Source organism: Spirosoma areae, from assembly GCF_054781775.1.
The window spans coordinates 57672-114039 of record NZ_BAAGTT010000001.1 but is presented as its reverse complement, the minus strand read 5'-3'; the positions used below and the strand labels follow the sequence as shown (position 1 = coordinate 114039).

The window sequence follows — 56368 nt, the reverse complement described above, 5'->3', positions numbered from 1 at the left end:
GAACGGTGCTTCGACGGCCGCTGCGGTGCGGGTCGGCAAGAAACTCAAGGTCGGTTATGTGCTGACAGGGACGGTCGAAGAATACAACACAAAAGGCTCCGCCACGCTTAAAACCCGGCTCGTGGAGGTAGCCACCGGCAAAGTCAAACACACTGACGAGCTGTCACACCAAAGCCCGAAGGAAATGCGCACTGGCGGAGATGTTGAAATGAAAACGTACGTACTGCTGCCGATAACGCTAAGGCTGGCAGAGACGCTCGCGGCCCAGACACTTTAAAACACCACAACCATGACGTTTCACCAAATTCAACTCGTTAAAGAGTCCTATCAACTGGTAGCCGGTCTACCCGTTGAGACCGTGGGGCAACTCTTCTATGACCGACTGTTCGCCACGGCGCCGGAGGTTCGCCCTTTGTTCAGTCGTACGTCGGTGCCCGAGCAGTCGAAGAAGCTCCTGGCTACGCTCACCTACGTTATTACCCGACTCGACCGGCTCGACAGTGTGGTGACTGACGTACAAGCCCTCGCCCGCCGACACGTACACTACGGCGTTCAGGAACATCATTACGTTCTGGTGGGGCAGGCCCTGCTCTGGACGCTGGAACAAGGGTTGGGCGAAGCCTGGACACCTGAGGTGCAAGCAGCCTGGCAGGCTTGCTACACGCTGCTGTCGGAGATCATGATTAATGCCACCGTAATGGTCTGATCGCCGGCCCATTCCATATCCTACTTAGTAGTTTACCTTTCGATTGTTCTTCCTCAACGAAGCCTGAATAACAGCCCAGGCTTTCACCCGTAACTGCTGGTGAAGTTCCTTATCGCGGGGCACAAACGTTGTGCTGCGGACATTGCCCGTCATCAACTTTAACTGCCAATAGTTGGAATCGGACGTATCGGGTATTGAGGTATAAGTAAGTTGGCTCATGGTCAAAGGTACCCTTTATTCATGGGACACTCACTATATATGAAAGCCCCTAAAGGCCTTTCAGCCTACTACATCGCTAAGTGGGTAAATCTGAAAGGTGGTGTAACGGGTTGTTACTGCCTCACCAGGCCTTTGAATGGCAGATGTACTTTTTAGGTGTTGGGTCGGATTTGAACCGACACTCTTCTATCCAACAAACCGATGCTTTAGGCCGCTAAGCTTCCAACACAGTGCCGGACCTGGAATCGAACCGCAACGGCGGACCGTCAAGCTTTGCTGAGTCAGAGTCAGCCGTACTAACCGCTGTACGGTCCGGCAATATAAATGTCCTGCCAGGGTCCGAACGGCAGCGGCCGGCCGTCTCAACCAACAGTTCCGAAGACTGTGAGGCAATCCATTACACCATAAGGCCATGGCAGAGAGACAGGGAGTCGAACCGCCTTATTCTCCCTGTAGAAGTGGAACCGGTCGGAATCGAACCGACATAACTGCATTTTCAGTGCAGCACCTTGACCAACTTGGTAACAGTTCCAGTGGTGACACCGCTGGGGTTCGAACCCAGGACCCTCTCATTAAAAGTGAGATGCTCTAAGCCTGCTGAGCTACGATGTCATCGAGCCTGGTCTCTGAATCGAACAGAGTCCTACCGTTTTGCAGACGGTTCCCACGCCATATGGGTTACCAGGCCTTGTTGGAACAGAGAGACTCGAACTCCCAGAGCCGAAGCAACTGCCTATAAAGCAGTTCCCCTACCCATTACAGTTTATGTTCCAATTCGGTCGAGATGGCAGGTACTGATCCTGCGGCCCCTTGGTTCCTAACCAAGAATTCTACCATTGAACTACATCTCGAAACAAGAAAAACCCCTGCCAGTGGATACTAACAGGGGTTGAGCTACTTGAAGAAGTCTTTGTATCACTTAGTCAATAGGCACCCACCCCTGCTGTTGGCAGAAGAAATGCTTGGGCTGATATTGACTGCGAAGATTCATGGGGCAAAGATACCTGAAATGAATTGAAACATGCAAGGGCTTTGAGACAAGAAAAATAAAAAGATGTTTTTGAGCCTGCATATCCTACATCGACTGGCCCGATCCAGGTAACAAAACAGCCCCAACGATGGCCGGGGCTGTGGGTATTCTACGGCCGTATCCTAAACTAATTCAGCCGCCGAACATCATTACAGGATTGCGCCGAAAACGCGACCTGGTACTGAGTGATACGGGCTTTGAGCAAGGCAATCTGTTCGCCCTGTGCCACGTTCACCTGATAGAGCATATCCTGCACTTTAAGACCCGAATCACCCATGCCCTTTAGGTTGATGGTCATTTCCCGCAGCAGGACGACCCATTCGCGCAAGGTGTCAATGTCGTTACACTCATACGGATTTACATTGAATAAGGTCATGGCTCAGGAGGCTTTGTAGATTTGAAGGAACGGCTGAGAACGCTCTGGCGTACCACCACTATTACCACCTGTGGCAGGACTGTTGGTAGGGCTGAGAATTTCCTCCAATAGTCTACGGTCGTGATTGACATAGCGGGATAGTTGCTTGGTCGAAGTCCAGCCAGCCGCCAGGCGTATTTGAGCATCGCGGCAACCAGCCGCCACATAACTAAAAATTCCTGAATCGCGGGCGTGGGAAAACGTCAGCCGCTGTTCCAGTTCCGCTTCCTGGCCAATCTCGGCAATCAAGCGGCCTAAATGAACGTTGGAAGCGCGAATGGGTAATTTCTGACCATACTGGTTCCAGATCCGCAAGGCCCGTTCGGAAACTAACGAAAGCAGTTTAATGCCACGCGCTGATTCCTGTTTTTGCCGCGCTTTCTCAAAAATCAGGTGTCCATGCTTTCCCCAGGAGAAATGCTCCTTTTTTACCTGCAGATAATCCGAATAGTGCAGACACAACTCGCGGGCCAGCAGCCAGCCGTCCCGGACGCGCCCTAACTGAGTTGGCAACTCTAAGGCTTCAATCCGAAGTACCTCTTCTTCGGTGACATTGTGCGGTGGCTTTTCGGCCAGCGTCGTAGCCCGGTAGTGACCAACAGCCAGAGGGTCAATAAGTCCCGATAGGGTTGCCCAGTTGCAGACCTCCGTGAGTAGCTTCACGCATTTGGCGGCATAGGCAGCTCCCAACGTGGGTTGCTGACTGAGAAAGTTAGTAAAGGCCTGAATAAACTGACTATCTACTTTGCGAATAACCAGGTTAGGGGTTTGTCTGGCCTTGAGGAACCGACTTAACCACAGCCTACGACGATGATAGGAGTGGTAGGTGCCGTAGCAGATTTGGCCGGGCTTTCGCAGCTCCGCTTTGTCGGGGCCAACGGTGGTTTTTTTGTAGGCCAGAAACTTATCAACCACATCGGACAAGGCCAGCAGAGGCCGGGTCGCATAGGTCATTTCCTCGACAATGCCACCCGGCGTAACCACGTCGCCCCGGTCGTTTATCGTGCGGGCGGCTGAGTGAGCTGAACGCTCCCACAGCACTAATTTTTCATTCAGGTCTTTGGCCGAAAGCGACTGTCCGCGAGCCGTTCGGTTATCCCAATCCTCACGGGTTGCCCGAATCCCGGTGCTACGCGGTTCGGGGTCTTGACCGACCACGTAAATCAGGGCATAGACAATGCCGGGCACAGGCTTTTTTGTCCGCTGTTTGCGGAACTCGAAGCGAATGCGCTGGACTGAGTAGTAAGCGGGTTGGTTAGGCATGACGTTAGGCGGTTTTGTGGAGTTGCTGAAAAGGAGACTGTTCGCGTTGATTGTTCATTCGGAGCATCCCCCGATCGGCCGTAATGGCCGACGTTTTAACGTAGTGTGATTCGGTCATGGCAATACTACTGTGACCCAAAAACCGGCTGATTTCGTGGATGCTGTACCCCTCAAGAAGCCATAAGGCCCCCGCCGTTTTACGGCCTACTTTGGTGGTGAGAGAATAGGGAAAGCCGATTGATTCCCCGATGGCCTTTAGTACATTGTTGGTGTGGTCAAGGCCATAGACGCGGGGGGCGGACTGGCAAAGCAACTCGGTTAGTTTGTCGGTCAGAGGGATATGGCATTCCGATTCATTCTTGCCCCGGTTAATGACAATCTTTCGTCCGCCAATACCCATACATTCGTAGCTGGCCCGATTCTGAACGTAACGAACCGCATCGGGGTAATCCATTCCCGTAAGCACAATCACTTTAAACCAGAATAAGGCTGATTTTGCGGCTTCGGCGGATATTTCCTGACCTTTTTTAATCTGGCTGACCTCAAGCTGCCAGAGTCGTTCTACCTGCTCTGGACTTAGCCAGACCACTGACTTCTTCTTGCCTTTGGGTAAGGATAAGCCAACCAAAGGATTAGATTTTAAGTAGTCCTGTTCGACTAAATAAGCCAGTACCATTCGGATTATGCCGACATCCACGCGGGCCGATACGGGTAGCATTCGCCCGTCCTGCATGAGCCACGAAAAGAAGCGTTTCGCCCATGATTGATTAATTTGCCCCGCTTCTAAATCAGGGGTTCCCTCGTAGGCCAGAAAGTCAATTAGATTAGCCCGTGTATACTCTCGCTTTTTAAGGCTCACTTCACTCAAGGCCAGTTCGGTATCTTTCAGAGAAAGCAGGTATTGATAGTACGCGTCAAACCCCCCAACGATGGAAGCCTTCTGCTTTGCCAGACGCCCCCGTTCGGTTAAGGGGACTTCGCCGGTTAAGTATTCGTGCTTAACGCTTTCAGTCGTTGGTTCAGGCCCGATTTTAGTAAGATACCGTTCTAACTGCAGGCTGTAAACCTCCTTGATTTTTAATTTTATCTTGAGTAGTTCGTCGTTAAAATCGGATACTGCTTGACTTCGCCCAAGCAAGCAACGATTCTTTTTGTCCCATAGCTTAGGGTCAATTGTCAGGATTGAGCCTTGATTGTTAACCAGGGAGTTCATTTTCCGAATGTCGGCAATGGGTAGATCGGGCATCCGAATGCAAAAACCGAAATCCCGTTTCCCGTTTACCGTGATGCGGATTTGCAATGTGGCTGCTTCGCTGCCTGCTTGCCCGTTGGCAATGTCGAACTGAGCCGGGTGGAGTTCGCGGGTAGGTGCATTGTGCTTGCAAAGCCTGAATTGAGTTGAAATAGGCTTCGTTTGCCGCTGTAGCACTTTGCAGGGGGCGTAAATGGGTGCGACGGGTGCGATCGGTCTTTCATCGGCTAATGACCAAAGCAGGTTGCCCACTTCGTTATTAAGCAGGTTGCGGTCAATGTGTATAACGGCGGTGCATCCTATTGGATTCGGCAGAAAGGCCGTTGCAACGGCCTTGTCAATATGGACGCATACTGACTCGCCTACCTTGCTACCCGGTGGCCGAAGGGTAATGTAGGAAGTGCCCGACTCACCAACTTGAGGCCTGATGGTATTGCCACTTTGGAGGCTTCGGATTTCACCCCGATTTGAGACTTCATAACGACCCTCAAAGTCCTGCAAAGGTTTCCAGGCTTCCTTCGCTATCGCGGGTAGGTATCGCCTTGTTCGGGTAGGTATCGCTGGGTGTTCTATAGGGTCGTGCATGCCGACCGTTTTACTCGGTGAATTACTCATAGGGGTTAGCCAGTTAGTTGTTGTTTTGAGAAGAAATAAGGGACCTGTTGCTGGTAGTCTACCTCCTGCTTCCTGGTTAACGTAGTCGGGGAGAGTAGGGCATTGAGGCATTGTCAGGCGTAAGGCGGTAGCGGGCGTATTGAGGGGGTGTCAATCCGGCAAAGGCAGCGGCCAGTAGCTTCCTGACAAACCGGGTACCGGCATCTGGGTTGGCGCTGCTGGCCAGATAAGCCGGAATGAGGGGCCTAATCCTGTTGCTTGCCATCGGAAGCGCTTAGGGATTCAGTGGACGCCTGGGTAAGTGTTGTGGCCGTATTGAGGGGTTCGGCGGAGGGTTCAGTGTTGACCTCTGTAGCTGGCTCCTCTTCTCCCTCGTAGTCATGCGAATAGGTTTCTATAAACTCGCTACGCTCCTGTCTCATGGTGCTCCTGACTGAGTTGTACCAGGTAGCATAATGCGCGGGGTTCCTGGCGTAATCAGCCACTTGACTGTTTTCTTCGGCTGCCTGTGCAAGCTCATCCGAAAGCTCATCGAGTAGCTGTTGAACTATCTCAAAGTCTTTATACTCATTGTAGGCTTCGTCGCTCTGAGCGTTGCGAATTTCAGTCATAGCCTGTTTGAGTCGGTCATTGCGGTACTCTATTAGCGCTCGTTTGAGTACATCAACCTCAGAGCAAAAGCCGATACTATTCAGACTTAGAGTTAAGCTAATCGTGCCCTGCTGTTTGGGAATTGGAGCAAGTAAGGTGCCTGAGTTTCTGGTAGCAATGCGGCCAAGTCCGGTCTCTTTTTCGAGGCTGGCAAGAAGCTTTTCCTGGACGTCCAGGCTTTTCTCCATTTGTTCAATAATCGTTGCCTGCGTAGCCTCAATACGCTTCTGTGCATTAATCGTATGGCATTGCGCGGTTGACATCTGCTGCAAAGTGACAATCCACTTTTGCAACTGCTCAACGTCGGTGTAATTGGCCGGATTATTCATATAAACCTCGTGGGCCTCTGGCTGAAACGGGCTTTCCTCAATATCGCCAGTAACCTTAATGGGTTTGTCGGGCAAGGGGCCTAACACGCTGGTAGCCGCCCGTTCGAATACCTTTTGCAGGCTTATCTCCAGGGCTTTGTAGGCTAGATTAATGTCCAGCCCTGAACCGGGCTTAAAGTACTCATCCGAGGAGTAAAAGGCACGGAAGACCTTACTTAATGCGGACTGTAAGAGTTCATACTTCTCGGTGTCGTGCAGGTGCCGGGTTAGAAAAGCGGGTAGGTTCACATTGACTATCGTTCCATCAGGAGATGGCTCAATGTCGATCGTAAAGTTTTGATCCGGCGAACTGGCCGGGGCATCTGCTGAGGGCTGAGCCTCTGCGGTTGCCGTTTGTGGGTCAGAATTGACCGTTTGTGTGGCTGAGGTTGCCGATAAATCGGGATTTTGAGCCGAATCGGGCATAGTTGTGTCTATGATATGATTGTTGGTTTCCATTGGAGAGATTAGTTAGAGTGTTGTTTTTTACTTCGTGCGTGTACTTGACGTAGAGCGAATACGGTTATGCCGTATTTGGCGACTATATCCTTCGTTTTAAGGCCGTTTGCCTTCCGGTTGATGTAGTCGCTTACAATTGCCTTATTTAACTCTTGGGAGCGCATACATACTCCCAATGTTTTGCGATGGGCAGCCAGTAACCTTTGAACTGTAGCAGGACTAATTCCATACTTTTGGCTGAGTTCCTTAATCGTTGGCCGTGGATCAACTTCAGTGTGGTAGTAATTGCTAACAACCTGCTTGCCTAGCCCTTTCGAGATCTTGGTTTTTCGTTTGCCAACCCCTCCGTTACCATATTTTACCGCATGAGCTGAATTCCCGGCGGGAGTTGTCCACTCAAGATTAGGCCACGTGTTGTTGAGGGGGTCTGAGTCAAGATGATTGACGTAAGGAAGCCCAAGCGGGTTTGGAATGAAAGCAATGGCAACCAACCGGTGAACAACAGCGTATTTCTGTTTGCCGTTAATGCAGAGCCCAACGTGCACGTATCTTTTTTTGTCCGGTGCAAGTTTCATCAGCCTAACCGGTAGCCTAACTAATGATCGAACTTGACCTTTACTCGAAACGTCATACCGGCCTTCATATCCGACAACAGGGCGCCAGATTTCAACGGCTAAATCGACAGGGATTGGGATTTGCCTTCTATAAGGCGGGAGTGTGATACGAGGGCCCTTTTTGACCGCCTGGTGGGTTTTAATGACCGCTCGCTCAATTCCTTTTGCAAAGCTGCCCCTACCCGGATACATTTGTACCGCGTTCATTTAGATGAAAGTTTAAATGTTCGTACTAGGCCCCGTACCGATCATGCTCCCCAGCTTTCGCGGTACGGGGTTGACTGTTTACATCCAATTGTAAGACCTACTTTACCGGGCAGCCTCCTCGGCACTATGCAGTGTTTTAGCCTCAAATCAGAATTGAATAAGCGAATATAGTAACTAAATTTATTCTTTGCAAGTCAAAGCATTACGTTTTAGATCAAAACATTCACTATGCAGCGTAAGAGGCATAAAATAGTTAACTTAAGATTTCCTTAGATTGCCTAGTCTGGCCTGATTGTCCTTCTCAAGTTCAACCTCACGGTTATCGAAAAGTAGTTGAATCGCTCTTTCAACTATCTCACCTCCACTCTCTTTGAATGAGTCGCTTAGGTTCAATAGTTTTTTGTTGATTTCGTCTGAAATGCGGAAGGTACGTGACAGCTTTGCCATGTTTCACAGCGTAATGTTCAGTTAAATGTACTACTAAACGTAATGCTTTGCAAATCGTGTTAATGCTATGAATGTAATAGACACTACAAAATCCTATCTTTGGAAAACAAAAAGCCACACCTGGCGGACTCCATTACTCACCGACCAGTTGTGCCAGGTGGCGGAGAAAGGTATTGTCGCTCTTCCTTTTTTAGGATTTCTTTTAGCCCCCACTCCCCTTCCATAGTCAGCTCCATCAGGCAATGCACAAAGACAAATCCTTTTTTACCCGTGAGTGTCACCTTTACTTCCTCCTGGTTTTTCTTTAGGGATGACAATTTCGTAAGATGAATATTAGGGCCAGTGAATTTACCAATATGGCGTTTGATGTGTTTGTCTTTTTTCAGGATGACAACGGCCGCTTCAAACGCATCCGTTTCCAGGTCTGGATAAAGCGTAAGCACGATCCCTGCCCCAACGGCGGCCATCCTGGTAAGTGTTACCGGTGAAAGCTGCTGATAGAAAGCCTGAGGCTTAACTCCGCATTGATAGCCGATGTTGAAGTCGCGACTGATGCAGGTTGCCCATAGGCTTCTAGCTGGCTCGTCCAGCGATTCTATGGCCTTGAGCATCATAGTAATGTCCTGATCAGGCTCATCTACGCCACTCGATACCGTAAAGTGGGCAGACCACGAACCATCCTGCCCCGGGCTGGGCCCGGCATAATACAGCGCGAACCCTTGGTCAGTCAGCGCGTCGGCAAGCAAGGCCAGGTCGAGTAAGGATCGAAGTTCGAGATCAGTTATTATGTAGCGAATGGAGTGTTTCATGCCAATTATTTAACGTCGTCGACTGGTTGAAGTCCAGCCGCTTTTCTGATTTACTCATTAGTCGTTTATTTCCCTTTGGCAGATAACCTGATCAGATACCGCGTCCGAATGAGTTGAGTGCTACGAACTATTCTCGGCTTAGTGGTTGGGCGTTTGCTTGAGATCGTGCCTACAACGCCGAAAAGCCCTCTTCGGTACTTTCTTAGCTTTACCAGAGGTCACGCTCATTTCGGGGTTATTCAGTCATATGGAGATTACTAGGCTGCTCGCTACGGTCGTGGTTAATGTTGTTTTCAATATATCAAAAGTCAGTTTGTCTTTTTGTACAAACTACAATGTCTTTTTGTACAAACTGATAGTTTGTCTTTTTCGCCAAACCCATATAATGATACATAACCTATTATAGTTACCTTCCTTATTGATACCTACTGACAACGAAGTGAAGGGAGGCGGTCACTTCTTCGCTTCGCTTTGAAGAGGTGGTAGAACAATAACCGCTTAACATTACCCTCAGCACCTACTGGAGGCTGCAAAAAAAGAAGGTGGCGCGAAGTCACCGAAACAGGTAATTAGGTTTTTCTGAATACCTTCATACTAAGCCTATCCACTCCTCTTGTTTTGACCGTTTACTCAAATGGCTGAACCAGCGTTGGAAGTCTCAAAATAGAATTGCTCTTTTACGGATAACTAAAGTATGCGAGTTTGTGATCGCTTCGCTGACAAGCTACTGCTAGCTATAGCCTGACCGAACTTTCTCAATATCAAACATTTAACCTAAACGAATACAAGTATGAAAAATTCTGTTTCCTACGTCCCCCTTCCGACTAAAACCAAAATAAGTAAAGGGGAACTTATTATCCGAAACGAAGAAAACAACGTCGAAACGAAAATTATGGTAAGAAGATTTGACCCAGGCAAACTTGGCTTTGCCTCTTACTGTTGCAACAATTCACTCGCAAATTGTGTGCCTCAAGAGCCTGGACAAAATTGTATAGATGTAGGTCGTGTTTTAGTCTGGAAACTTAAATAAGAACCAGCGACGAGCAAGCGTCCTGAAAGGGCAGTGTTTAGGTAGCCTTGGCGGAACATGTCCGACATCGATCGGTAATTAATCAATAACCAAATACACCTCAACAAACTCAATTTGTTGAGGTGTATTTGGTTATTGATTACCTGGCTTACCCTGGCATCCCTACCCCGCGACCGGGGTTGCTACTTATGGTTTCTAACCGCCGATCAATAGATTCCAGGTATTTGGCATATTTGGCCGACTCGCCGGTATTTCGCTCAATACCCGCCAAATGAAGAATTGACTGGTTGAGGGCCAGATTCGTCTGTGCCTGTTGTATTCGCATCGCGTTGATCTGGCCAGTGACAACGGAGGCTGTGGCTTCAGTTACCCCCTGAATGGCCCGGCTCTGAGCTGTTGCCGGGTTATTGATACTGGTTCCGGTTGGGGACAGCACATCGAAGCCCGATGCTTTGGCCTGTTCTCTAAATTGTTGCAGTGCCTTGTTGTAGGCTTCTATGCTTGGCCCGGCATCCTTAAAGAATTTGGCGAAATCATCGGTAAACTGCTGGTCGCCACCGGGGGAAAGAGAGGTTTTTATATCCTCTTCGAGCTTGTCAAAGAGCGTATTGAATACCTTTGAAAACAGTAGTTTCGTAACTAAATCCTCTAAAATGCCCTCTACTGCCGACTTAAACGCTAAAGCGGCATCGGTTCCTTCCTTAAAGGCATTGACCAGGTTGTCCCGTAGTTTGTCGCCTAATGCTCCCGCGAGTTCACGAACGATTCCCGTAACGGCTTCTTTAGCCTCATCCATTTGCTTCTGCCAGTCAATGGTTGACTGCAAAAGCTGTTTAGTGGAATCATCGACAAGATTTTGATTGAGCAGCGTTTCAGCTAACGAAACGTTCAGTTCATTTACGCCATCCTTCGACTTCTTGATTAATTCAGGATAAGCCTGTAGGAGTGAGCCGAATTCATCTTCGGCTTTTTTGCCACCGAACAGGCCCGTTATTCCGCCAACGATTCCACCGATAATCGTACCGATGACCGGAATGGCACTGCCAATCATGGCACCCTGTATAGCCCCTTTGCCGACAGCACTCCAGTCGATAGTGTTTTCAGTGCCTATCTTGGCCCTACCTTCATTTAGCTTCTTGAGTGATTCCTGATACTTCTTTTGAGCGTCATCAAACTTTTTAAAGTTATCCTCAAGTTCTCCAGCATAGTCTTTAACAAAGACATTCTCCTGACTTTTGGCACGTAAGCCTATCTGTTCATTCAGCAGTAAATTGTATTGTTGTTGCTGGGCTATTATGGCCGTGTAGTACTCAACCTCCGCTTTTTTTCGTTGGGCGGCTGCTGTGGCCAATGAACTTAGCAAGCCCACTGCCCCCTGAATGCCCAATTGAACGCGCTCCGTATCGGAAATAAATGAATCCTCAAAAGCTTGTGTGAGCAAATTCATTTTTGAGGTAAGGCCAACCAGAAATTGACCCGCCTTGCCCGCCTCACCACCCAACTGTGACAATTCCTCACCTGCTTGACCAATCACAGTCGCAAAGGCATTAAACGTGTTCAGTGAATCGCGGTCAAGATTCTCAACTAAGCCACTAATTATTTTTGCCTGTTCACGGTAAAGCTCACTGGTTTTGCCGTTATCTTTTTCAATATCTTTCAGTACAGCCCGCTCGCGTTGTATCTGAATTTTAAGGGCTTTGCGACCCTCCTCTTCGATAACTTTTGTGAGTTCTTTGAAGGCATCAGATGCTTCAGCCGCTTGCCGCTTGAATGATTTTAATTCTTCCGACTCGCTTTTATTGATTTCCTTGATAGCCGATTGATAAGCAGCCCCCCGATCATTTTTGTATTTTTCCTCAACAGACGCGCGTAGGTTGGCGTACTTCTGGGTTATCGCCAGGCGTTGCCCTTCAGAACCTTTAACCGAGGTGAGGTACTGATTTAGTTCAGCCTGTAGTTGCCGCTGCGCTTGGTTCAGTTCATCCGCCGTGAAAATTCGTTTGGCAATGCCTGTCGGTGAGGTATCGTTGGGGTTTAATTCGGAAAGCTTTTTTTGTAGGGAGGTGATGTATTCGGATGTTGTTTGGGTATCATTTCGCAACAACTCAAGACTTTCACGGTAAAGGTCAACCGCGTTCTTTTTGCCAGTCAGGTCATTTCGTTCATCCGTTAGCTGCCCTAAACTCTTTAGGTCCACATCCGTCAATTTTCCTGAATCCTGCTTTTTCTTTTCGAGTTTAGCTATTTGGTTGTCGAGGTAATCTACATAGCTACCTCCCGATTTTTTTAACTCGTTAAACTGTTGGTCAGCAGCAGCCTGTCCATAAGCCGTAACCCATTTTTGATACAATTCATACTGTTGCCGCTTCTGGGTAAGCTCGTCGTCAAATGATTTTACAGCGAGTGACTTTCTGATAGCCTCTGCCTGCTTGTCAGCTTCTAACTTTTTGGTATTGAATTGGGTAAGTTTGGCGGTGTCAGTTTTTGGTGTTTTCGCTATTAGCTCATCAAAATGCCTGCTTACGGCCTCGTAATAAGACAGTGAGCCGAACGGGCCGGTTTTCTCAGCTTCGCGCTGCGCCTGTTTTTCTTTGGGTGTAAGTTCGCCCGTTAATCGGCGCTTCCGCCGTTCAAGCTCCTCAATTTGCTTTCGAAAAGCGGCATTCTGAGCGTCGGTATTCGTTTCATTAATAAGCTTTTTGGTAGCCTTTATTTCTTCTTCAATCTGCTCAATGGTTTTACCCTTAGCAGCCTGAACAACTTGTTCGTTTTTTACGCCTTTGGCGCCTGTTTCATCAAGCGCCCTGTTTCTTTCTAATATCTTATCAATGATAACCTGCTCACTTTTGGCTATTTGCTCATTGAGTTGCTTTTTCTTATCGGCTCTCGCTTTTTCTACATTGCCATTAAAAGCACCTTCCGACAAAGCGGCACCAGTAGCTAATTCTGATAAAAAGCTAAGGTCATTTTTATTATTAAAGGCATCACTCCGCTTGGATAGGTGTTCGGCTAATTCAGCATCAAGTTTTTGTTTTTCAATTTTTCGACTAAGGGCTTCTACGTACTCATTAATTGCCTTCGTGCCATCTGCTGTTCTAACGTTCTCTAAGGTAAGTGCCTTTAAGTGATCGGGAGAAAGGGCAATTAATTCCTCAAGTGCCTTGTTTCGCTGTTGACGGCTAATCTTTTCATTGTTGATCGTATTTTTAAGTAACTCAATTTTTGATACTTCTTTGGTGGCTTCGCTGTTGGCATCCGAACGGGCCTTTTCCAATGCCTGCTCAGCTACCTGCGTTGCCGTTAGCTCTTTTTTGTAAACCACTAAAGCGGTCGTAAGCGCAACTAAGGCTGTTGCTGCCAGTACATACGGGTTTGCTTTGGTTGTCAGGTTAAATAATGCCTGCGCGTCAGCAGCCGAACGAATGCCGATGGCAAGTTGAAACCACGCTCGTACATTTGCCAATCCTGCTGCTGCGCTGGCTGATTGAGCCACAGCAAGGGCAATGGTAGCGGCTTTGTAGGTGCCATAGGTAGCAATAATAACCTTGAGTGCATCTAATACGGGCGCGTAGTTGTCAACCAGTGTTATTGCGCCTTTGATGCTTTCGGCTATGATGGCTTCGTTATCTTTTCCGATTTGGTTAAGCATCCGCGACCAGGCATCAGAAAGATTCGAGGTAAGCCCATTGAGTGATTTGGCCTGCTCGGCCATTAAGCCGCCAAAATTCAATTTTCCCGCACCGTTGGTCAGGTCGGTTATAGCTTGTTCAACATCTTTAAAGCCTACTTTACCCGCTTCTACGTATTTGCGAACATCCGATTCGGCAATTTTCAGTATTCGCGATAACTCAGGCAGTAGATTGACACCACGTTCGATAAATTTATTGATGTCGTCCTGTTGGGCGATGCCCTGCGTTTTTATTTGCCCGTAGGCGAGAACTAAACCTTGCAAATCTGACCCTGTTCCGGCAGCAATGTCACCGAGTTTGGTCAGGGTGGGTAAAATGGATTGAACGCTAAAACCGTAGGCAAGCATTACTTTTTGCGCCTTTGTAACATCGCCTAATTCAAATGGCGTTTTATTGGCAAACTCAACACCTTCTTTTAGGAAGGCATCGGCTTTGGCTTTACTGCCGAGGAGGGTGGTAAATGCAATTTCTAATGCCTGCATTTCGCCCCGCGTGCGTACTAACTGCCGGGAAAATTCGGAAAGAACACTAAGGGAAAAGTAGCCAGTAGCCAGTTGACTCAAGCGTTTAAATGAGTCATCAATTTTGGCCGTACCGCGTTCAGCAGTATTGACAAGCCCCAATATGCGACGTTCCATCGCGTCGAGCTGCGACCTAAAGCTCACATCAGTTAGTGTGGCCTCAAAATCAAGCGGTCCAGAAGTTCTCATAACTTAGTGGGGGCTAAGGGTTTGGGCGAATACGTCCGCCATAGCGCGGGCATAGAGCGCCAGTGCACGGCGGGGTTGGTCAATTCGCGCACAGAAGGCGCGTAGCTCCTCATCGGAGCGGTAGCCCGCCCGGAAGCCCATCGTAACGATGTAGTTCTTCAGGCTTGGATTCTGATCGACAAATTCGCAGTATAGCCCGGCTACCCGCGCTTCAAGGGCCTTCTGAGGTGATTGTTGGTTAGCGTTCATACGTAGTGGATGGGTATGTTACAAGTTACTCATTTAATGCGACAGATAGCCTATGAATTTTGGACATTTGTCTATATAGTGGACTGCAATTTTGTTGCACTGGTCTACTTGTTTATCCGGCGGCAAATATCCAGTACAAACTCTTTTTCATCGGGGCTTACCGCTGACCAATCCTGCCCCACCGCCCGGTAGGCTTTGGCCAATTCGGAAAAGTCCGCGTGCAGGTTGATGCGGCCGGCCCGGATGGCATAGAGCAGCCTAAGTTTCAGGCTTCGACTCAAACTCACCTGCCCGCTGGCATCGCGCCCTACTTTAGCCGTAATGTGGCGGAACTGGCGGGTTTCCTCTTCACTCACCAGTGACCAGTCAGCGGGCTCCCCGCAACGACAGAAATACAGGCCGGGGAAGTAAGCCATGTCGATGACGCCCGCCCGGAGGGCTTCCAGCAGGCGGGTGGTGGTCCGGGCATCGAGAATCGTATCGGGGTGGTCGGGCTTTTTCATTGCAGAAAGTCGTAGGTGTCCAGGGGGATGGTGATGTCATGGCTGTCTTGCTCCGGACCACCTTCCGGCTGGTGCAGGCTGGCGATCTTCGCTATGGACTTGCGGGCGTCAAGGCCGTAGATGACCACGCAGCCCGCGTCACGATCGGTCGCCCAACTACTAGCCATCAGCAAATACATGAACCCGTTGCTAACAAAGCGGATGGGTTTGTGGGTGTTGTTCTTCAGGCGGGCAAGCGTTTCGATATCGTTTGCTTTGATGGCGGCCGCAATCACCTGCCGGTGGCGCGGATCACCGGGGCTGATAGTAATGAAGGTTGGGTTGTCCTTGTTCATGGCTTGCTTAAGATTTGATTAATTAGTTCATTCAACTGGGCATCCGATAACCCGTCAAGGCGGGTAGCCAGGTCAATCTTTTGCTCGCGCTGTTTGGGCAGCACGTATTCCAGAAACTTCAGATACGCCGTGACCCGCTCTCTGGCCTCGAGCGCTTCGAGGTCAGCGTGGATGGTCTCGAACTGTTCATCAATCAGGGCGGCAATGCGGGACTTGATATCGGTGGTCACTTTGTTGGGATGGCCCCGTTTGCGGCCACCGGTTTTGGGTTTTCCTTTTTCGAATTTCATGAGTGGTTGCTCTAAAGTAGAGGAAAATAGAGGGACACATGGCCCGTCTGTTTACAGCTTGAACCGGCGCTGAATACGGCTGCGGGCCAGCTCGAAGCGGGGTAGTAGTTCGTACCATTCATTGACCAGCAGGGTATTCCGAATGTCTTCCACCACCAGGGCGGTGAAGATCCGGCCAACGGCTGGATTAAGGCCGATGAAGTGCCGTATGGCCCGGTATATCCGGGTCAGACGCGTGCCGTTGCCTGCCAGAAACCAGCGCAGTTCAGCGTCCACGCGATCGGCGTGCTGAATCAGTTCCAGGCACTTAGGATGGCAGGGATTTTTGATAGCCTCTTTGTAGTAGCCATCCTGTTGCCCGATGTAGTACACCACTACCTGGGGATTGACCTGGCTGTTAGCAAAGAGCTGGGGTATGGTGAGGGGATAGGTCATGAGCAGGCTGGGGTTTGTAGGGTGGCTAAGCCCAGTTGACTAAACGGTGAGAGATTGCTGCGTTGCCACTCAAAGAAGGTCTGCTGTCGAATCGTGGGGGTTGCATCCGGCGGGCTCGGCTCATCCCATTCTGCGGGGTAGGTGTCTACTGTCGGCACGTCTAACCGCTCGAGCTGGGACTCATAGGGTTTTAGTATTGTCCCCGATGTGTGTTCAGTCAGCGTAGTGACAATCTCCGGCGCGGTTTCCTCCTCAGGTTCTAAACAGCGCAGTAGGGCTTTATGAGCCGCTATCTTGTTCCACCATAGCGGAGGGCGGGTAAACATCTGCCAGTACTGCTCAATGAGTTTAGGCAGCCGGTAAGAGTGTACCGATATGGTACTGCCTTTAGCGGGTGGGTAGATGTGTGGATCGGGGATAACCTCCACCTCTATACGTTCGACTGAAATTATCGGTTTGTACGGTTCTTGCTGTTTATCCGAATCCAACAGGAAGTCAGCCAGATCATAGCCTTTTGCGCGCTGCTCCTGGGTAGCATTTTCTTCTAATAGGGTCGAAACGCTAATGGTAAACCCTCGTCGGTTTAGCTCATCGGCAATTCGGCTCCAGCGGGCAAAGGCGCTGCCGTCGGCTGAAAGGTCGGGAAACAGCATGATCGATCGGCCTTTCAAAGCAGCTACCCGATCAGCCTTCAAATAGGATAGGGCACCGACCGCCATCCAGACAAAATCCGGAAAGTAGTGTGTGCAGATAACCGCCGTTTTTGGGGCTTCAACAAGAGCAACGGGCTGGTCGATGGGTGCGGTTAGGAGTTGGGGCAAACCAAACAGACAGGGGGATTTCTCCACCTCGTTTTTTTCATCCAGGTACTCACTCAGCCATACCGGATAGGGCTGCTTTTGTTCATCGCAGCGCCGGGCGTAGGCGGAATGCACCCAGGTTGTTCTACTGCGGATCTCCCCCAGCGAGTCCTTATACTTGACCGTGTGAAACGACTCATCAAAGAGTTTTATCTGGCCACCCCGCTTACGGCCCTTTTCGTCAATATACCAGAATACGCACGCGCCGGGCCAGCGGCTGGAAGTGCCAATAAAGAACCGTTGCAAAAGGAGTGTAGCGATTTCGGCTCCAAAGCAGGCCATCAGCAATCGGGCAAATTGATTGTGTTCATAGCGCCCCAGCGAAGCGGTAAAGACCTCATCAGGGATAGAATAAACTGGCTTAGGGGTATCAACCACTTTTGTCGGATTTGACGGTTTGTCATAAATAAAGGCAGCTATTCGTTCAGCCTGTTCGGGGGTAGCCCCGATGAGCGCATCCTGAAAACCCTCTACGACACTTTGGCGGGCAGCGCCGTTGCGTTTCCACTTCCCGGCCATACGAAACCAGGCTTTCGGGATCGGAGTCATCTGGTTACGGGGATTCATTTCTTGGGCGTAGCTTAAGCCCGACGCTCCTTTGTGGTAGGGGCTATGGTGATAGCCGCAATTACTTTCCCGGTCACAGCGACCGTAGGTATCGGGCAAGGCTTCGCCCGTCTGGGTGTCCACGTAGCGACTCAGGGCTTTACGGTGCCCGCACTCGGGGCAGTCACTTTTGATGGCCTTTTTAGGCAGTTGGTAGCGGTAGGGCTTAGTGGCGGTCGGCATGGGTTGAGAAGAGGGGATAATACACGTTATCAACATCACCGTCGGAATGCGTATAGCTAGCTGAGAGCGTGAAGGACTGTCCATTTACTTCGACGTAAGGCGAGAGTTCTAGTGTGCCAGTCAAGACAATAATTAGCTGACGAGGAGCCTCGCAGTTGCCGCAGCAGCAGGGCTGATAGAAAGTAAGGTGCGTGTTGGCCATGAGGATAAAAAAATAAGTATTTGTTTTTGCCTGCATTTCCTACACTGCCTACATAGACTGAAATACCGGAGTGGACGCTTTATGTAGGATATGTAGAAAATGCAGGCTCTAAAACATCTTTTATTTTTTAGTATGGTGTGTCGGATTTGCGGGTGAAGGCGACATATCCAGCTGTTTTTCGCTCGGTCAGCACCCCATTGGCATTCAATCGCTTCTGAAAATTGCGGTTATTAACCGGCTTATAGCCGTCCTCACTACAAAAGCCTTTATAGTCCCGGTAGAGGTCTTTTAGCAGCGTGTAGCGTTCCGTATCCGCCTGGTATTCGTTCTCATCCAGAAAGAGCCGTACACTGTCGGACTGGCGTTTGTAGAGGTCGAGTTGATGCCGGACCGCATCGGCATCGGTAAAGCGGCCCTGCTCCAGGAGTCGGCGAAGCCCCGAGAGAATCCAGTTAAAGACGCCCGAAAGTTCCGAAGCAATGATTTTGGCCGAGAGTTGTTTATCCTGCTCGTGTTCAGGAATACTCACGCTGAAGGGCACAATCAGAAACCGGCGGAAATACGCATTAGTGTGCTCCACGTCGGTGGGCAGTTCATTGCAGTTGAAAATCAGCTTGGCGTAGTCCTTGAGAATAAAGGGCTGGCCGTAGGGCAGCCGGGCTTCGATGGGTTCGCCCGAGGCTAACTGCTTGAAAATATTGGACTCTAACTTGCCGCTGATCTCGGAGGCATAATTGACCAGTTTGTTGGCCAGTTGAGCCCGGTGATAGCCCTTCTCATCGGTGAGCGACTGCAACGAGCAGTGACCTACATTGTCCGGCCCTAACAGGGCCGTTAGTATCTCAAAGATGACCGATTTACCATTAGCGCCCGAACCGTAAAGCAGCAGTGCCTTTTCCAGCTTCAGCCTGGCCGGTGAGACGAACACATAGCCCATGAATTCAGCCAGTACCCGCTGGCAATCTGCGTCAGGCAACACTCGGTCCAGAAAGGCGTTAAACAGCGGAGCCTTGGCGTTAGGGTCATAGGCAAAGGGCAATTGATGGGTGAGAAAATCAGTCGCGTCAGGAGCGCGAAGTGTCTGACATTGGGTACTAATCTCGAAGGTGCCATTGGTCAGGTTGATCCGGACAATGTCCCGGTTTGTCTGGGGAGCGGGCAGGTAAGCCGTTTCGTTGAACTGTTCGAAGAGGTCTTTGGAGAACTCCACGTAGCGGGCTTTGAACTTCTCGACGCCCATGCGTTCGGCGGCTTTACGCAGGAAGGCTTTCAGTTCATCTTTTTCAATGACCTTCCAGAAGGCCCCGTTGAAGGTGTAGAAAAACGCATCCCGCCGACAAATGCCCCATTTGTTGAGTTTGGCCAGTTCCAGGATTTGTTCAACGGTGATCACCAGGTAGTGCTCTTTCTTTAGTTTGGCGTCCTCATCGTCGGGATCGAGCTCGGCCAGTTGGCGGTAGTCTATTTTTTCAACCTGCTCCAGCAAATCACTCATGACCTCCTGGTGGAGTCGACACACAAAGGCGTTGTGTCTCAAGGTGCGGGCTGCGCTGGCCAATTCAGATTGCATCTGAGTGGCAAAATTTGTATTTTTGTCCTGCGTAGCGTTCATACAATCAGTGTTTTAGCCGCCTTCGGTTGCCCCCGTTGTGCGGCTGTTTTTTTGGGGTGGATTAGGCAAATGGAGGGCGGTCCGCCGTAGCGGTAAGGAACTCGGCGGTAAACCATGCCGTGAAGGAGTCGAAATCACGGGCGACGAACACGCAGGCGCCTGCCTTTTGAAGTTCGGCAATGGCTTTCTTCTGGTCCTGGCTGAGGGTATCGCGCCCAACTTTGACCTCAACAAAGCAGGCGCGGCTCTCCACGACGGCCATAATGTCTGGCAGGCCTGTCCGTTGCTGGGATGGTACAAACTTTTTAAGATCAGCTCTGAACGTGCCGGTCGATGATAAGCGGGTAGCAAAGTGGCCCTGCTTGCGGATATGCTCAACAATGCGCCGGGTGAGTGCATTAGCTGATTCCGTTTTCGGTCCTTTCTTTTTGGGCTTGCGGGCGGTCTGTTCTCCGATAAAGTTCTGAAGTTGGCGGAAGGCGGGGAGCTGACTCATGCGGCTACACCCCCTTTTCCAAGAGCAGACAAAACCTGATCTTGGTCAAAAACAATCTTCCGCCCGACCTGAGTAAAGGGGATTTTTCCAGAGTCTTTAATGCGCTGTGCTGTTGGCTTGCTGCAATTAAGAAGCCTGGCCAGACCATCAATACCGTAGATGTGTTGCTTAGCGCAATTATTGACACTTGAAGCTAAAGTGCCCCCTGTTAGCTTGCCAAGTAAAAGAAATTCGATCCGCTCAAGGCGCTCTTCTATTGAAGTAAAAGGATTATTTGGATAGCTCATTTTGCCTTCGTTTGTTGTAACAATGGCAAATGTGAATGTTTATGAGTTTCAGTTTTTCATGTGAATTCACGTGAAAAACTGAAAAACTAATTATTGCTTTCCAAGCTCGTTCACTAGTTTATCAATTGTACGCTTGATTTCATCTGACTTCTTCTTGTCGGGTCCCATGTTATATTTTGGGAGAGATTTTTCGTAGGTGCTTAATCCTCCAATTTTGCCTAGAAGTTCAGAAAGTACCCGGTGAAATTTCACTTTAACCCCTCTTTCAATTACATTAACTTTGAACAATTTTAGGTTTTCTAAGGCTATTATCAGTGCTGTTAAGCCTTTAGCTGGTTTTGTGTCGGTGTACTTATCCTTAATAAATGGTATGAGCTTACATCCCTCATCGGTAAGAAAATCGGCAATTGATCCCAGTGTTGACATGTCCAGATCGGGCCTATTTGATATGTGTTCTATCTGGCTATCAATTATTTCCATTGAATCACTGAATCTGCTTAAGGCTTTGTCAATGAGTTCTTTTTTCCAGTCATAAAATTGACTATAGCTCATTTGTCCATAAGCAGATGGTAGCTCAATTGCGTGATATACAGTAGGAGGGATATCTTTATCATTCAGGTCCTTCAATTCGGTTTTAAAAACTTTCGCAAAACGCTGTACATTTCTTTTCATTTGCCTTAGTCGAAACAGGTTAGGCTGGGATTCACCCATTAATTCCTGGTCGTATTTACGTAGCATTTGCACACAGTTATTATAGTTTTGTTGATTGCGCTGTACTTCCTGTTGCTGCTTCTTTTGGGTTTGTAGCAAAAAATCCTGTAAAAATACCTGTTCGTTTTGCATTGAATGATACTAGTTAAAGGTGAGTATTGGAGACAAACTACACATCATCAAATTTTGCCATTTCACGAGCTTTGATGTCATCCACAATCTTGTGGTACACGTCAAAGCTTTTGTGGTCCCTGTGGCCCGTCCATTGCCGGATTACATGGTCACTAACGCCAAGATAGATAAGATTGGTCACGAAGGTTTTTCGGGCACAGTGGGTACTCAGCAGGGCATACTTGGGGTAGGTCTCCTCAACGCGTCGGTTCCCTTTATAATACACCAGGGTTTCAGGGGTATCAAGTCCGGCCAGCTCGCCTAACTCCTTTATATAGTCATTCATTTTTTGGTTGGAAATGACGGGTAAGGCTTTATCACCTTTAAACGGCATCTCTTTGTATTTATCCAGAATGGCCCGGCTATACTTATTGGTCTCGACCTTTAGCGACTCGCTGGTCTTCTGGGTGACGAATTCAAAGTACGAACCTCTATCGTCCGACTTTTTCAGGCTAAACACATCCGAATAGCGAAGCCCGCTAAAGCAGCAGAAGACAAACACGTCCCGCACCCTAGTCAGGTATTCTTTAGAGGCAGGAATCTCAAATCGGTAGAGGTGAGTCAATTCGTCAAGGCTGAGGAAAATGACTTTCTTAATCTTACCGTCAGTCCCTTTCAGTTTGGGATTAAAATCCAGAGCTCCCTGATTGACAGGGTATTGGTTTTTAGCCGCCCAGCGTAGAAACCACTTAACAAAGCTGAAATTCTTAACAATGGTTGTATTCCGCAGGTCCCGCTTACTCCGCAGGTAATTTAAATAATCAATCATACGGTCAGCATTGAGATTTTCAAACGACAGGTTTTTGTCAAAACTCTCCAGGTGCCGCCGTGTTACGCTAAATTTCTCATACGTATCCTCCTGCCAGTCATTCTCCCGACCGCAGGTTTGGGTAAATCGGTCAAAGGCAGTAAAGAATGTTTCTTTCTTCTCCTGCTTATTTTTAGACAATCGATCAAAGACCGCTTTGACTTCGAATAGGGTAGGATTTACCTTCTTTACCTCACAGGCTTTAAAGAACTCATTGATACCGTTTTCCAGCGTATTCAACTTACCATTAATCTCATTGGCCAACCCGCCTTTTTGCGTAGTGTTATTCTTTGCCCGCTGTTTTTCCTCATGCCACTTGGATGCATCGATTCGGTAACCCGCATTCAACATTAGTCGTTTGCCGCCGTAGGAGATGGCTATACGAATAGGCACATTATTGATGATGAGCGCGCCCGACGGATCTTTTCGTTTCTCGAGAAAGAAAGAGACGCTTCGTTTGAGTTCGAATATTCCAGTCTCCACTTGTGTGTACATTAGAGTTACACACAAATTTACACACATTTTTTTCTTTACTCTGTGTTATTCTATATTATTTTATTTAAATGTACCATAATTCAATATGCTGTAAATCAGGTGTTTTACGGAGTGTAGTTTACTGTACTTGTGTATAGGTGAGAATCTCTTCCTCTCTGCAAAGTAGCAACGATTAATGCCTGGTGCCCGAAACTTCCCCGTTTCGGGCTTTTTTTATGCCCTTTTAGAAACTCAGTTCACCAAACGAAGACATCGTTTACCACTCTCCTTCTTTTAATTAGCTGTCTATCAGCCTTGCAAGCGCAAAATTTGCCCGACGAACCAGCCATCAAAAAGGCGATTGCCGACGAAACCAACGGGTTCTATACCCAGAACCGGCACTAGTGGCGAACGCCTGGGTACACGCCCCTATATTAGTTAGTCAGGGAATGGGTCGCCGGGGGAAATCCTGGCACAAAACGGGTGGGAAGCCTACAGTGGATTTTTCAGCGAAAATGTTGGCAGTAAGCAAACCGACCCGTTCCGGTTATTCAGCAAGAGAATTACAAAATCAGCACGCTCAGTGCTATAGCGACGGCAACCTGCATTCAAACGACGTGACCTCTCCCCAGTAAACTGGACCGATCTAAAGTAGAGAGTTCGGGCGATTTTTCGGTAATTTAAACAACCAATAATCGCTTATGAAAAAGATAAAATTCACCGAAGCGCAAATCGTCTTTGCGCTTCGACAAGCCGACACCGGAACCGTCGTTGCCGAGGTTTGCCGCAAGATGGGCATAAGTGAAGCCACTTTCTAAAATTGGAAGAAAAAGTATGGTAGCCTGGGCGTTCCCGAACTTCGACGACTGCGTCAGTTGGAGCCAGGCCGCCGGAGCGGAAGAAAACCAGCAACTAAAGCAGTTGGTCGCCGATTTAAGCCTGGGCAAACAGATGCTCCAGGAGGTGATCAAAAAAAAGCTTTAAGGCCAGATCAGAAAAGAAGGCTGGCCCAAAGCTTAATGAACGACTACCGAATCTCCAACCGACGAGCCTGCGAAGTTGTACTGTTACGACGATCAACCTGGTTCTATAAGGCCCATTCGCGCGACGACTCTGTCATTAGAAAACGGATTCGAGAGATTGCTGAGACCCGCGTGCGATATGGTTGTCAACGCATTTTACCTTGCTTAGGCGGGAGGGGTGGCGTGATAATCATAAACGAATACACCGTTTATATCGCTTAGAAGGGCTTAATCTGCGTGCAAGCGGCCTCGGCGCAAGCGATCAGCGGCTCATCGACTAGGTCGGCCTGAGCTCTCTAATATCAACCAGTGTTGGAGCGGTCCACCGCAGCGGCATGGACTTCGTGGCTGATCAGCTCTTCGATGGCCGTAAAATCAGGGCTTTAACTGTACGGGGCCGCCCGAGCGGTCGATAACTTTAGCCGCCAGTGTCTGGCTATTCACGTCGGCCAGTCGTTAAAAGGGGAAGATGTGGTGAGGGTGATGAATCATTTATAAATCGTAGATTTGGCTATTCCTCAACGCATTCAAGTGGATGATGGAAGCGAATTTATTTCGAAGGCATTGGATTTGTGGGCGTATGATAACGGGGTAACATTGGACTTTTCTCGCCCTGGTAAACCCACTGATAACCGCATCGGCGGACCGCCGTTTATTGAGTCATTCAACGGGAGTTTTCGAGATGAATGCCTGAATGCCCATTGGTTCTTATCGCTCGAAGATGCCAAGGAGAAAATTGAGCATTGGCGAGGAGAATATAACCACTGCGGTGGGCCGCTCGTTTCGGCCTCATAGTTCGCTGGGCGGATTGACGCCCAATGAGGTCGGAAAGGGCAGTGAAAAAAGAACAAATGAACGTCCGATCCTAAATCCCTGAGCGGTCCAGTAATTGGGGGTACCTCAATTGGAAGTTTGCCGAATAATGCAAATCAGTACCCTAAGCGGGTTGCCCCGCCCAACGGTAGAAGCCTGATTGATAATGAAAATGCCCCAACGCTAAAGTTTGGACGGCTGTTAAACCCCAAAATATGAAGTGTGGAACGACTATCCAGGTTGGTTCAGGGTAGGGTTAGGATGGACGAGAATAAGTCAACCATTCTGGCGAATTAGCTGGATAACTTCATTTACCTTCCCGATGCGTCGCCTGGAAACAGGGAATGCAGCTCTATCCTGCATCGTTATTACGGCTGAGTAAGGGCCAGTCCGCTGAAAAGAAAGAATATGGGCCGGGTTGATTAAATACGGCTTATGAATCCGAATGAAGTCGGGCAATAATAAAGTAAAACGGGAAAGACACTGGTACGATAAGCCACGGCGACTATCCGCCAGGTAAACCCATGTGTAGTTACCATAACCAGCCAGATAGCGTACATCGGTAATAGGTAGGGTCATTTTAGCCCAGGCAACTTTATTGGCTTACTGTCCATTGTATGTATGGTTGATGCAATACCAATGAATTGAACCAGGCGCTATGGGCATAAAATGGATCGAGTCATACACGTTCTTAAGTGGTGCAATCCCCGTCGAACGCGGGTTTTAACCGTGCCCAGCGGCAAGCCAAAATCTTTGGCAATTTCCTGATGGGTATAGCCCTGAAAATACACTAAATCAATCAGCTTACCCTGAGTATGAGACAAATTGGACCTCACCCAATAAGCGAGGTCAGGCATGAGATAAGAGGGCATAACAACGCCCATCAGTTCAAGGGGAACCTCGTCAATGCGTTGATTGGCCTGTCGAACGGTCTGCAAATAATCGAGAGCCACATGACGAACGATTCGATACATCCAGGTAAACAAGCGTCCCTTAGCCGGGTCATATTGATGGATATTGCGCCAGATTTTTAGAAAGCTATCCTGTAGTAAATCCTCCGCCAGTTGCTGATCGTGGACCATTCGGATGAGTACACCTAACAAATTGGAGTGATAACCTGACACCATACGTCCATTCATCTGCCGCCTTTTGGACTCACTACCCTATAATACCCTATCCTGAGAGTTCTAAGCCAAGCAGGGATTCACGGAAGACTCCAACCCTGAATTTACCAGAGGGCGGCTGGAAGACAAAAAAGCCTGGGATATCAACCAATGATACCCCAGGCCAAACTTTTTCTTTGCTAACCCCTTTATCAACCGAAGGTGCCGCCAAAGCTGTCCATATTGGAACCGCCTTTTAGGGTTAGTTTTTGCACACTGCCCAACTCCTTGAGTTTTGGCGTTTTATAGGCCCGCTTGGGCTGAGGCACTATGGAAAATTTCGTGTTCTTATTCATTGCCGAATGATAGCTAAAGTTGTGAAAGTAGTTTGGGTGAACTAAACAGTCCACGCCTTGAGGCTGAGGGAGGGTTGCCCAAATGACTACGCTCTACCCGGTCAGATTGTGCATTCGCGAAAAAGAATAGATGGCTATACATCGTCTCTTACTTGACCACGATGCGATGCTGACGGGTTTGGCCCCGCTCTTCGACGGTCACGATGTAGACACCCGCCGATAGGTTCCCCTGCGTTTTTAGCAGTAAATTCCCCGATCCAATCCCCGCTTTCTGCAAGGGCAGTGTAGAGCCCCCTGCACTGTAGAAGTTGACCGTTGCAGTTTCTGGCTCATCCAACCGAAGGGCAAACCGCCCATCATTCACCACCGGATTGGGAAATACGCCATAGGCCTCATCCCGCAATACCACCGATATGGCTGGAAAGGCCGTTGCCTTGCCACTCAAATCAGTTTGAGTTAGCCGATAGTAACTGGTGCCTAAGTAAGGGGCTATATCGGTTAACTTGTAGTGCTTCAACGCATTGCTTTCTGAGGCCAGTTCGTTTACTTCTCCCACTTTCTCAAATGCTTTCAGATCTTTACTCCGCTCAACGAGAAAGCCCTTGTTATTGGTTTCCAATGAGGTAATCCAGGCTAAATCGACAGTATGATTTGCCTGGGCTTTAGCGGTGAAGGATACCAGCGATACGGGCATTGGTGTGGCTACGTTAGTAACCACATTGTTATTGAGGGTAATGGCTCCAGCCGTGGACAAGGCCCTACCCTGCAGAGCGGCCTGGGTATTTAAGACGATAGCGTCTTTAGCCAGTATAGTACCCTGGAACGTAGAACCCGTTCCTAAAGTAGCCGCTCCATTTATTTGGAAAAATACATTGTTCGCCGTGGCACCATTGGTCAGCACAATCTTAGAATTGGTAGCAGTCGTTAAGGCGCTGTTTAGCTTGATAACAAATATGCCTGGCCCGCTTAACGTCAAGGTGCCATTTAGGGAAGTCGCCGTAGCCGTATTCTGGCAGGAAACGCCCTGGGTCAATGTTTGCCCACCCAATTCAGCGGCAATTGTACTGCTACACGGAAGGGCGGTCAACGAATTGTAGGCCGACACGACATCGGCAGCCGCCTGCATGGATTGGGAGCTACCGGCAGCACGAGTGTTTCCAGTTACCGTTGCTGTGCCAAACCCAGAGATGGCCCCTACATTCGTGCCAATGTCGCCTGTTATTGTTGATGCCCCACTGTTGGTGAGGGCTCCGTTTGCGGTAAAGAGCGCAAAACTGGAAGCAGTCCCTAAGTTCGGAATCTGCCCGAAACCTACCGTCGGGCAGGTTAATAGCATAACGGATGCGAGATAAAGAAGTAGTCTTTGTTTCATTTTTCGGGAGTTGAATGAGTAAAAAATTTTCATTTGGTAACATGAGTTGTTCATTCCACGAAATTGATTGAATTTTATAACAAAAATGTTACATAATTCACACATTTACTGTAAATCGGTAATATAATTGTCTGATTTCCGGTTTTACTTGTTGGGTTGGTGCTGTAGGAGTTGTTTAAAGTTGGCAAAGAGTCACTCCGAAAGTATCCTGACTTAGCCGACTAAAGAGGTAACGCCGGGGTTGTCTGGGTTAATCAGCAGGCAAAGTAAATTGCCCGTATTAACAGGCGTTTGGTAGCAGAAAAACTGCTATCCGTTTCAAGACTTGCTACACCCATGTACGACCATAAAGCCCTGTTAATTGAAAAATTAAGACACCTCCTCTTACATATGGCGCAGGATGGGGATGTATGGCCTAAAAAAAAGTCGGCTTATATCAGTGAGCAGCTCAATTACGATTACACTTACCTGGCTAACCTTTTTTCAGCTACTATAGGTATCACGATTGAACAGTACCTTATTGTCCAACGAGTTGAACGAGTGAGCGAGTTACTGCTGTCTGGTGAACTAAGCCTTACTCAAATCGCCGATAAGCTGAATTATAGCAGCGTAGCGCACGTATCTAACCAGTTCAGGAAAGTCACTGGTATTACGCCTACCTTCTTCAGGCAACTCATACATCAGCAACTACAAGCTCAACCCGATGAAGTACGGTTTTTTGATCAACTCAATGAATTATTTGCCTGGGCCCTTAGTGGTCGGCAGCGTCAATCTTATCACCGTTCATTAGAAAGTGGCCACACCTTAATGATAACTAACCTGCTGCAAACAATTCTATGGGTAAGTCGTTGCTTTTGGACGATGACGGGTTACAGGCCAATGGATGTAGTGGGTAAAACTCCTCATTTTCTCCAGGGACCGGGTACCGATGCGCTCACAAGACAGTTCATCCGGGGGCAGTTGCAAAGACGCCAAGAGGTAGAGACCGAGTTAGTTAATTACCGGCGTAATGGGGAACTCTATTTATGCTATTTAAAAATTGAGCCTTTGCCTAATAAGCAAGGTAAATTAACGCATTTCCTGGCAGTAGAATACGAGATTAAAGCGTGTGTATAAAGGTTGACTATAATTTCGACTAAACGCACTTTGGCTTATACAATGCAGCAAGTGTCTTGACTTTAATAAAATCATCCATAGTTCACTAATCTATCAATTCGTCAGGTATGGATGATTTTATCAAAGTATCAATGTTGCCCAAAACAGAATAATTGGTTGTGTGAGTGCCGCAAAATCCCTCTTAAGAACGCCAGCCATCATCGGTTCTGGCTAAAATTAACCGGCTGCACCACCTATTTTGCGAGCGACCGCCAAAGAATCTTCTAAAAATGCGTTCACGTTATTTTACCTGGATGACCATTAAATAAACGGCTCCAGCCAGAATGTCCCACTGCTTAATTTTTAACCAGACGATTTGCCGCTTCTGCCTGGCAATTGTTTTTTTGGTCCTCCCGGACCTGTTGGTTGAGGGCTTTATTCTGCTCCCTCAGCACTCCGGTTAAGGAGGTGTGATCCGTTAGTGCTTTTCGCACTATAGGGCAACCCGACCTCCCCTGTAATTAAACTCCTTCCCAGTCTGATTCAACAGGAAGGCGAACACGTCGGCGTCCGAGCTTACCCCGACCTCAAAGTATTCCCATTGCTGGCGATTCGTGAGCGCGTGGGTCCACAATGATACAATGACCCCATCATGGTCGGGCCGAACCGATGCGGCCACCTGGCGCGGTTGGTCCAACAGGATTTTGCAGTGAGTCCAATCGGATTCAGTAAGAGCCTGGTATTAGGTCAGGTTTTACCCGCGCTGTCTAAAAATACGAGTATGTCAGAGCAAAAGGTGGTGGCACCCCGTTCTCAACCAGTGAGAACACGGCATTAAACGTTACATTTGCAGAGTACTCAAATCTCTTCCTCTCTGCATTTTAGTCGTCAGTGCTTAGTTAATAGCGAACAGCGGGTTGTACCTTTACTGTCGACTATTGACTAACCGCTGACGATTTTTTTATGTGGACAGAAACCAACAATCAACTCACCCGCGAGTTCACCTTCGCCGATTTCAGCGAAGCCTTTGCGTTTATGACCCGCGTGGCGCTTATCGCCGAAAAAATGGACCATCATCCCTGGTGGTCGAACGTGTATAACCAGGTGACTATCAAGCTCTCCACGCACGACGCAGGCAACACCGTCACCGCAAAAGACCACAAATTAGCCAGGGCGATTGACAAACTAATTAATGAATAGTGGATACTGAATAATGGATAATATGCCGTAAATAGGAATGGCTTTTGCATTATTCAGTATCCACTATTCATTTTACATTATGAAACTATACCTCGTGCCGACGCCCATCGGTAACCTTGACGACATTACGCTGCGGGCCATAAAAATCCTGCAAGCCGTCGATGCGATTCTGGCCGAAGATACCCGCACATCGGGCGTTTTGTTGCGGCACCACAACATCAGCAAACCCCTTTATAGCTACCATATTTTCAACGAACATCAGACCGTTCAGCGGTTGGTGAGCCAGTTGAAAGAAGGCAAAACCCTCGCGCTGGTGTCGGATGCAGGCACGCCGGGAATCTCAGACCCCGGTTTTCTGCTGGTGCGCGAGTGCATCAAAAACGACATTCCGGTGGAGTGTCTGCCCGGCCCGACGGCTTTTGTTCCAGCCCTGGTCAATTCGGGGTTGCCCAACGACCGCTTCACGTTTGAGGGGTTTTTGCCGCATAAAAAAGGTCGGCAAACCCGGCTTGGTGAACTGGCCGGGGAGGAGCGAACAATGGTTTTTTATGAATCGCCCCACCGCCTGCTGAAAACCCTCCAGCAATTCGCCGATGTATTTGGCGCAGATCGTCCCGCCAGTGTGTCGCGCGAGTTGACCAAACTATTTGAAGAAAATCAACGAGGGCCATTGTCCGAACTAATTGCGTATTTTGCTCAAAAAACAATAAAAGGTGAACTGGTTATTTGCGTTCAGGGAAAAGAGCCGATTCGAGGGAAGGCCAAACGAGTGTATAGTAATGAGGTTGATGGCGATGAAAATGAAGATGAAGATGAAGATGAATAGTTGCCAGGGCGCAGGGCGCACGGGGCGCGGGGCGCATAGCAGGGAGCGTTGGGCAAAAAGCAGAAACTGGCTTGTAACGGCACTCCTTGTTTATTCATCCTTCATCCTTCATCCTTCATCCTTCGCTCAAAAACTCTCGCCAGCCGCTCAGGTAAGTTTGCTGACCGTTTCGCCGGGCGCGGAGTTGTATTCCAGCTTTGGGCATACGGCCATTCGGGTGTTTGATCCAATTGTGAGTCAGGAGCGCATTTACGGCTGGGGAACGTTCGATTTTTCGACCGATAATTTTTACGTTAAGTTTCTGCGCGGCACGCTGCCCTACACGCTTTCGATCACCAACCTGTACTCGATGCAGTACGGAGCACAAATCGAAAACCGGACGATTCGTGAGCAGGTACTCAACCTGACGCCCGCACAACGGCAGCGGTTATTCGATGTACTGAACGAAAACTACCTGCCCCAAAACCGGACGTATCAGTATAAATTTTACTACGACAACTGCGCCACCCGTCCCCGCGATAAACTTGCCGACGTTTGTGGCGACAGCCTCACGGTGCCAAGCCGGACCAAAATGACCGGCAAGTCGTACCGCGACTGGATGAACGATTACCTTGGTGGGCAGCGGTGGGCGCAGTTGGGCATGAATTTAGCCCTCGGCACACCCGCCGATGTTGAAACCACGGGCTGGCAGGCGATGTATATACCCAATCAGGTTTACGACCAGATGGCCCGCGCAACCCTTCGCCGGCCTTCGGGCGAGGTGGTGCCGCTGGTGGCTCAAAACCTAACGCCCTTCGACGCCCCCCAGAGGTTTCGCCAGCAGGTATCTCTGCTTTTCGACCCGCACGTTGTTTTTACCCTGCTGGGTATTCTGGTGGCTGTATTCACCGTTCGGCGGTACATGGTTCCGGGCAAGGTTGACCGTTGGCTCGACCGGCTTCTGTTCGGCGTGTCGGGCTTTCTGGGGTGGTTTCTGTTGCTGCTCTGGGTGGCCACGGATCATGGTGTTACGGCCTGGAATCCAACCCTGCTCTACCTGATGCCGCTGCATCTGCCGCTAATCTACTGGGCAACCGGTGCCAACACCACTGCCCGTCGCCGGACGATGTATTTTGGCATTACGGCCCTGTTGATTCTGGTGGGCATGGTGCTGTCAAAAGTGCCGGGTGGTGTCGATGTACTCTTCCCCCTAACATTGCTGGTACGGTGCATCGTGAATTTGCAGCCCGTTCGGCAGGCTTATCGGATGCCGGCGCGGGTAGCCTGATTCGACGGGCACTGATTTATATTTTTCCTGTATCTATTGGTCAGCAAGCTTATGCAACCAAAAACAGCGCTTTCGTTTTGGAGAAAAGTAATGCTTTTCAGCCTGTTGATGGCCAATTGGTTATGTAGGCCCGCAACACAGGCTCAAAATCGCCGTCCCAACATAATCTACATCCTGGCGGATGATTTAGGCTATGGCGATCTGGGCTGTTTTGGGCAGAAAATCGTGAAAACGCCCAACCTCGACCGGATGGCCCGGCAGGGTACGCGCTTCACCCGATTCTACGCAGGCAGCACGGTCTGCGCGCCCTCACGCTGCGCCCTGATGACAGGTAAGCACATGGGTCACGCCTACGTGCGGGGCAACGGTGAAATACCCCTGCGGGCATCCGACACAACACTGGCCCAGCGACTGAAAGCCAACGGCTACAAAACAGGCATGTTTGGTAAATGGGGTTTGGGACTGGAAAGCAATTCGGGCGCACCCCAACTCAAAGGCTGGGATGAGTTCACGGGCTATCTGCACCACCGCCACGCCCACCATTACCATACCGATTCGCTGTGGCAGGTGCATAACGGGCAATTATCTCCGCTTCGGCTAACACCGACCCAGTACACCCATGATGTCATAATGGGCGGGGCACTGGATTTTCTACGCAATCGCAACGCCGACCGGCAGCCGTTTTTTCTGTACCTGCCCGTTACGCTCGTTCATGCCGAATTAGCCACGACCGATGCCGACAGGAAACCGTTTTTCACGGCTGATGGCAAAAGTCGGTTTCCGGAAAAAGTCTATATAAAACCACCGGGCACGACGTATTCGACGCAGGAAAATCCCCACGCTACCTTTGCCGCCATGCTCACCCGTCTGGACAAGGATGTCGGAAAATTATTGGAGCTGCTCAAGGAGTATGGGTTCGACCAAAATACCTACGTTTTCTTTACATCGGATAATGGTCCCCACAAAGAGGGTGGGGCAGACCCCGATTTCTTCGATAGTAATGGCCCGTTGCGGGGTATCAAGCGGGATTTGTATGAGGGGGGCATTCGCGTACCGATGATTGCCTGGGCACCGGGCCGCGTGCCGGCAGCTAAAGTCAGTGATGACATCTGGGCCAACTGGGACATTAGCCCTACGTTCTGCGCCCTAACCGGCACCGGGCCACCCACTCGTATCGACGGGGTTGACATGGGTCGGTTGCTGGGCCGTCCGGCGTCTCCGGCTTTGTTAAAAGACCGTTACCTGTTCTGGCAGTTCGATGAGGGCGAACTTCGGCAGGCTGTTTTGCAGGGCGACTGGAAACTAATCCGGCTGAAAAAGCAGAGCCAGCCCGAACGGCTGGAGCTATACAATTTGCAGAGCGACATTGGCGAAGCAACGAACCTGGCCCAGACCAACCCAGAGAAACTGAACACACTGCTCACGCTGATGAAACAGGCCCAAACGCCCGCTGAACACCCGCTTTTCAATTGGGAGAAAGATGAGCGGTAAGGGTGTCGAATGCGGGTAAGTTCCGGTTTGTTTCATCTTTATGCCTAAACTAACTTCCGGTTTATGAAACGACTGCTCCTGCTTTGTTACCTCTTTAGTCTCAATAATCTTGTCGCTCAGCCCGCTGAGAAGGCCGTTAAAGTCATCGTCACCCCCGACCACGCCGACTGGTTATACAAGACCGGCGAACCGGTTAAATTTATGGTGTCGGTTTATAGAAACAACGTGTTGCTGCGTGGCGCCAAACTCCGCTATGAAATTGGGCCGGAGAAGATGGAGCCGACGAAAAAAGAAGCCGTTACGCTCAAGGATGGAACCCTGGCTTTAGAGGCCGGTACGATGAAAACGGCGGGGTTTCTGCGCTGCATTGCCACCGCCGAGGTCGACGGCAAAGACTACCGGGGCCTGACAACGGCGGGGTTCGAGCCGCTGACCATCAAACCAACCGTTGCCAACCCAACAGATTTCAACGCATTCTGGGACAATGCCAAAGCTGACCTGGCAAAAATTCCCGTCGACGCCCGCCTGACCTTACTGCCCGAACGCTGCACCGAATTGACCAACGTCTATCACCTGAACCTGCAAAACATCAACAACTCCCGCTTCTACGGTATTTTATGCGTACCCAAAAAAGAAGGAAAATACCCGGCCATTCTTCGTGTACCGGGGGCCGGAGTTCGTCCCTATTATGGCATGGTTGCCGACGCTGATAAGGGCTTTATTACGCTCGAAGTGGGTATTCACGGTGTGCCCGTCATCATGGATCCCAGCGTGTATGTCGACCTCAGCCGGGGTCCGCTCAATGGCTATCAGGCTCAGAACCTCGACGACCGCGACCGCTATTACTACAAACGAGTGTATTTGGGCTGCGTTCGGGCCGTCGATTTCCTGGCGAGTATGCCACAGTACGATGGGCAGAATCTGGCCGTCACGGGCGGGAGTCAGGGTGGCGCTTTATCCATTATTACCGCCGGTTTGGATTCCCGCATCAAATGGCTGGGGGCGTACTATCCGGCGCTGGCCGACGTAACGGGTTACCTCAACGGCCGGGCAGGTGGCTGGCCGCACCTGTTTGCGGGCAACGAGCTGGCGTTCAACAATAAACCCGACCGAATTAAAACAACGGGTTATTACGATGTCGTGAATTTTGCCCGGATGGTGAACGTGCCAGGCTATTATTCCTGGGGTTTCAACGACGAAACCTGCCCGCCAACGTCCATGTATGCGGCCTACAACGTTATTCCCGGTCCCAAGATGCTGGACATCTCTTACCTCGACACCGGCCACTGGACCTACCCCGAACAAACCGAAAAAATGACCAACTGGCTGATGGGACAGTTGAAAGGGGTAAAGTGATATGTTCTAATCGCTGGGTTAATTGAGTTGAACTAATAAACCGACGAAAAGACAATCTGCCAGCCCATTGCTTTAGCTCTGGGTTGAGCCGAAAGAAACCGAATGAGGCCAACCGCTCCGGCGGCCCGGCGTTTCAACGGTTTCAACTCCCGATAAACCGTTGAAACGGTTAGGGGACATGGGGCAATTTTTTCTAAACCCACAGCTAAAGCAGTGGGCTAATACGGGTTCGATTCGGCGGTTATTTAATACAAATCAATTAACCCGGCGATTAGGATAGGAACAATCCCGAAACGCAACCAAATTAGTTGATTTTGCGTAACAATAGTATGCTGCTTTTTGTCAATCCCAATCTTAAGGACACCCACAAAGCCGAACTTCGGCGTCAACTCCCCGCCGACATTACGGTCGTCTTTCGGCACGACCTGCCCAGCCCTGAGCAGCAGGCCACCTTTCAGTCGGCCGATCTGGTGCTGGGCAATCCGCCGTCGGCCTGGTTTGCCGAATCGTTGCCTAATCTGAAATTCTGGCAGTTGGATTCGGCGGGGTTCGACGGCTACAAAACTGTTGGGGTCAATGCAGCCGTTGCCAACATGGGCGATTACTATGCCTGGCCGTGCGCCGAAACCATGGTGGCGGGCATTCTGGCCCTGTACCGGCGTATTCCTGAACTGGCCGTGCTGCAAAATCACTCTGAGTGGGTAGGAGCACCCATCCGCACCCGCATGGACTCGCTGCGGCAGAAGCGGGTCGTCATTTTGGGTACGGGCACCATTGGGCAGGCTCTCCGGCAAATGCTGACCGGCTTCGACTGCACCACCCGGATGCTCGCCCGCACCGACCCGCAGGCCGACCTGCATTCGGTCGATGAACTCGTCGCAGTGTTGCCTCAAACGGATATTCTGGTCAACTGCCTGCCCGGCACGGCAACGGGCTTTGTGTCGGCGGAGGTCATCGCGGCTATGAAACCCGGCAGTCTCTACGCCAATGTTGGCCGGGGCAGCACAACCGACGAACCGGCCCTGATTCGGGCCTTGCAGTCGGGGCAACTGGGCGGGGCGGTACTCGACGTGACCGCTACCGAACCCCTTCCGGCCGGCAGTCCACTCTGGAACTTGCCGAACGTTTTGCTCACACAACATACCGGCGGTGGCCAGCCTGATGAGGATGCTGGCAAGGTCGCCCGGTTTCTGCGGAACCTGGACCGCTTTCGGGCGGGGGAGGTGTTAGTCAATGCGGTCGATTTGGGGAGAGGGTATTGAAAAATACATTACTTATTTTGTGAGATTGCCCTTTTTAGCCTTTTTAAGCCATTTTCTCAACTTTTTTTTGTATATTTAAGGAGCCGAATGCGCCACCAAACGGTCGGCCCTGTTACCCATCCACTGGAAAAGTTCTGAGCGCAAATCAATGATGAACGAAGAAAATGAACCCTTCATGGACGACGATAACCAGCAGCCCGAAGCAGAGTCATCTGCCGACGGTATGGACCTGACCGACGTCTCTGAGAGCAATGAACAACCGATTGACACTACTCATGATGTGCTGCACGACCAGACGGTCGTGTCAGGGCTGTACGAAAACTACTTCCTCGATTACGCATCCTACGTTATTCTTGAACGGGCCGTTCCCGCCGTTGAAGATGGGCTGAAACCCGTTCAGCGCCGGATTTTGCACGCGCTGAAAGAAATGGACGATGGCCGCTTCAACAAGGTAGCCAACGTGATTGGGCAAACCATGCAGTTTCACCCGCATGGCGATGCGTCCATCGGCGAAGCTTTAGTAAATATTGGTCAGAAAGAACTCCTGTTCGATACGCAGGGGAGTTGGGGTGATGTTCGCACGGGCGATGGGGCCGCGGCTCCGCGCTACATTGAAGTGCGGCTGTCGAAGTTTGCCCAGGATGCCATTTATAACGACAAAACCACCGAGTGGCAGTTGTCGTATGACGGGCGTAAACGCGAACCGGTTACGCTGCCCGTTAAGTTCCCCTTGTTGCTGGCCCAGGGCGTAGAGGGCATTGCCGTTGGCCTGTCGACCAAGATACTGCCCCACAACTTCAATGAACTGATTGAGGCCTCGATTAATATCCTCAAAGACAAACCCGTGTCGCTCTTCCCCGATTTTCAGACGGGCGGCCATATTGATGTCGGCAATTATAACGACGGGCACCGGGGGGGCAAAGTGCGGGTGCGGGCTAAAATCGAGGAAGTTGATAAGAAAATTCTCGCCATTCGGGATGTGCCCTTTGGCATAACGACCTCGCAGTTGATCGACTCGATTGTGAAAGCCGCCGAGTTGGGTAAAATCCGAATCAAAGCGCCCAGCCGGAACATAGCCGCCGTGGTCGATAATACGGCCAAAGATGTCGAGATTCTGGTGCACCTGCAGCCCGGCGTTTCGCCCGACGTCACAATTGACGCGCTCTATGCCTTCACCGACTGCGAGGTGAGCATATCGCCCAATGCCTGCGTGATCATTGGCGACAAGCCCCATTTCGTGAGCGTGACGGATATTCTGCGGGTCAATACGCACCAGACCGTGCAGTTGCTGCAACGCGAACTGGAAATCCGGCGTAGTGAGTTGATGGAGCGGCTGCTGTACAGTTCGCTCGAGAAAATTTTTATCGAAAACCGGATTTACCGAAAAATCGAAGAGTGCGAAACCTTTGAGGCCGTTCTCGAAACAATTGACAAAGCCTTAAAGCCCTTTAAAAAACAATTTTATCGCGCCATTACGCAGGACGACCTGATCCGCCTGACCGAAATCAAGATCAAACGGATTTCAAAATACGATGGCTTTAAGGCCGAGGAGTTGATGCGCCGACTGGAGCAGGAACTGGCTGAAACAGAGGATAATCTGGCCAACATCACCCGCTATGCCATTGCCTATTACAAAGACCTGCAAAAGAAGTATGGCAAGGGCCGTGAGCGCAAAACCGAAATTCGGGCGTTCAATACCATTGCCGCGAGTGTGGTAGCGGCAGCCAACCAGAAACTTTATGTCGACCGCGAAGGCGGATTTATTGGCTATGGCCTGAAGAAAGATGAGTACGTCAGCGACTGCTCCGACATCGACGATATCATTGTGTTCCGGCGCGATGGGAAGTGTGTTGTTACAAAAATTCAGGAAAAAGTGTTTGTCGGCAAGGATATTGTGTATGTTTCGGTATTCAAGAAAAACGACGAGCGCAAAATTTACAACGTTGTCTATTTAGACGGCAAGTCGGGGATTTCGATGGCCAAACGGTTTCCCGTTACGGGCGTAACCCGCGACCGGGAGTATGACCTGACGATGGGTAATCCGAAGTCGAAAATGACGTATTTTAGCGCCAATGATAATGGGGAAGCTGAGGTAATTACGATCAACCTGACGGCGCAGAGTTCGGCAAAAATCAAACAGTTCGATTTTGATTTCGCGGCCATTGCCATCAAAAACCGCTCGGCCCAGGGAAACATCCTGACGAAGTATTCGGTGCGGAAACTGACCCAGAAGTCGGGTGGCGTGTCGACGCTGGGTGGGGTCGATATTTGGTACGACGAGCACCTCGGGCGGCTCAACCGCGATGAACGCGGCAAGCTGCTCGGTAATTTTGACGCTAAAGACAGTATTTTGGTCGTTTATAAAGATGGCCAGTATGAACTGACGAGTTTCGACCTGACGAATCGCTACGAACCGAATGACCTGGCCGTGCTGCTGAAATTCGATCCCGAAACGGTGCTGTCGTCGGTCTATTACGAAGCCAACCAGAAAGCCTGGTATGTGAAGCGATTTAAGGTAGAGACGACCTCGCTCGACAAGAAATTTAGTTTCATTGGCGATACGAAAGGCTCGAAGAATCTGGTTGTAACCGCCGACCGACACCCGCGCATCGAAATCATTCATCAGGTGAAAGACCGGGGGCCGCTTGAGAAAATGACACTGGAACCGGAGGGATTTATCGACGTGCGGGGCTGGAAAGCGTTAGGGAATAAACTGCCTTTTGCCAAAGTTAAAGAAGTTAAATTGCTGACCCCTAAAGTCGTTAAAGAACCCGTAAGGGCGACGCCAGTACCGGAAACAATCGCGCTTGAAGTCATCGATGAGAAGGAAGCCGTGCAGTTAGGGCTATTTTCGTGATAATTGACTTGTCGTTTGTCGTACTGAAAACTCGACCGATGGGTCGGTTGGGGACGAAAACCGTCTATCCATATGTCAGAAACAAACTTATTAGGCTTACGGACAGTCATTTACGCAGCTCCTGACCTTTCGGTCACCAAAGAGTGGTATGCGAAGGCACTGGGTATCGAGCCGTATTTCGACCAGCCATTTTACGTTGGCTTTACCGTGGGCGGCTATGAATTGGGGCTTATGCCGGGCGCAAAACCCGCCGAAATCAACCATGCCGATACGCTGACGTATTGGGGCGTTTCCGACATCGACGGGGTTATGGCCCACTGGCTTGGTTTAGGCGCTACTATTTTCACGGCCATTCAGGAAGTGGGCGGAGGCATTAAAACGGCAGCCCTCACCGACCCATTTGGCAATGTGGTCGGCTTTATTGATAATCCGCATTTTAGTCTTGACTAAATGAACACGACCTTGGCTACGGACTACAGCAACGAGAAGCCCCGCGAAGCGGTTGGCGTTCGTGTAGCCAAACGGGTCATTAAGGCGGGCATCGTTCTGCTGTTTGCCGGGTCAACGGTGGTGCTGATTAGCAATTGGTGGGTCGTTTATAACACCCGGAATCAAATTTATTTCAATATTGACGAACTGCCCGCCAACGACGTTGGGCTGGTGCTGGGCACGAGTAAGTTTGTGCGGACGGGGAAAGAAAACCTGTTTTTTCGCTACCGGATGGAAGCTACTGCCCGGCTTTGGAAAGAAGGTAAAGTGAAATACCTGATTCTGAGTGGTAATAACGATTCGGAATACTACAGCGAGCCGGTCGATATGCAGCGGGCCTTACTAAAGCTGGGAGTGCCCGCGTCGGCCATGACGCTGGACTATGCGGGTTATCGAACATTCGACTCGGTGGTGCGCTGCAAAGACGAGTTCAACAAGGGAAAAATCACGATTATCTCCCAGAATTTTCACAACGCCCGCGCCCTTTATATTGGCAATCACGAGGGCATGGAGGCCATTGCCTTCGCTGCTCAGGATGTTCCCGATGGCTACTCCCTCCGCACCCTCATCCGCGAATACCTTGCCCGCCCATACGCCCTGCTCGACGTGTATGTGTTCCGGCCTCAGCCTGAAAAAGGCAATTCACCACGCAGATAACTGGTTGTCTTTATAGGTTTGAACGACCCGCTGGCTCTCCAGTGCGCGGGTATTTATCAATCATCTCTATTTGTTACCAATTTCTATTTATAATTACCTATAGTTTAATCTATTATGTGGAATATTATAATAATTAGCCTTTACATACCGTTTACTCAACAAATTGACCTAAAAAATAATCTATGAAACTAACGTACTTTTTGAGTGCAGCGGCTTTGCTCTGGGCCACGGCTGCGTGTCAGTCCGACCAGGAAGCCAGTCAGGCACCCGCACCGGTTATGTCATCGGTTTACAAAGATGGGGGCGTCGGTCAGGCTCCGGCGGCAACGCCAACTACGGCTGGGGCGAGAGCCGCTTCGACCATTCAGCAGCAGGAGTTGCTAACCTATATCAATCAGGCCCGGTCGAAGCCCTGCCAATGCGGCACCACAACATATCCGGCGGTTCCGGCGCTGGCCTTAAACACCCAGCTTAACGTAGCTTCGGATATGTTTGCCCAGGATATGGCAACTTATACTTATTTCAGTCATACCGCCCGCGATGGGTCATTGCCCTGGGACCGGATGACGCGGGCGGGATACATCTGGCGGGCGGCTGGTGAAAATATTGCGGCTGGTTACACAACTACCCGGACTGTTGTAGATGGTTGGCTGCGTTCGCCGGGTCATTGTAAAAACATCATGAGCGCCAATTTTAAAGACGTTGGCGTCGGCTATGCCTACAGCGCCAGCAGCACCTACAAGCATTACTGGGTGACAGATTTTGGCACCAAACGGTAAGCGGGCAACGCACAGGTTGGTGCCGATCGAAAACGCAGATTCACGCAGAAATGACAACTCATCGGCTGCGTGAATCTGCGTTTTCGGCCTATAAGCTGCGTGAAAGAAGTTTAGTGCTGCTTCCGGCTCTGTCCTTCTTTGCGAATGCCCACATAGAACCCGGTGCTGTTGGTATAGAGGTCGCCGATGTCGGTGGCTACGGCTGCGATAGCTGTTACTCCATTCAAAATTGGGAGCGGAGCTGAAAAGCTGACACTGGACGAGAATTGCCGGGCGGGTTTGTCGAAGGGAATAATATACGTGCCGAAGTTTTCACTATACGATGCCTTAAGTTGAAATTGTAGAAAATCATACGCCTGCCCCGACAAACCGATGTGCATAACCGTCACCCGGTTGTTATTGGTAAACCCATATTGCGCTAAATCGCTGCGGCTGTCGGCCGTTGGTGTTATGAACGGCGTGCCCATCGTCAGGCCATAGCGCGACCACCCATCCTGATACTGCGAATGATTGAAGTAGTTGTCGCGGCCCCGTTGCGAAGCATTTTCTAAAAACAAGGCGCCCCCCTGACTCTTCGTATACAGATACTCCAGCAGCATGTTCTGAATCTGAATCCCGTTGGGATTTACCGCACGTCGATTGCGGATACGCAGTCCGTTTAGCCCGTCCTGAATGTTGATCAAGTAAAACAGCGACCCATCTTCGTAGATATTCTGGCGATAGGCAAAGATCGAAAAATGCTGCCCGGCATACTCAAATCCCAGATCGACCGTGCCGAGGTGATTGCCAATGCGATTCTCGCGGTCAAAACTGCTGATACGATTTGTGTCGATATTGGGGCGGTCGCCCAGCGCGCTGGCCGTTATCACATCGACATAATCGCTGAATCGGTTGGGCAACTGATTGTTTTTGATGACCGAACCGGGCAGCCGTTCGGTGTTGCCGCCCCACATAACCTGGTGATTCAGCCCGGCATAGAGTTTTAGCCGCCAGTTAGGTTTTCCAAATCGGCCATAGAGCGTTTTCTGGTGGAGCATGACGTTATTGATGAACCGCTCCTCTTCAAACCAGCCGTGGGCATACGAGCCTTTAAAGGCGAACAGGCCACCTTTTGGTACATAGTCAGGCACGGCTATCTGCACTTTCAGCATGGGCAGCGTGTTGCCCGACCAGGCAAATGAACCCGACGTAAGCGCCGAGTCGACTAAGCCAAAAATTTCCCGCCGTCGACCGGCCCAAACTTCCAGTGCCCCACCGAATTTAACTTTTACGTAGGCTTCCGGTATAAGCAGTTTGTAGGCATAGCCCGCGTTCAGAACCGCTTCGGCTCCCCAACCCCAGTCAATCCGCCGGTTGGTGGCCCGCAGGCTATCGAGTTTCGTTTTCGGTTTGTCGTGGTAATCGACCCGCATAGCCTGGCGCAGGGTCATCAGGGTATGTTCGCACGGAACGATCCCATACTGATTGGCCCGAAGCCAGAAGGGTGTTTCGCCCGACGTAGCAAAAAAGCTGCCAACTTCAGTGCGGTAGCGCAGGGGTTTGGTTACCTGCCCAAAGCAGCCCGATACCAGGAGCAGGCAGGGCAGGAGCAAACGCATCCGGGCACATGAAAACATATATTTTTTTTCGATAGGTATCATTTAGGCTAATTTTACGTCACATGCTGATAGAAGTACATAAAACATGCCATGCTGTTGATCCACCACAAAATAGACTCCAGTATCGGTCGGGTTGAGGGAGGAGATTATCGCTGTAGTAAGGGCCGGTTAGGTCCCTATAGACCTGGATTTTTTTCGGAAGGCCGTCAATATTGATTTACCTTTGTGGTTATTTGTCTGTATGCTGGAAGGTAGACCCGCCTTTCATTTCAACCTGCCGATTTATCACCCCGGCATATGGGGGCATAAAAAAGCTGAACAAAAAAGACTGAACGCAGTAGCTATAAAAACACCGGTTTTAGCTTTAGGAAAATAGGCACTCCGTGCCGGTAAGCAGGTAGTGGCTATTACCCAAAGCTTAGGTAAACGAACCAACTCGCTATACATCAATTATGGTCCCTAACGACGAGCTGATACGCATCATTGACCTTTTGAACACCACCTACGAGGGCGAGGAAGCCTGGCATGGCCCATCGGTAGTCGATGTGCTGCGGGGCGTTACGCCCGATATGGCGGGGCGTCGGATAACGCCCAACACACACAGCATTGCCGAATTGGTTTTTCACATGACCAGTTGGCGGATTTTCTGCGTCAAAAAGATGCAGGGCGACGAGGTATTTGATATTACCACGCCCAACAAAGATTTTGGTGCCCTGCCTGATAAAATTGACGATTTCGAGTGGGAAGCCCTCGAAATGGAACTAAGCCTGAGTCAGGAAGAACTCATCAATGAACTCGACAAACGCGACGACGACGAGTTTCTGGAAGACATCGTGCCGGGCCGCGATTATACCTATTACGACATGCTGCATGGCATTATCAACCACGATATGTACCATACCGGCCAGATCATGATTATCCAGAAAGCCCTGGCTTTCAAGGTCGCTGGCTCACGTTTTGCCGACGGTGATGCCGACGAATATGGTTCTCCTTTCGGCAGCAGCCAGGAACAGGATGATTATTATTGACCTAATTTTGAATGGATGAATGATAGAATGATTGAATTATTCTGCAATTCACCTATTCTATCATTCATCCACTCTATCAGTCTATCATTGAATTACTGGCTCGTAAAATCTGAACCTGATACCTACGGGTGGCCTCATTTTGTTGAACAGGGCCGCGCCGTGTGGGATGGCGTCCGTAATTATCAGGCGCGTAACAACCTGAACACCATGAAAATAGGTGATCAGGTTCTCTTCTACCATAGCGTAACCAATCCGGGAGTGGTTGGCCTGGCAACGGTCGTGCGGGAAGCTCACCAGGACCCGACCGTTGCCGATGACCCTGCTCAGGCTAAATTTGCCTGGGTGGCCGTTGAACTGGAGCCGGTAATGATGCTGGAGAAACCTGTTTCGCTGGCCCGGATCAAGGCCGAACCCCTGCTGGCCAACATCAGCCTGGTCCGGCAATCGCGTTTATCGGTCATGCCCGTCCGCCCCGACGAATTTGAATTAATTTTAAAAATGGGGCAGGAAAAAAATGATGAATTATAAATGATGAATTAATCCACAGAGAGTAATTCATCATTAAACTATTATATGCCTGACATCCAGCTAATTACTCCCCGCCCCTGGTCTGAATACGAGCTGATTGATTCGGGTAATTTTCAGAAACTCGAACGGTTTGGCAACTTTACAGTATCCCGGCCCGAGCCGCAGGCTATCTGGGATAAATCCCTGCCTGAGGCCGAATGGGAGCGTCTCGCCCAGGCTATTTTTCGTCGCGACCGCCAATCGCCCGAACGGGGCGACTGGCAAACGACGCCCGACATGCGCGACCCCTGGTATGTTTCGTTTCGACAGGATGGCCTGAATCTGAAATTTAAACTGGCCCTGACAACCTTCAAGCACGTCGGGCTTTTTCCAGAACAGGCCGACAACTGGGCCTATATTTATACTAAAATCAAGGCCCTGTCTGCCAGCGTAGCCCAGCCAAAGGTGCTGAATCTGTTTGCCTATACGGGGGGGGCGTCGCTGGCGGCTCGTCAGGCCGGAGCCGACGTGACCCATGTCGATGCGGTGAAGCCGGTCATTAGCTGGGCGCGGGAAAACATGGACCACAGCGAATTGGCTGATATTCGCTGGGTGGTTGAGGATGCTGTTAAATTCGTTCGGCGCGAGGTCCGGCGGGGGAACCACTACAACGGTATCATTCTGGACCCACCGGCCTATGGGCGCGGGCCTGATGGCGAAAAGTGGGTACTCGAAGAACAACTCAACAACCTGCTCAAATCCTGTGCTGACCTGCTCGACCGCACCCATTTTTTCTTTATCATCAATCTGTATTCACTCGGTTTCTCGTCGCTCATCCTGGACAACCTCATTCAGCAAACGTTCGGTACCGTCCCCAATGCCGAATGGGGCGAATTAGCCGTTGCCGACAAGGCGCAAAAACGGCTACCTTTGGGGGTGTTTTACCGATTTGCCAATCAATGAGTGAATTGTGAATGAGTGAATGAGCGAATAGTGCCGGGCCTCCGTTGCGGCTGCGTCAGCTATTCGCTCATTCACTCATTCACTCCTTCGCAATTCAAATGCGCCAGTGTCTCGCAATCTTCTTTGCTGCCTTGTTTTTCGCCTGCGGCAGCGACAACCGGCAGACGGCCCGTATTCCGGATTTTCCGAAGCCCGGTGACAGTAGTCGGGCCCAGGGCGCCCTGCGTGCGCTGACCAGAGCCATCAATCAGTCGTCGCCAGCGTCGGCCTATGCCAAACGGGCCGCTATCCTGCTGTCGATGGGGCGCATAAACGAGGCACTGACAGACATCGACGAGGCCATCGACCGAAATGATAACATTGGGTCGTATTATCTGACCCGCGCTCAGGTGCTTCGGTCGTTGCAGCAACCCGCCAAAGCCTTGCAGAACGCCCAGCGTGCTGAGATTCTGGGTGTCAATACCCCCGAACTCTATATCCTCCAGGGCGACCTGCTCCAACAGCAAAATCAGTTCGATAAAGCCAAACTGTACGTTGCCAGAGCGTTGCAAATGGCTCCCTACGATGGGGAAGCGTTTTTTTTTACTGGATTAATGGCGGCCCGGCAAGGCGACACCACCGGCGCGATAAACCTGTATCAGCAGTCGCTGCGGCTTAAACCTCGTTATCTGGAGACCTACAATCAACTGGCCTCGATGTACCGAACACTGGGCGACCTGAATTCGGCGCTTGCCTACAATGAGCGGGCACTGAATTATTTTCCCAACACCGCCCGATTGTATTATGGCCGGGGTTTGATTTACCATACAAAGGGCATCCTCGACAGTGCCATGACCTGTTATCAGCAAACCGTGAATCTGCAGGCGAGTTATTATCAGGCTTATTTTCAGATGGGGCTGATCAATCAGAAATACCGAAACTATTACACAGCCCTGGCAAATTATCAGCGCGTGCTGCAACTTCGGCCTCAGTTTCCCCGGATCGACACCTACATTGGCTACTGCCATGAACAAATGGGGCAGTATGATTTGGCCATTGCAGCCTATACCAAAGCGAGTGGGCTAAATGCGACCGACCAGCAGGCTGCGGCTGGTTTGTGGCGGTCGCAACGGCGGCAATACGCACAAAGTTCGTATAACTCCTTATTTTTGCCGGATACGCTGGCCAAACCAAGACCGTCAACGCGAAATCGACCGGTGCTCGACACCAGCCGCGTTCGGGTGTTAACCATTCAGCCAAAGCCGCGCATTACATCCAGTGCCAACGATTCGCTCCAGCGAACCGTGAAACCAATAAATTGATTTGGGATGTATGATTTGGGATTTCTGATTTAGCTGACGCGAAAGCAATAAATCCGAAATCCCAAATCATACATCCCAAATTAAAGTGGCTTACAGTTGTAGGTGAGCTGCGGGTACCATAATAACTTATATAACCAAATGATTACGCAGGACGAACAAATCCGCGTGACGCTGCCCGACGGCAGCGTTCGGCAGTATCCCAAAGGAAGTTCCGGGCTGGATATTGCTACCCAAATTAGTGAAGGCCTGGCCCGTAACGTGCTGGCTGCCAAAGTGAATGGGGTTGTACAGGATGCCACGCGCCCCATCGGCGAGGATGCCAGCGTGCAACTCCTGACGTGGAACGACGCCGAAGGGAAAGCAACTTTCTGGCACTCGTCGGCGCACCTGCTGGCCGAAGCCCTGGAAAGCCTATACCCGGGCGTGAAGTTCGGTATTGGCCCAGCCGTCGAAACGGGGTTTTATTACGACGTTGATCTGGGCGGGCAGCCGTTTTCCCAGGAAGACTTCAAGAAGGTGGAAGATAAAATGCTCGAACTGGCCCGCCAGAAGCAAGCTTATGTTCGGAAGCCGATGAGCAAGGCCGATGCCATTGCGTATTTTACCGAAAAAGGCGATCCATATAAACTCGACCTGCTCGACGGATTGGACGATGGTACGATTACGTTCTATACCCAGGGCGATTTCACCGACCTCTGCCGGGGACCGCACATTCCGAACACGGGGTTTATCAAAGCGGCCAAACTGATGAACGTAGCCGGTGCCTACTGGCGTGGCAACGAAAAAAATAAGCAGTTGACCCGGATTTACGCCGTTACGTATCCGAAACAGAAAGAACTCGACGATTACCTGTACCTGCTCGAAGAAGCCAAAAAGCGGGACCATCGCAAACTGGGCAAGGAACTGGAACTGTTTGCTTTTTCGGAGAAAGTAGGTGCGGGGCTTCCCCTTTGGCTTCCGAAAGGCACTATGCTGCGCGAACGGTTAGAAAATTTCCTGCGGAAGGCGCAGGCACGGGCCGGCTATGTGCAGGTGGTAACGCCCCACATTGGCAGCAAGCAGTTGTATGTTACGTCGGGTCACTGGGAGAAATATGGCGAAGACTCGTTTCAGCCGATTAAAACTCCCGACCCGAACGAGGAGTTTCTGCTTAAACCCATGAACTGCCCGCATCACTGCGAAATTTACAAAACCAAACCGCGCTCCTACCGTGACCTGCCCCTGCGGCTGGCCGAGTTTGGCACCGTATATCGCTACGAACAGTCGGGCGAGTTGCACGGCCTGACACGAGTGCGGGGGTTTACCCAGGATGATGCCCACATCTTCTGCCGGCCCGATCAGGTCAGGGATGAGTTTATGAAGGTAATCGACCTGGTGCTGTACGTCTTTAAATCACTTGGATTTTCGGATTACAGCGCCCAGATTTCCCTGCGCGACCCGGCCAATGAAACGAAATACATCGGTTCTGACGACCTGTGGGAAAAGGCCGAATCGGCCATTATTGAAGCAGCCGCCGAAAAAGGGTTGCCAACTGTGACGGAGTTGGGCGAAGCAGCTTTCTACGGTCCCAAACTCGACTTCATGGTGCGCGATGCGCTGGGCCGGAAGTGGCAGTTGGGCACAATTCAGGTCGATTACAACCTGCCTAATCGGTTTGAACTGGAATACATCGGTGCCGACAACCAAAAGCACCGGCCCGTGATGATTCACCGCGCGCCCTTTGGGTCGATGGAGCGATTTATTGCCATTCTGATCGAAAACTCAGGTGGTAATTTCCCCCTTTGGCTTTCCCCCGACCAGATCGCCATCCTGCCGATTTCAGAAAAGTACGAAGCGTATGCGAACGACTTATTTTTCAGCCTGCAGGAACACGATATTCGGGGCTTTGTCGATTTGCGCGATGAGAAAATTGGTCGTAAAATTCGCGACGCTGAAGTAAATAAAGTGCCGTATATGCTTATCGTGGGCGAGAAAGAAGCCGCTGAGGGGAAAGTCTCTGTCCGGCGCAAAGGTCAGGGCGACCTGGGCAGCATGAGCGTGGACGAGTTTGTCAATGCGTTTCAGGCGGAGGTGAAAATGTAATGGTCTGTTTCAGGTTTAACGTTTCAGGTTCATCGGGCAGCAACCTGGAACCTGAAACGTTAAACCTGAAACAGATTTTTAACTTGCTTCAAAACCGTATTTTCGATAGTTTCCCGAACTTTTTAGCATTCGTTACGTTATCCAAGCGACTTTTAAAAGTCAGTTTCAAACTAATAGTTACCCTAAACACAATCTATGGCATTACCCCAGCGCAGACCACCCCGTCGCGTGGTTGAAGAACCCTACAAAGTCAATGAGCGCATCCTGGCCCGCGAAGTGCGGGTGGTCGGTGAAAATGTAGAACAGGGAATCTACGAAATCAGTAAGGCGCAGGCTATGGCCAAAGCCCAGAACCTCGACCTCGTTGAGGTATCGCCCAATGCCGTGCCGCCCGTTTGCCGTATTGTCGACTATTCCAAGTTTAAATACGAGCAGAAGAAAAAGCAGAAAGAAATCAAGGCAAACGCCACCAAAGTTGTTATTAAAGAGATTCGTTTCGGACCTAACACCGACGATCACGACTTTGACTTTAAGCTCAAACATGCCATCAACTTCCTCAAAGAAGGGGCCAAAGTGAAAGCCTACGTGCAGTTTGTTGGCCGGGCTATTGTTTTCAAAGACCGGGGTTTTCAACTGCTGGAGCGTTTTTCCAAAGGCCTGGAAGACTACGGCAAAATTGAGTCTGAACCCAAACTCGAAGGCAAGCGCATGAGCATGTTTCTATCGCCTAAAGTTGCCGTGCCGAAAAAATAAAAAAACAGCAATAGTCGATAGTCCTCCGTGGCTAGAGTTTCTCCTTCCCTAACCACGGAGGACTATCGACTATTGCTGTTTTTTTCGTACCTTTGCGGCCTGTTTACTTAATTTTACCTACAAAGCGGTCTACTGCAATGCCAAAAGTAAAAACCAATTCGGGGGCCAAGAAGCGTTTCAAGCTGACCGGCACCGGAAAAATCAAGCGGAAGCATGCCTTCCACAGTCATATCCTGACGAAAAAAACAACCAAGCAAAAGCGCAATTTAGCGCACGCCACGCTGGTTGATGGTCCCGACGAGCGTCGTATCAAACTGCTGCTCAACATCTAAGGACAAAAAAGGGCGCAGTTGCGTCCTGGTTTCTCGTTTCACCCGATTACTGGCCTTAAAAGTGAATGTATAATGTAAAATGAACAATGAATAATGTTGGCTACAGATGGCCGTTCTGCATTACTCATTATCCATTATTCATTAACAGTCCGCCCGTCGTCAAAAAACAAAAAAATTATGCCACGTTCCGTCAATCACGTTGCCTCACGGGCGCGTCGGAAAAAAGTAATGAAGCTGGCCAAAGGCTATTTCGGTCGGCGCAAAAATGTTTGGACAGTCGCTAAAAACGCTGTCGAGAAAGGTTTAGGCTATGCGTATCGCGACCGCCGGGCCAAGAAACGCGATTTTCGGGGTCTTTGGATTCAGCGGATCAACGCCGGTGCCCGTATTCATGGCCTGTCATACTCGGCCTTTATGGGCGCTCTCAACAAATCGGGCATCGAACTCAACCGTAAAGTACTGGCCGATTTGGCCATGAACCACCCAGACGCGTTTGCCGCCGTTGTGGAACAAGTGAAGTAAACAGGAAAACGGAGGCAGGGAGAAGGGAAGAGAGGAGAAAAGGAACGAACTACTTGTTTCCTTTCTTCTTGCCACTCTTCTCCCTGCCTCCGTTTTACGTCTGCACAACCCTCGTCTTTAGTCCCGCCCGTTCGCCGTCGGCTTGGCGACCCAGCAGAAAAACGTCCATTTCTGACTCACCCACGCGGAATACCTGCCGAACGGTTAGGGCTATCTCAACAAAGTCTTTCAGTTTTTGAAACCGGGCGGTGCGCGCTTTTTCTTCATCGCCAAACCAGTCCTGCCCGGTGATAACAGGTTGCCAGAAATCGACTTCCGGCATTTCTTCTACATACACCGACGGAGGCAGCATTTGCCAGTCTTTAATCTGGCTAACCGTCAGGGCTTCAGCTTGCTTCAGGTAGCAGGTTACAGCTTCAACCGGCTCATCGGATTCGCTCGGATACAGCAAATCGGTCAGCAGTGGGCAAACCTGGTCGCTAAAGGGCGATGTTTCTGAAATCGGGCCGCTACTTTTAGGATCTTCGTTCGTCATAGATCAGCAATTGCGGGACGTGTTGTCCAAAAATGGTTACCTGGCAAAAATAAGCTATTGTTAGAGCAGCCAACGAAAAATTCTACGAATGCTGGGTCAAAACATTTCCGCCCGCTTTCCACTTACTTTATAAAAACAATACAGTCATGTTAGAAACCCTTATGAATCTGGTGCGTCAACAGTCTGGCGACGCCATTATTAATAACCCGGCCATTCCAAACAATCAGAATGAGGTGGCTATGCAAACCGTCACCGAGAGTGTGATGAGTGGTCTACAGCAACAAGCCCAGGGCGGTGGCCTCGGTGGTTTGCTGGGCATGTTAACCGGACAGGGCGGTGGTGCCCACACCGAAGTAACGCAGGGCGTTCAGCAGCATGTAGAGCAGAGTTTAATGCAAAAATTAGGCATTTCCCCTCAGGTAGCTATGTCGGTAGCGGCTGCGGTGGTACCGATGGTCCTGAGCAAACTGATGAACAAAGCTAAAGACCCGAACGATAATAGCGTGGACGGCAATAGCATCCTGGGCGCGGCTACGGGTCAGCAGGGTGTCGACTGGATGGGTATGGCTGGTTCGGCAATGGCCGACGGTAAACTCGATATGAATGACTTCATGCGTGTCGCGGGTCAGCAGGGTGGTGGCTTAGGCGGTATGCTGGGTGGCCTGCTGGGTGGACGCTGAGTTTCAGGGTTTCGTTAATTAGCGTCTTTCGCAACAGATAAAGTCTCGCAGTGATAATCTGTACAAATCAGATTATTGCTGCGAGACTTTTTGCTTCCAACAATACGTTGTCCGTCAGCCTGATAGGCAACTACCTGTTCTTAACGCAGTAGCAGGTAGTTATCTTCTGGCTAATGGGATGCTGTTTAACCAGTCGGTAAATGAGTTGTACCGTTGAGTAAGTCTGCAGCAGTTGGCTTATTATAAACAATATATTTGGGTATACCTTCTATTTAGTGTTATGCCAACTTCTGAAGATGTAATTCGTGAGCAACAGCGGGCTGTCTGGAATTTATTCGCTCCCGGCTGGAAGAAATGGGACGATTTTACGATGCGGTTTCTACAGCCGATGGGTGATGCCATCATAAATTACCTCGAACTTAAGCCCACGGATACGGTCCTGGATGTAGCCACCGGAACCGGCGAACCGGGCCTGACCATTGCGGCCATTGTGACAAAGGGGAAGGTGATTGGTACGGATTTGTCCGAAGGGATGCTGGCGGTTGCCGAAGAAAAAGCCCAGCGTATGGGACTGGCTAATTATCAGATTCAGGTGGCCGATGTCAGCAGGTTACCCTTTGGAAATGAGCGTTTTGATGCCGTTAGCTGTCGGATGGGATTTATGTTTTTCCCCGACATGGCGCAGTCTGCTCAGGAACTGGTTCGGGTACTCAAACCGGGCGGTCGGCTGGCTACTTCGGTTTGGGGTGGGGGCGAGCAAAATCCCTGGATAAGTTTATTGATGGGTGTCATCAACCGAACGCTGCAACTGCCGCCCCCGACAATGGGCGCACCGGGCATGTTTCGCTGCGCCAAACCGAGTCTGATTGCTGGATTTTTGGAAGAGGCTGGCTTGTCTGGGGTGGAGGAGACGGTTTTGTCGGGTCAGGTAACGTATGAGAACCTCGATGAGTACTGGAATAACATGACCGACATAGCCGCCCCGGTCGTGAATGCCCTGAAACAAACTGATCAGACGACAATAAGCCAGATCAAAGAGGAGGTATTTACCCGCCTTCGGGAACAGTATGGCAATGGAAAACTGGCTCTGCCATTCAGCACTCTGATTATTCAGGGCACAAAATAAGTGATTAGGCGATGAATCGGTTGACCCCGGCCGGGGTCAACCGATTCATAAGCAAGTAAGACACCCTACTTTAACTCACGTACTCAGGGTGAAGTCTGCCATGTTTTTGCACTATACCTATCCTGAAGCGACATTGTGGCCCATTTAGGCACATGATTCTGCCAATCTGACAGCAAACTGTCTTTTTTTTCCGGCTGGCATTTGTATTGATAGATGGATTCTGTCTGTCAGTTTATCATACAGCAACTAAAGAAACTAAATCCAGTTATGGGAAAAATTATTGGTATTGACTTAGGCACCACGAACTCATGCGTGGCCGTGATGGAAGGCAACGAGCCGGTTGTGATCCCCAACTCTGAGGGAGCGCGTACAACGCCCTCAGTGGTTGCATTTATGGACAACGGCAACGGCGAACGCAAAGTAGGCGCACCCGCCAAACGCCAGGCCATCACCAACCCCAAAAATACGATCTCGTCAATTAAGCGCTTCATGGGGAAACGCTACAGCGAGGTGACGAATGAAATTAAAAACGTCGCCTACGACGTAGAAAACGGCCCGAATAGCACGCCCCGCGTTCGCATCGGCGACCGGCAATATACACCCCAGGAACTTTCGGCCCTGATTCTGCAGAAAATGAAGCAGACCGCCGAAGATTACCTCGGCCAAACCGTAACCGAAGCCGTTATTACGGTGCCTGCTTACTTCAATGATGCGGAGCGGCAGGCAACCAAAGAAGCCGGTCAGATTGCGGGTCTCGACGTAAAACGGATCATCAACGAGCCAACTGCAGCCGCACTGGCTTATGGTTTGGACAAAACCAACCACGACCAGAAAATTGCCGTATTTGACCTCGGTGGCGGTACATTCGATATTTCGATTCTGGAACTCGGCGATGGCGTGTTTGAAGTGAAAGCGACCGATGGCGATACGCACCTCGGTGGTGATGACTTCGACCAGGTAATCATCGACTGGCTTGCCGACGAGTTCAAGAAAGACGAAGCCATTGATCTTCGCCAGGACCCAATGGCCCTGCAACGCCTGAAAGAAGCCGCTGAGAAAGCGAAAGTTGAATTGTCGAGTTCGAACTCAACGGAAATCAACCTGCCGTATATCATGCCGGTGAATGGCATTCCGAAACACTTAGTGCGGACGTTGAGCCGGGCAAAATTTGAGCAATTGGCCGATTCGCTGATTCAGCGGAGTCTGGAGCCTTGCCGCCGTGCCCTGAAAAACGCCAGCTTGTCGGCTTCCCAAATTGATGAAATCATTCTGGTGGGTGGGTCGACGCGCATTCCGAAAGTGCAGGACGAAGTGGAGAAATTGTTTGGCCGCAAGCCCTCCAAAGCTGTTAACCCCGACGAAGCCGTAGCCATTGGCGCTGCCATTCAGGGCGGTGTGTTAACGGGTGAGGTGAAAGACGTGCTGCTGCTCGACGTTATCCCTCTTTCGCTGGGTATCGAAACGATGGGGGGCGTGTTCACCAAAATGGTAGACGCCAACACGACGATTCCGAGTAAGAAAGTTGAAACGTATTCGACGGCCTCGGACAACCAGCCAAGCGTAGAAATCAACGTGTTGCAGGGTGAGCGGCCCATGGCGGCTCAAAATCGCCAGTTGGGCCGGTTTATCCTGTCCGACATTCCGCCTGCCCCGCGTGGTGTGCCGCAGATTGAAGTAACCTTCGACGTGGATGCCAATGGTATTCTGCACGTAACGGCCAAAGATAAAGGCACGGGCAAAGAGCAGAAAATCCGGATTGAAGCCTCGAGCGGTCTGACCGACGCGGAAATCAACCGGATGCGCGAAGAAGCCAAAGCCAACGAAGCCTCCGACAAAGCCGAGCGCGAAAAAATCGAGAAAGTCAACGCGGCAGACTCGATGATTTTCCAGACCGAGAAGCAGTTGAAGGACTACGGCGACAAACTATCGGAAGGCAATAAGACCGCGATTGAAGCGGCCCTGACGACCCTCCGCACGGCGCACGCGTCGCGCGACGCAGCCGCCATCGACACCGCTTTGGAAGGGCTGAACGCAGCGTGGGCAACTGCCTCGCAGGAACTCTACAACGCCACTGACGGCGCGGGTGCCAACCCCACCGATGGAGCCGGTTTCGCCGGAAACGGCAATGGGTCGGCCAACGGACAAGGTCAGCCCGCCGGGGACAACGTCTCGGACGTGCCGTATGAAGAAGTGAAGTAATCTGAACCAGGATTTATCAGATTTTTCTGACTACTCTGATATATATAAGCCCCTATCGTCTCCGGTAGGGGCTTTTTAGTTGAAAAAAGTTACATTGCAATACTTATTCTAATTTAGCTATGGGCGAGTTCTCAAGATTCAAAGGGTTACTTGGAGAAAATATTGCTGAAAACTTTTTTAAACGTGTAGGTTGGCAGTATGTATCTAATATCGAGTTTGATTGTTTTCAAAGGAAAAAGCACAACTGTAGTAAGCATGGTATAGACCTATTTACTGCTTACATCAATCCTTTAGAAGCAGATGTGCTTGATACTGTAATGATATCTGTTAAATATGTTAGTTCAAAAAATGTTAAAAGCGATTTTAAAAAATATTTAAATGATTTGAATACTTCTACAAGCTGCTTTCAATCTTCAAAACATTATAATGAAATAATTAAGCATTTTAATTATAAAAGAAGTCGCCAAAATCTTCTAATATTTTGGGTAGATAATAAAAAGAACTCGATTATACATTAACAAAAGAGCTAAGAGCAATCAGTCAAGAAATTGATACTGATTTTGAACTGATCCATGTTATTGATAACTACAGAGTAAATTTTATATATAATTCTGTGAAATTTATTAATAATATGTATTCATCCGAAAAGATTGACTTCTTTTATCATCAAACTGGGATAAGCGAAAAAATAACTGGAGGAAGACTATTATCAGGTGGTCTATTACCTATTGATTATTTGACTTCGGATGTACTTCTATTTAAAGTTTTAGATAAAAAAGTATTAATAATATGCGTCAACGAACGGTTTGAGAAGGATAATTTTAAGCGAATAGTTGGACTTAGTCAAAATCTCACTTCTGGTTGGTGTCAAAAAATAGTAATAGCGTTTCCTGACTATCAACTTGTGCATCATAAAGAAATTAAGCAGTCTGTGTTAATAAACTTCTCAGATAATGAATTTGCAAGCATGATTGAGGTAAAAAATTTTAGTGAAACATTTTTTTCATTAGAGACGAAAGAGCTTATTTCTGAGATTGGTGCTCCCACTCATAAACCAAATTTTGACATAGAAACTATGCTGCCTTTTGGTGATCAAATACGGCAACTTCTTAATCATTCATACATCAATAAAGCAGATTTACAAAGTTTATTGAAATCTCGTGGTGTATTTACTCGCAAGCAAATAGCCAAAGAAGATATTACGCCTTTTTTTGCTAAAACTTTGTTGTCCCCTACCGAATTCGAATTTTTAAGACGAAAACAATCTGCTAAAGAAGATAGTGAAAACTATTCAACTACATATCTAAACAGTGATATAACGGATGATGTAAATACTGTACTTAATTTGGCTATACCAATGATTAAACAAGATATCATCAAGAAATTTCCAAATTGTGAATTACTCAATGATTTAAGGGTTGAAAGGAAGGAAAATGGAGACTTAGCCATAAATTTTGAAACTAATAAATATGCTTTAAATAAGGATTGGACAGACGTAAGTAGTAAACAAAAGGGAGAAGTTGTGTTTGGTAGAAGAGAGAACGAGGGAAATGGAAAAACGCAGATAGTGACTGCTTATTCGTCTAATGAAACCCGGCAAATGGCTGCTATTATTATAAAAGAGGTCGTTAGTAATCTAAAGAAGATGAATATAATGCCAGCAGAGGATAAGCCGGTAAAACTATTAAGCAGTGACTTTTCAAGGTTACAACGTAATCATTTTCTTATGAGTTTTTTGGAGAATATCCCAAGTAAAGTAGTATTGAAATTTCGACAATTAACGAGCGTGGACTTTACACTCGATGTCGACGCTGAAGGGTTACCTGAAGAATTTATCTCATTACGGAATCGAGTTGACGAGTCAATATTTACTGGAAGAAATCTTGAAGAATTAAAATATTTGACTAACAAACAATACAGAGATGCATTGATATTTTATGCCTTTGTGGCTGAATATCATTTTAAATATGATTTAGAAGAAGGCTCGGTTGAGGGTAAAACGGAAATCGAATTTGGCTTTTTGGATACTCGCCATCAGGATCGTGAGTCTTTAGAAAAGGTAGAGTTTGAATTCAAAATTAGGAATATTAA

General features: G+C 49.6%; 56 protein-coding genes, 6 tRNA genes and 1 pseudogene (2 of these 63 only partly in view). 28 read left to right on the top strand and 35 right to left on the bottom strand.

The window, feature by feature from the left end; translation table 11 throughout:
- Positions 1–277, top strand: partial view of a hypothetical protein gene (locus tag ACYVI1_RS00560; RefSeq protein ID WP_460905448.1) — the 3' end only. The gene continues 323 nt to the left of window position 1, outside the view; the window shows 277 of its 600 coding nt (coding positions 324–600); its start codon lies off the left edge, out of view; the stop codon is at positions 275–277.
- 12 nt (positions 278–289) lie between these two features.
- The gene (locus ACYVI1_RS00555) at positions 290–706 is read left to right on the top strand and encodes a globin family protein (RefSeq protein ID WP_460905445.1); all 417 of its coding nucleotides are present in this window, start codon (positions 290–292) and stop codon (positions 704–706) included.
- Positions 707–730: 24 nt separating this feature from the next.
- Here ACYVI1_RS00555 and ACYVI1_RS00550 read toward each other — a convergent pair whose 3' ends face one another.
- The 14 genes from ACYVI1_RS00550 to ACYVI1_RS00485 form a co-directional block, all read right to left on the bottom strand.
- Positions 731–925: a hypothetical protein gene (locus ACYVI1_RS00550; RefSeq protein ID WP_460905442.1), complete on the bottom strand. Its 195-nt coding sequence runs from the start codon at positions 923–925 to the stop codon at positions 731–733.
- Between the two features lie 155 nt (positions 926–1080).
- Positions 1081–1154 (bottom strand) — tRNA-Asn (locus ACYVI1_RS00545).
- A gap of 2 nt (positions 1155–1156) precedes the next feature.
- Positions 1157–1242, bottom strand: a tRNA-Gln gene (locus ACYVI1_RS00540).
- Positions 1243–1384: 142 nt separating this feature from the next.
- Positions 1385–1457: transfer RNA gene (locus ACYVI1_RS00535), tRNA-Phe, on the bottom strand.
- A gap of 2 nt (positions 1458–1459) precedes the next feature.
- Positions 1460–1537, bottom strand: a tRNA-Lys gene (locus ACYVI1_RS00530).
- A gap of 79 nt (positions 1538–1616) precedes the next feature.
- Positions 1617–1698: transfer RNA gene (locus ACYVI1_RS00525), tRNA-OTHER, on the bottom strand.
- A 6-nt stretch (positions 1699–1704) separates the two neighbouring features.
- A tRNA-Pro gene (locus tag ACYVI1_RS00520) sits at positions 1705–1776 on the bottom strand.
- Between the two features lie 306 nt (positions 1777–2082).
- Positions 2083–2331 carry a hypothetical protein gene (locus ACYVI1_RS00515; protein WP_460905439.1) on the bottom strand — a complete coding sequence of 83 codons (249 nt, stop codon included), beginning with the start codon at positions 2329–2331 and terminating at the stop codon, positions 2083–2085.
- A 3-nt stretch (positions 2332–2334) separates the two neighbouring features.
- Positions 2335–3633, bottom strand: coding sequence for a hypothetical protein (locus ACYVI1_RS00510; RefSeq protein ID WP_460905437.1), 1299 nt, complete (start codon positions 3631–3633; stop codon positions 2335–2337).
- 4 nt (positions 3634–3637) lie between these two features.
- Complete coding sequence (locus ACYVI1_RS00505) at positions 3638–5470, bottom strand: NUMOD4 domain-containing protein (RefSeq protein WP_460905435.1); 1833 nt, start codon at positions 5468–5470, stop codon at positions 3638–3640.
- 106 nt (positions 5471–5576) lie between these two features.
- Positions 5577–5765 (bottom strand): hypothetical protein, encoded by a 189-nt coding sequence (locus ACYVI1_RS00500; RefSeq protein WP_460905433.1) that lies wholly within the window; start codon positions 5763–5765, stop codon positions 5577–5579.
- The gene (locus ACYVI1_RS00495; RefSeq protein ID WP_460905430.1) at positions 5746–6978 is read right to left on the bottom strand and encodes a hypothetical protein; all 1233 of its coding nucleotides are present in this window, start codon (positions 6976–6978) and stop codon (positions 5746–5748) included. The genes ACYVI1_RS00500 and ACYVI1_RS00495 overlap by 20 nt, the downstream gene beginning before the upstream one ends.
- Positions 6979–6986: 8 nt before the next feature.
- Positions 6987–7799 carry an NUMOD4 domain-containing protein gene (locus ACYVI1_RS00490; RefSeq protein WP_460905428.1) on the bottom strand — a complete coding sequence of 271 codons (813 nt, stop codon included), beginning with the start codon at positions 7797–7799 and terminating at the stop codon, positions 6987–6989.
- A 584-nt stretch (positions 7800–8383) separates the two neighbouring features.
- Positions 8384–9055 carry a hypothetical protein gene (locus ACYVI1_RS00485; protein WP_460905426.1) on the bottom strand — a complete coding sequence of 224 codons (672 nt, stop codon included), beginning with the start codon at positions 9053–9055 and terminating at the stop codon, positions 8384–8386.
- A gap of 790 nt (positions 9056–9845) precedes the next feature.
- On the opposite strand from ACYVI1_RS00485, the gene ACYVI1_RS00480 reads away from it, so the two are divergent.
- Positions 9846–10085: a hypothetical protein gene (locus tag ACYVI1_RS00480; protein ID WP_460905424.1), complete on the top strand. Its 240-nt coding sequence runs from the start codon at positions 9846–9848 to the stop codon at positions 10083–10085.
- Positions 10086–10233: 148 nt separating this feature from the next.
- Here ACYVI1_RS00480 and ACYVI1_RS00475 read toward each other — a convergent pair whose 3' ends face one another.
- From ACYVI1_RS00475 to ACYVI1_RS00415, 13 genes are all read right to left on the bottom strand, one after another.
- Positions 10234–14484, bottom strand: coding sequence for a tape measure protein (locus tag ACYVI1_RS00475; RefSeq protein WP_460905422.1), 4251 nt, complete (start codon positions 14482–14484; stop codon positions 10234–10236).
- A gap of 3 nt (positions 14485–14487) precedes the next feature.
- Positions 14488–14733 (bottom strand): hypothetical protein, encoded by a 246-nt coding sequence (locus tag ACYVI1_RS00470; RefSeq protein ID WP_460905420.1) that lies wholly within the window; start codon positions 14731–14733, stop codon positions 14488–14490.
- A 104-nt stretch (positions 14734–14837) separates the two neighbouring features.
- A complete protein-coding gene (locus ACYVI1_RS00465) occupies positions 14838–15236 on the bottom strand; it encodes a hypothetical protein (protein WP_460905418.1) in 399 nt (132 codons plus the stop codon).
- A complete protein-coding gene (locus tag ACYVI1_RS00460) occupies positions 15233–15571 on the bottom strand; it encodes a hypothetical protein (protein WP_460905415.1) in 339 nt (112 codons plus the stop codon). Before ACYVI1_RS00460 ends, ACYVI1_RS00465 begins: the two co-directional genes overlap by 4 nt.
- The gene (locus ACYVI1_RS00455; RefSeq protein ID WP_460905413.1) at positions 15568–15861 is read right to left on the bottom strand and encodes a hypothetical protein; all 294 of its coding nucleotides are present in this window, start codon (positions 15859–15861) and stop codon (positions 15568–15570) included. The genes ACYVI1_RS00460 and ACYVI1_RS00455 overlap by 4 nt, the downstream gene beginning before the upstream one ends.
- Positions 15862–15912: 51 nt before the next feature.
- Complete coding sequence (locus ACYVI1_RS00450) at positions 15913–16296, bottom strand: hypothetical protein (RefSeq protein WP_460905410.1); 384 nt, start codon at positions 16294–16296, stop codon at positions 15913–15915.
- The gene (locus ACYVI1_RS00445) at positions 16293–17945 is read right to left on the bottom strand and encodes a DUF6371 domain-containing protein (protein ID WP_460905408.1); all 1653 of its coding nucleotides are present in this window, start codon (positions 17943–17945) and stop codon (positions 16293–16295) included. The genes ACYVI1_RS00450 and ACYVI1_RS00445 overlap by 4 nt, the downstream gene beginning before the upstream one ends.
- Positions 17929–18069, bottom strand: coding sequence for a hypothetical protein (locus tag ACYVI1_RS00440; protein WP_460905406.1), 141 nt, complete (start codon positions 18067–18069; stop codon positions 17929–17931). The genes ACYVI1_RS00445 and ACYVI1_RS00440 overlap by 17 nt, the downstream gene beginning before the upstream one ends.
- Positions 18070–18274: 205 nt before the next feature.
- Complete coding sequence (locus ACYVI1_RS00435) at positions 18275–19759, bottom strand: DNA primase family protein (protein ID WP_460905404.1); 1485 nt, start codon at positions 19757–19759, stop codon at positions 18275–18277.
- Positions 19760–19820: 61 nt separating this feature from the next.
- A complete protein-coding gene (locus ACYVI1_RS00430) occupies positions 19821–20255 on the bottom strand; it encodes a VRR-NUC domain-containing protein (protein WP_460905402.1) in 435 nt (144 codons plus the stop codon).
- Positions 20252–20542, bottom strand: coding sequence for a DUF3853 family protein (locus ACYVI1_RS00425; RefSeq protein WP_460905399.1), 291 nt, complete (start codon positions 20540–20542; stop codon positions 20252–20254). Before ACYVI1_RS00425 ends, ACYVI1_RS00430 begins: the two co-directional genes overlap by 4 nt.
- A 90-nt stretch (positions 20543–20632) precedes the next feature.
- Positions 20633–21385 carry a hypothetical protein gene (locus ACYVI1_RS00420; protein ID WP_460905397.1) on the bottom strand — a complete coding sequence of 251 codons (753 nt, stop codon included), beginning with the start codon at positions 21383–21385 and terminating at the stop codon, positions 20633–20635.
- A gap of 37 nt (positions 21386–21422) precedes the next feature.
- Entirely contained in the window at positions 21423–22715 is a 1293-nt protein-coding gene (locus ACYVI1_RS00415; protein WP_460905394.1) for a phage integrase SAM-like domain-containing protein, read from the bottom strand.
- 692 nt (positions 22716–23407) lie between these two features.
- On the opposite strand from ACYVI1_RS00415, the pseudogene ACYVI1_RS00410 reads away from it, so the two are divergent.
- A pseudogene (locus tag ACYVI1_RS00410) lies at positions 23408–24605 on the top strand (IS3 family transposase).
- Between the two features lie 212 nt (positions 24606–24817).
- Here ACYVI1_RS00410 and ACYVI1_RS00405 read toward each other — a convergent pair.
- The 4 genes from ACYVI1_RS00405 to ACYVI1_RS00390 all read right to left on the bottom strand — a co-directional run bounded on the left by ACYVI1_RS00405 (position 24818) and on the right by ACYVI1_RS00390 (position 27372).
- Positions 24818–25120: a LytTR family DNA-binding domain-containing protein gene (locus ACYVI1_RS00405; protein ID WP_460905391.1), complete on the bottom strand. Its 303-nt coding sequence runs from the start codon at positions 25118–25120 to the stop codon at positions 24818–24820.
- Positions 25121–25197: 77 nt separating this feature from the next.
- Entirely contained in the window at positions 25198–25680 is a 483-nt protein-coding gene (locus ACYVI1_RS00400) for an RNA polymerase sigma factor (RefSeq protein ID WP_460905388.1), read from the bottom strand.
- A gap of 176 nt (positions 25681–25856) precedes the next feature.
- Entirely contained in the window at positions 25857–26000 is a 144-nt protein-coding gene (locus ACYVI1_RS00395) for a lasso RiPP family leader peptide-containing protein (RefSeq protein ID WP_460905386.1), read from the bottom strand.
- Between the two features lie 148 nt (positions 26001–26148).
- Positions 26149–27372 (bottom strand): ice-binding family protein, encoded by a 1224-nt coding sequence (locus ACYVI1_RS00390; RefSeq protein WP_460905383.1) that lies wholly within the window; start codon positions 27370–27372, stop codon positions 26149–26151.
- A 336-nt stretch (positions 27373–27708) separates the two neighbouring features.
- On the opposite strand from ACYVI1_RS00390, the gene ACYVI1_RS00385 reads away from it, so the two are divergent.
- Positions 27709–28488: a helix-turn-helix domain-containing protein gene (locus ACYVI1_RS00385; RefSeq protein WP_460905380.1), complete on the top strand. Its 780-nt coding sequence runs from the start codon at positions 27709–27711 to the stop codon at positions 28486–28488.
- Positions 28489–28960: 472 nt separating this feature from the next.
- On the opposite strand, the gene ACYVI1_RS00380 is transcribed toward ACYVI1_RS00385, so the two are convergent.
- Entirely contained in the window at positions 28961–29164 is a 204-nt protein-coding gene (locus ACYVI1_RS00380; protein WP_460905377.1) for a hypothetical protein, read from the bottom strand.
- Positions 29165–29430: 266 nt separating this feature from the next.
- On the opposite strand from ACYVI1_RS00380, the gene ACYVI1_RS00375 reads away from it, so the two are divergent.
- From ACYVI1_RS00375 to ACYVI1_RS00355, 5 genes are all read left to right on the top strand, one after another.
- Entirely contained in the window at positions 29431–29667 is a 237-nt protein-coding gene (locus tag ACYVI1_RS00375) for a 4a-hydroxytetrahydrobiopterin dehydratase (protein WP_460905375.1), read from the top strand.
- 79 nt (positions 29668–29746) lie between these two features.
- Complete coding sequence (rsmI, locus tag ACYVI1_RS00370) at positions 29747–30493, top strand: 16S rRNA (cytidine(1402)-2'-O)-methyltransferase (RefSeq protein WP_460905372.1); 747 nt, start codon at positions 29747–29749, stop codon at positions 30491–30493.
- The gene (locus ACYVI1_RS00365; protein ID WP_460905369.1) at positions 30480–31760 is read left to right on the top strand and encodes a lipoprotein N-acyltransferase Lnb domain-containing protein; all 1281 of its coding nucleotides are present in this window, start codon (positions 30480–30482) and stop codon (positions 31758–31760) included. Before rsmI ends, ACYVI1_RS00365 begins: the two co-directional genes overlap by 14 nt.
- A gap of 51 nt (positions 31761–31811) precedes the next feature.
- Entirely contained in the window at positions 31812–33251 is a 1440-nt protein-coding gene (locus ACYVI1_RS00360) for an arylsulfatase (protein ID WP_460905365.1), read from the top strand.
- 63 nt (positions 33252–33314) lie between these two features.
- Positions 33315–34607, top strand: a complete 1293-nt coding sequence (locus ACYVI1_RS00355) for an acetylxylan esterase (RefSeq protein ID WP_460905362.1) — start codon at positions 33315–33317, stop codon at positions 34605–34607.
- A gap of 32 nt (positions 34608–34639) precedes the next feature.
- On the opposite strand, the gene ACYVI1_RS00350 is transcribed toward ACYVI1_RS00355, so the two are convergent.
- Positions 34640–34810 carry a hypothetical protein gene (locus tag ACYVI1_RS00350; protein ID WP_460905360.1) on the bottom strand — a complete coding sequence of 57 codons (171 nt, stop codon included), beginning with the start codon at positions 34808–34810 and terminating at the stop codon, positions 34640–34642.
- 126 nt (positions 34811–34936) lie between these two features.
- Here ACYVI1_RS00350 and ACYVI1_RS00345 point away from each other — a divergent pair, with 126 nt between their 5' ends.
- The 5 genes from ACYVI1_RS00345 (at position 34937) to ACYVI1_RS00325 (ending at position 40651) form a co-directional block, all read left to right on the top strand.
- The gene (locus tag ACYVI1_RS00345; protein WP_460905663.1) at positions 34937–35869 is read left to right on the top strand and encodes a D-2-hydroxyacid dehydrogenase; all 933 of its coding nucleotides are present in this window, start codon (positions 34937–34939) and stop codon (positions 35867–35869) included.
- 148 nt (positions 35870–36017) lie between these two features.
- Positions 36018–38726: a DNA gyrase/topoisomerase IV subunit A gene (locus ACYVI1_RS00340; protein ID WP_460905357.1), complete on the top strand. Its 2709-nt coding sequence runs from the start codon at positions 36018–36020 to the stop codon at positions 38724–38726.
- Positions 38727–38798: 72 nt separating this feature from the next.
- The gene (locus ACYVI1_RS00335; RefSeq protein ID WP_460905355.1) at positions 38799–39176 is read left to right on the top strand and encodes a VOC family protein; all 378 of its coding nucleotides are present in this window, start codon (positions 38799–38801) and stop codon (positions 39174–39176) included.
- Positions 39177–39872: a SanA/YdcF family protein gene (locus ACYVI1_RS00330; RefSeq protein ID WP_460905353.1), complete on the top strand. Its 696-nt coding sequence runs from the start codon at positions 39177–39179 to the stop codon at positions 39870–39872.
- A 182-nt stretch (positions 39873–40054) separates the two neighbouring features.
- Positions 40055–40651 (top strand): CAP domain-containing protein, encoded by a 597-nt coding sequence (locus ACYVI1_RS00325; RefSeq protein ID WP_460905350.1) that lies wholly within the window; start codon positions 40055–40057, stop codon positions 40649–40651.
- Positions 40652–40761: 110 nt separating this feature from the next.
- Here the strand turns inward: ACYVI1_RS00325 and ACYVI1_RS00320 are convergent, their stop codons facing one another.
- Positions 40762–42291 (bottom strand): capsule assembly Wzi family protein, encoded by a 1530-nt coding sequence (locus tag ACYVI1_RS00320; RefSeq protein ID WP_460905348.1) that lies wholly within the window; start codon positions 42289–42291, stop codon positions 40762–40764.
- 410 nt (positions 42292–42701) lie between these two features.
- Here ACYVI1_RS00320 and ACYVI1_RS00315 point away from each other — a divergent pair, with 410 nt between their 5' ends.
- From ACYVI1_RS00315 to rplT, 8 genes are all read left to right on the top strand, one after another.
- Complete coding sequence (locus ACYVI1_RS00315; protein WP_460905345.1) at positions 42702–43277, top strand: DinB family protein; 576 nt, start codon at positions 42702–42704, stop codon at positions 43275–43277.
- A gap of 87 nt (positions 43278–43364) precedes the next feature.
- Complete coding sequence (locus ACYVI1_RS00310; protein ID WP_460905343.1) at positions 43365–43805, top strand: EVE domain-containing protein; 441 nt, start codon at positions 43365–43367, stop codon at positions 43803–43805.
- Positions 43806–43850: 45 nt separating this feature from the next.
- Positions 43851–44747, top strand: coding sequence for a class I SAM-dependent methyltransferase (locus ACYVI1_RS00305; RefSeq protein ID WP_460905341.1), 897 nt, complete (start codon positions 43851–43853; stop codon positions 44745–44747).
- Between the two features lie 98 nt (positions 44748–44845).
- Positions 44846–46048: a tetratricopeptide repeat protein gene (locus tag ACYVI1_RS00300; protein WP_460905338.1), complete on the top strand. Its 1203-nt coding sequence runs from the start codon at positions 44846–44848 to the stop codon at positions 46046–46048.
- Between the two features lie 138 nt (positions 46049–46186).
- The gene (thrS, locus tag ACYVI1_RS00295) at positions 46187–48130 is read left to right on the top strand and encodes a threonine--tRNA ligase (protein WP_460905335.1); all 1944 of its coding nucleotides are present in this window, start codon (positions 46187–46189) and stop codon (positions 48128–48130) included.
- Positions 48131–48325: 195 nt separating this feature from the next.
- Complete coding sequence (gene infC, locus ACYVI1_RS00290) at positions 48326–48883, top strand: translation initiation factor IF-3 (protein ID WP_460905333.1); 558 nt, start codon at positions 48326–48328, stop codon at positions 48881–48883.
- 137 nt (positions 48884–49020) lie between these two features.
- The gene (gene rpmI / locus ACYVI1_RS00285; RefSeq protein WP_460905330.1) at positions 49021–49215 is read left to right on the top strand and encodes a 50S ribosomal protein L35; all 195 of its coding nucleotides are present in this window, start codon (positions 49021–49023) and stop codon (positions 49213–49215) included.
- A 177-nt stretch (positions 49216–49392) separates the two neighbouring features.
- Positions 49393–49737: a 50S ribosomal protein L20 gene (rplT, locus tag ACYVI1_RS00280; protein WP_460905328.1), complete on the top strand. Its 345-nt coding sequence runs from the start codon at positions 49393–49395 to the stop codon at positions 49735–49737.
- Positions 49738–49831: 94 nt separating this feature from the next.
- Here the strand turns inward: rplT and ACYVI1_RS00275 are convergent, their stop codons facing one another.
- Positions 49832–50272 carry a nuclease A inhibitor family protein gene (locus ACYVI1_RS00275; protein WP_460905325.1) on the bottom strand — a complete coding sequence of 147 codons (441 nt, stop codon included), beginning with the start codon at positions 50270–50272 and terminating at the stop codon, positions 49832–49834.
- 146 nt (positions 50273–50418) lie between these two features.
- On the opposite strand from ACYVI1_RS00275, the gene ACYVI1_RS00270 reads away from it, so the two are divergent.
- The 5 genes from ACYVI1_RS00270 to ACYVI1_RS00250 form a co-directional block, all read left to right on the top strand.
- Entirely contained in the window at positions 50419–50952 is a 534-nt protein-coding gene (locus tag ACYVI1_RS00270; protein ID WP_460905323.1) for a hypothetical protein, read from the top strand.
- Positions 50953–51232: 280 nt separating this feature from the next.
- Positions 51233–52078, top strand: a complete 846-nt coding sequence (locus tag ACYVI1_RS00265) for a class I SAM-dependent methyltransferase (protein ID WP_460905320.1) — start codon at positions 51233–51235, stop codon at positions 52076–52078.
- A 267-nt stretch (positions 52079–52345) separates the two neighbouring features.
- Positions 52346–54277, top strand: coding sequence for a molecular chaperone DnaK (dnaK, locus tag ACYVI1_RS00260; protein WP_460905317.1), 1932 nt, complete (start codon positions 52346–52348; stop codon positions 54275–54277).
- Positions 54278–54396: 119 nt separating this feature from the next.
- Positions 54397–54795 carry a hypothetical protein gene (locus tag ACYVI1_RS00255; protein ID WP_460905315.1) on the top strand — a complete coding sequence of 133 codons (399 nt, stop codon included), beginning with the start codon at positions 54397–54399 and terminating at the stop codon, positions 54793–54795.
- Between the two features lie 95 nt (positions 54796–54890).
- Positions 54891–56368, top strand: partial view of a hypothetical protein gene (locus ACYVI1_RS00250; RefSeq protein ID WP_460905313.1) — the 5' portion only. Its footprint extends 175 nt past the window's final position; only the first 1478 of its 1653 coding nucleotides appear in the window; it begins with the start codon at positions 54891–54893; the stop codon falls past the right edge of the window.

Excerpts from the sequence above, each read along its gene's own strand:
- rsmI (WP_460905372.1), top strand. The coding sequence starts at position 29,747 with ATGAAACTATACCTCGTGCCGACGCCCATCGGTAACCTTGACGACATT.
- ACYVI1_RS00345 (WP_460905663.1), top strand. The coding sequence starts at position 34,937 with ATGCTGCTTTTTGTCAATCCCAATCTTAAGGACACCCACAAAGCCGAA.
- ACYVI1_RS00300 (WP_460905338.1), top strand. The coding sequence starts at position 44,846 with ATGCGCCAGTGTCTCGCAATCTTCTTTGCTGCCTTGTTTTTCGCCTGC.
- ACYVI1_RS00475 (WP_460905422.1), bottom strand. The coding sequence starts at position 14,484 with ATGAGAACTTCTGGACCGCTTGATTTTGAGGCCACACTAACTGATGTG.
- infC (WP_460905333.1), top strand. The coding sequence starts at position 48,326 with ATGGCATTACCCCAGCGCAGACCACCCCGTCGCGTGGTTGAAGAACCC.
- ACYVI1_RS00555 (WP_460905445.1), top strand. The coding sequence starts at position 290 with ATGACGTTTCACCAAATTCAACTCGTTAAAGAGTCCTATCAACTGGTA.
- ACYVI1_RS00470 (WP_460905420.1), bottom strand. The coding sequence starts at position 14,733 with ATGAACGCTAACCAACAATCACCTCAGAAGGCCCTTGAAGCGCGGGTA.
- ACYVI1_RS00420 (WP_460905397.1), bottom strand. The coding sequence starts at position 21,385 with ATGCAAAACGAACAGGTATTTTTACAGGATTTTTTGCTACAAACCCAA.
- ACYVI1_RS00460 (WP_460905415.1), bottom strand. The coding sequence starts at position 15,571 with ATGAACAAGGACAACCCAACCTTCATTACTATCAGCCCCGGTGATCCG.
- ACYVI1_RS00480 (WP_460905424.1), top strand. The coding sequence starts at position 9,846 with ATGAAAAATTCTGTTTCCTACGTCCCCCTTCCGACTAAAACCAAAATA.
- ACYVI1_RS00390 (WP_460905383.1), bottom strand. The coding sequence starts at position 27,372 with ATGAAACAAAGACTACTTCTTTATCTCGCATCCGTTATGCTATTAACC.
- ACYVI1_RS00500 (WP_460905433.1), bottom strand. The coding sequence starts at position 5,765 with ATGGCAAGCAACAGGATTAGGCCCCTCATTCCGGCTTATCTGGCCAGC.
- ACYVI1_RS00315 (WP_460905345.1), top strand. The coding sequence starts at position 42,702 with ATGGTCCCTAACGACGAGCTGATACGCATCATTGACCTTTTGAACACC.
- ACYVI1_RS00445 (WP_460905408.1), bottom strand. The coding sequence starts at position 17,945 with ATGCCGACCGCCACTAAGCCCTACCGCTACCAACTGCCTAAAAAGGCC.
- ACYVI1_RS00275 (WP_460905325.1), bottom strand. The coding sequence starts at position 50,272 with ATGACGAACGAAGATCCTAAAAGTAGCGGCCCGATTTCAGAAACATCG.
- ACYVI1_RS00435 (WP_460905404.1), bottom strand. The coding sequence starts at position 19,759 with ATGAACGCTACGCAGGACAAAAATACAAATTTTGCCACTCAGATGCAA.
- ACYVI1_RS00400 (WP_460905388.1), bottom strand. The coding sequence starts at position 25,680 with ATGAATGGACGTATGGTGTCAGGTTATCACTCCAATTTGTTAGGTGTA.
- ACYVI1_RS00455 (WP_460905413.1), bottom strand. The coding sequence starts at position 15,861 with ATGAAATTCGAAAAAGGAAAACCCAAAACCGGTGGCCGCAAACGGGGC.
- rpmI (WP_460905330.1), top strand. The coding sequence starts at position 49,021 with ATGCCAAAAGTAAAAACCAATTCGGGGGCCAAGAAGCGTTTCAAGCTG.
- ACYVI1_RS00490 (WP_460905428.1), bottom strand. The coding sequence starts at position 7,799 with ATGAACGCGGTACAAATGTATCCGGGTAGGGGCAGCTTTGCAAAAGGA.
- ACYVI1_RS00465 (WP_460905418.1), bottom strand. The coding sequence starts at position 15,236 with ATGAAAAAGCCCGACCACCCCGATACGATTCTCGATGCCCGGACCACC.
- ACYVI1_RS00495 (WP_460905430.1), bottom strand. The coding sequence starts at position 6,978 with ATGGAAACCAACAATCATATCATAGACACAACTATGCCCGATTCGGCT.
- ACYVI1_RS00335 (WP_460905355.1), top strand. The coding sequence starts at position 38,799 with ATGTCAGAAACAAACTTATTAGGCTTACGGACAGTCATTTACGCAGCT.
- ACYVI1_RS00485 (WP_460905426.1), bottom strand. The coding sequence starts at position 9,055 with ATGAAACACTCCATTCGCTACATAATAACTGATCTCGAACTTCGATCC.
- ACYVI1_RS00340 (WP_460905357.1), top strand. The coding sequence starts at position 36,018 with ATGATGAACGAAGAAAATGAACCCTTCATGGACGACGATAACCAGCAG.
- ACYVI1_RS00395 (WP_460905386.1), bottom strand. The coding sequence starts at position 26,000 with ATGAATAAGAACACGAAATTTTCCATAGTGCCTCAGCCCAAGCGGGCC.
- ACYVI1_RS00355 (WP_460905362.1), top strand. The coding sequence starts at position 33,315 with ATGAAACGACTGCTCCTGCTTTGTTACCTCTTTAGTCTCAATAATCTT.
- ACYVI1_RS00425 (WP_460905399.1), bottom strand. The coding sequence starts at position 20,542 with ATGAGCTATCCAAATAATCCTTTTACTTCAATAGAAGAGCGCCTTGAG.
- ACYVI1_RS00405 (WP_460905391.1), bottom strand. The coding sequence starts at position 25,120 with ATGACCCTACCTATTACCGATGTACGCTATCTGGCTGGTTATGGTAAC.
- ACYVI1_RS00375 (WP_460905375.1), top strand. The coding sequence starts at position 29,431 with ATGTGGACAGAAACCAACAATCAACTCACCCGCGAGTTCACCTTCGCC.
- ACYVI1_RS00265 (WP_460905320.1), top strand. The coding sequence starts at position 51,233 with ATGCCAACTTCTGAAGATGTAATTCGTGAGCAACAGCGGGCTGTCTGG.
- dnaK (WP_460905317.1), top strand. The coding sequence starts at position 52,346 with ATGGGAAAAATTATTGGTATTGACTTAGGCACCACGAACTCATGCGTG.
- ACYVI1_RS00270 (WP_460905323.1), top strand. The coding sequence starts at position 50,419 with ATGTTAGAAACCCTTATGAATCTGGTGCGTCAACAGTCTGGCGACGCC.
- ACYVI1_RS00515 (WP_460905439.1), bottom strand. The coding sequence starts at position 2,331 with ATGACCTTATTCAATGTAAATCCGTATGAGTGTAACGACATTGACACC.
- ACYVI1_RS00320 (WP_460905348.1), bottom strand. The coding sequence starts at position 42,291 with ATGATACCTATCGAAAAAAAATATATGTTTTCATGTGCCCGGATGCGT.
- ACYVI1_RS00325 (WP_460905350.1), top strand. The coding sequence starts at position 40,055 with ATGAAACTAACGTACTTTTTGAGTGCAGCGGCTTTGCTCTGGGCCACG.
- ACYVI1_RS00360 (WP_460905365.1), top strand. The coding sequence starts at position 31,812 with ATGCAACCAAAAACAGCGCTTTCGTTTTGGAGAAAAGTAATGCTTTTC.
- ACYVI1_RS00510 (WP_460905437.1), bottom strand. The coding sequence starts at position 3,633 with ATGCCTAACCAACCCGCTTACTACTCAGTCCAGCGCATTCGCTTCGAG.
- ACYVI1_RS00330 (WP_460905353.1), top strand. The coding sequence starts at position 39,177 with ATGAACACGACCTTGGCTACGGACTACAGCAACGAGAAGCCCCGCGAA.
- ACYVI1_RS00450 (WP_460905410.1), bottom strand. The coding sequence starts at position 16,296 with ATGACCTATCCCCTCACCATACCCCAGCTCTTTGCTAACAGCCAGGTC.
- ACYVI1_RS00255 (WP_460905315.1), top strand. The coding sequence starts at position 54,397 with ATGGGCGAGTTCTCAAGATTCAAAGGGTTACTTGGAGAAAATATTGCT.
- ACYVI1_RS00430 (WP_460905402.1), bottom strand. The coding sequence starts at position 20,255 with ATGAGTCAGCTCCCCGCCTTCCGCCAACTTCAGAACTTTATCGGAGAA.
- ACYVI1_RS00305 (WP_460905341.1), top strand. The coding sequence starts at position 43,851 with ATGCCTGACATCCAGCTAATTACTCCCCGCCCCTGGTCTGAATACGAG.
- ACYVI1_RS00505 (WP_460905435.1), bottom strand. The coding sequence starts at position 5,470 with ATGCACGACCCTATAGAACACCCAGCGATACCTACCCGAACAAGGCGA.
- thrS (WP_460905335.1), top strand. The coding sequence starts at position 46,187 with ATGATTACGCAGGACGAACAAATCCGCGTGACGCTGCCCGACGGCAGC.
- ACYVI1_RS00365 (WP_460905369.1), top strand. The coding sequence starts at position 30,480 with ATGAAGATGAATAGTTGCCAGGGCGCAGGGCGCACGGGGCGCGGGGCG.
- rplT (WP_460905328.1), top strand. The coding sequence starts at position 49,393 with ATGCCACGTTCCGTCAATCACGTTGCCTCACGGGCGCGTCGGAAAAAA.
- ACYVI1_RS00385 (WP_460905380.1), top strand. The coding sequence starts at position 27,709 with ATGTACGACCATAAAGCCCTGTTAATTGAAAAATTAAGACACCTCCTC.
- ACYVI1_RS00550 (WP_460905442.1), bottom strand. The coding sequence starts at position 925 with ATGAGCCAACTTACTTATACCTCAATACCCGATACGTCCGATTCCAAC.